This window comes from Hyphomicrobium sp., from assembly GCF_041674905.1.
In the GTDB taxonomy this organism is placed as follows: Bacteria; Pseudomonadota; Alphaproteobacteria; order Rhizobiales; family Hyphomicrobiaceae; genus Hyphomicrobium_B.
On record NZ_JBAYUV010000022.1, the window covers coordinates 1 to 56,975 of the forward strand.

Here is a 56,975-nt window from a genome sequence, read left to right on the forward strand (position 1 = left end):
AAACCGCGCAGCAATAAGGCTCCATAAGCAAGAAGGCCCCCGATATCGGGGGCCTTCTTGCTGGCGTCGGTGCTGCACTTTTGCTCCGGAAATCTGCTGCACATTCTCTCCGGCGTTGACAGCTTGACGTGAGAGGAAGCAAGCCCAACCATTCCGCCGCCGCAGCAACGGAAAAGCGGCTATCAGAATCGGCCGCGAGTTATTTGGGGGCGTTCGATCTGAACGCCCGGCGATCTTTTCGGGACATGAGAACCGATCCGTTTTCCGTTTGTAGCTCTCGCGCGCGTGCGCGCGCGTATGGCGAGCAAAAAGCGCCCAATTCGACGGGCCTTAGGCTGCCTTCTCCTTCGCCTTGACGAGCGCCTCTTCAATGGCGCGACGAGTCTCCGGCGGAAGGTCGAGGTCTCGCCACTGGATAGAAAACTTTTCGGCCGACTGAGCCGGTTGCGGCGGTTTTGAGCGAACACGCCCATACCCCCGACTCTGACCGAAAGTCGACAAGTACCAAATGATGGTTGGCGCATGGCACGCCTTGATCAATTCCAGAACCTTGCTCATGGCGAAATCGGCGATCTCGGCGCGGATCGTCTCCAAGGCGAGACGCACGGCAGGGTGGCGCCGAATGTAATTATGCACCGTGTTCGCGGTGCACCCGAGCCGACGCGCTGCCATCGCGACGAGGCCTGCAGTTGCGTCGAGTGCCTCTATCACTTCAGCGGGAGTGTATCTCTCATGGCAATGCCAGCTGTTCCGAAGAAGGAAGACAGTTTCATTACCATCGGTAAGCTCGAGCACGCGTCGGCGCGCCGCGTCATGGTTTGTAGCGGGCATGGGGACTCTCGATTTCAGGATTTGAGGCTCCGCGTCAGCGTCGCCCCTTTTTAGGGTATCAAAGTTGCCAAGTTAGCGCCGCGCCAGACGACGGCGCCGGTTTGGTCGGCAAACCGGTTCGCCAATGATCTCGTCGACCGTGCGGGTTCGGGCGCCGGTGTCGTGATAGTCTGGACCGTCTGCAATTCCGCGTCCGGGAATGCTGCGGGATCACCGACCGGTTCCGGGAGTTTCCCGGTCGCAACCAACGCGAGAAGACGAGCACAGGCCGCCCGCTGAGATTCAGCCGTGACACGCATGCTGAGCTCTAAGGTTGAAGTTGCTCGTACATTTCCGCGGCGTCATCTAAGACGATTGGGCAATGCCGGCACTGTCTGCGATGCGTTGTTTTGCAAGTGCCTCGCGGCCAAGAGCACGTGCTGCTTCGAACTGGTTCTGGAACTCGCGGTCAGTCCGGCGCCAGCGTTTCACAGTCGTGTTCGATAGACCTGCAAGCGCAGCTGCAGCGTTGGCCGTGTGACCGATGCTGAGCGCACGAAACAATACAGCCAGCTGGGCTTGGTTCCGCCCAATGCGGCGATGCCGGTGGGGTTCCGGCAGACGTTCGAGTAACTGATCTAACGGGTCACGGTCATACATCGAAATCTCCATTGGTCCGTTTGATCAGGATGCTGCAGCTTCTGCTCTGAGCCGAGCGGCAAGCGCTGGATCGCTCCGCGACAGCTCCATTTGTTTGGTAAGATTGAAACTTGCGCCCTTGCGGAATGGGTTTGGGGCGGCTGGTGCCTTCAGAGCTGCCGAAGGTGTTGAATTGGGCGCGAATGCCTTCTTCAAAGTTTCGTCAGACCGGAGATGGCGGAGGAACTCCTCGCCATCCAACCAAGCGCTTCCGCGCCGATATTCGACAGTAACCACCCCATTGCGATTGAGACGGGCACGTCCAGCAGCTGCGACGTGTGACACGAGCAGCGCGGGGTTGCCTCCTGCGTTGCGAACTGCCAGCTCCGCGTCGGCTTTGACATGTGCGGCTTCCAGCGCAGCGAAATTCTCGCGAAGGCTCTCAAGTTCAGACTTCGACATCGGCTTTCCTTTCGGGTGATTACGGACGCCCGCAATCGGCGTCCAATTGCTATTTCCCGCCACACAGGGGGCCACCCGTGGCTCTTCGAAACTGCGGACTTCATTCCTCCGGGCAGAAAAAATTCGAGTCACCGGCCAATTCTAGAGGCCTGACTCAAATCGACTTCCCCTGCCCCCGCGCAGCCTTCAGGCGGCGATACCAAGTGGCACGGCTAACCCCTTCGGCCATCCAAGGCGCCGTACGGCTCAACGAGCGTGCCTCGTAGTCTTCGCGGGGTTCGGCCACATAACGCCGGATTGTGCGGGCGGAGCGTCCAGTCTCGATCATGAAGACGGACATGGATTTTGGACGTCGGAGTCTCCGTCGTGAGACAGGTAGGTCGTCAACCATATCAGGATACACCTCCCAGCAGCGCGTCGATCTTGGAGCGCATCTCGTTTCGACGCTTGGCGACACCGATGGCACGCCGCCCCGCTTGAAGCTTCGAGAACTTGGCATCGTCGAAGCGTCGCCACGTCCACTTCCCGACCGATTTCGCAATCTGTCTCAGCTCTGACAGCGAGAGCGGAACAGCAAATTGCAGATTGGCAATCCTCGCTTCCTGGACCAACCGGGCTATCCACGCCATCTGATCGCCCGTCTTCTTTGCTGCGCGCACATTCGCGTACGCAAATTGGCGCAACGAGTTAAAAACATCGACATTCCGACTGATGCCCTGCGTTACGCTCGGGTGCAGCGCTGGCTTCAAGTCGCGCCGGTCGAGAGCATCAAGGAGGAACGAAAGCTCGTAAGGGCTGTTGGAGAACCAGCCGGTGCGCCACCTTTTGCTCGACGGATTTTTGGCGATCCTGTTTGCGTAGGCAGCGTCGGCCTCCAACCTGCGGGTCATCCCTCGCTGAACGTCGGCGGCTAAGGCGATGGGTCGTTCGTGGCTCAAGCCGGTGAGCCCGACTGGGGTTGCAATCGCATAAAGCAGGTGCCCGTGGCCGTTCGACGGATTCTGGACGTAGGCATTCGGAGCCGGCAGGTGTGCACGATCCCAGCACTCGAACGAGTCTCTGCGATCGACATCGAAGTTGAGCCACCCAATGCGCCCTGCGGTGTTGAACTCGACGTGGTGGTAGGTAAGTGCGCTACCGCGCGGCAAGCGCCGAGTCCCGTCAGCAAAGGCATCGGCGCACAACGGGTGCGCGGGAAGTCGTTCCGGCCACGTGGACCAGATTGGCGGGGGATCAAGATTTTGCATGATGTGCCTCGGGCACAAAAAAACCGCCAAGATGGCGGCTTCGGTGGAGCTATTTTGGGGTCGAAGATGAACGGCGGCGGGAGGAACCGCCCCTCATGTGGTTCCCAGCACGCATGGCCGAATAGTCGAACCAGAGATCAAGGCCTTCAAACACAAATGCCGGCCTCTACGGACCGGCATTTAGACGACAAGCGCCCAGGATAGCCCTTTCTATGATCAATTGATCCCTGGGTCAACTAGTGAAAATGGGTGGGGCTTGAATTAAACGAAGAGTGACTTTCGAGTAACAGACGCCGCGCTCAGATTCCAAGTCCCGAAATAGAAAATTGTTATTCTGGAAATAGGCAGAATAATGAAAATGCCCGCCGTTGTTGATCTTCTTGCGTATCATCGCTGTCACGATCCAGCTAAGAAGTGGACTAAAGCTGAAAAGTACAAAAATACTTTACTTTACGAGGCCGTAGAATTGGACGACCGAATAACAAGCATATGATTTCGAATTGTAATTTCGCTTTTATTTCGCAGTTCAGTTTTGCCATTTTGCACAGCCCGGCGCCGACGCTTGCGCGGGTTGCGGGTTCCGATAAGTTGATCTCGCAAACTCGGTGCGGAACCCATGTTTCACGAAGCTAACCAACGAATTTTTTATTTCCAAGCGAAGACGCTCACGAAGGCGGCATTGTGCAACGCCGCCATCGTGAAGGATTTGCCCGCATACCGCGAGACATTGGCCCCGCCGAGCGCCTCGCCTAAGGATGAAATTCGCGCCGCCGTCGATGCCGCCTTCTCGGGACGCCGTGCGATCGGCAGCGGCCCGCTCGCCAACATCCTTGGAGTCGATCCGAAAACGGTTCGCGCTCTCGTCAGCAAGGGCTTGATCAAAGCCCAACGCCCCGGTGCTAGCCACCTGCGTTTCGCAAAGGCCGACGTTTTCGCATACGTTGAGAGGTGCCAACAGTGTCAGTTTACCGGCCCCGAAAGAAAGACGGCAGCTACCGTTCGTCGATCTTCATCTACGACTTCTGGCTCAAGCCTGCCGGCAAAGCCGAGCCCGAGAGATTTCAGGGCCCCACGGGCCAGAAAACGCGTTCTGCGGCCCTCAAAGCCGAAGCTCGCTTCCGAGAATTAGCCGTACTCGGGAAGCTCTCCGAAGCGATGACGCTCGCGGACGCATGCGAGCGCTATCTTGCGGAGCTTCTTGATGATCCGAAGAAGCCGAAAGCACGGCAGCAACAAGAACTTTGCATGTCGGAGCTTCAACGGTTCCTCGGTTCGGACACCCCGCTCGTCTCTATCACGCCTGATGATGTATCAAAAGCGGCACAGCGGCGCGCACAGACGCCCGTCACCAAGTTTAAACGCATCGGAAACTTCGTCCGCAAACGGGACCGCCTGCCGGGATACGAACCACAACACGCATGGCGAGAAACCGACAAACTGCCCACGCCGGCAACCGTCAACCGCCAGTTCATTGAGCCGCTTCGTCGCGTTCTACGGCGGGCCAAGAAACAGTGGGGTGTCCCGCTCGACCTCGATCAGTTTACCTGGGGCGGCCGCGACGGCGTCAAGCGCACAGAGCCAGCAGGAAGGGTCCGCGAGCTGTCGACCGACGAAGATCGCAAGTTTTGGCATGCACTCGATCCGGCATACGCCGATCTCTGCGAACTCTACATCATCTCTGGGAAGCGGCAGGCAATCTGGCTCGGCCTAACAAAGAACAACGTAAATCTCGCCAGCGGAACAATAACGACCCGTGCACTCAAGAAGCGCCGGCCGGAAATCAAAACAACCAGGATGACGGAACGCGAACTGGAGATCGTCGCACGAGCCTACGCCGAAAGTCCCGAGGGCTGCAACAGCCTCTTTACTGCGATCTCAAAAAGCCCGCGAGATCGCAAGGCTAGGATTCCGATCACCCCGCGCATGCTTCGCAGCAAGGTCCAGGCCGCGTGCGCGACGGCGGGCATCAACGATTTCAAACCGCACGATTTCCGTCACACATTCGGCTCGCGGCTCATGCGTGACACCGGGAATCTGAAACTCACTCAGGAGGCAATGGAGCACGCGAGCATCACATCGACTCTGCGATATACGCATGTGCAGCAGGACGAAATTCTAGAGGCGCGGGCGCGTCTGTCGGTAGCGCGTAATATCGAGCCGGAAAAACCCGCCGAGCGCAAACGTTCCGCGTAGCTTGTCCCGAAGCTGTCCCGAACGTGCAAATTCTATATCAAGGAAATGCGAAGGATTTCAGAACGCTACGATGGCGGGGCAACTGCTTGGAAGGCTGCTGCTCTACCATTGAGCTACACCCGCAATGCGCAACGAAAACAACTATTTAAATAATCGTAACGCCGTCGAGGACGTCCCGTTTTCGCGCCATCCGGTTCTATAAATGCCCGCGGCTGATTTTGGAAGCGACAGATGCGCGGCGGAGTGACGTAATTTTTTGCACCCACAAACAAAAGGGGGCTGGACGGCGCCCGGCAGGCAAACCCAATTCAAGCCAACCCAATTCAGGCCCGATCAATCCGCGCCTGCCCGAGTCTCGGAACGGCCATCGCGCCGCGCTACCCGGTTCGCCGGTCGGGGTGGTACGCATAGGCGGGGCTTCGCGCAGCGCAGGTCGCGCATCACGCATTGCAAGCCGGTGGGGAACAAGGATGAGAAAGGGCAAAGGCTGGTACGCAGCTTTCGCGTTCCTCTTCATTGTGACCTTTATCGCAATCTACGCTCTGACCGGACAGGATGCCATCGGAGCCGCTGTGCGATTTCTGTCCAACGGCATCGTCCTCATCCGCAACATCGCAGCCCGCTCCGCGGGAAGCTTACTGAAGCTCCTGGCGCAGGGCGTCGGATTGCGGCGGCTGTCGCGGTTTCTGGCGGCGGGCGCCAGCATTGGCCTCGGCTATGCCGCAAGCGTCATCGTCAGCGACAAAACCGTCAAGCAAGCCCGTGGCTGGCGCGAGAAAATGCACGCCGCCGCCACGTTTGCACAACGCACATGGCATGAAGCGCCCGTGTTCGCGAAGATCGCCGCCGTCGTCTGCCTGATCGCCAGTCAGGTCTACCTGCATTTCTTTCTCGTCGTGTTTCCGATCGCCTTTCTGGTGCCCACCGTGCGCAGGCTCTGGGTGCGCGCTGCCGACATGATGTTTGGGAGCTGGTATTGGAAAACCTTCGGACCGACGCACCGTGCGGTCGTGGCGTCGATCAGAAACCTGCCATTCATGCGGACCTTATTTGCAGCGGCTCGTCTTATGCGGCTTCGCTATCTCAGCGCATGGCGCTTGTGGCGGTATGATCCCCGCTATCGCGATCCGGAGAATCAGGCGCGCTTTATCAGCCTCATTGAGCCGTGGCGGCTTTTGCGGCGCGGCGAGCTTGATCGCTATATCGGCCGCCCTCTTCTCGCTGGGCGCGAGCGCCAGCGGAAAATCCATGCTGAAGCGAGCGTTTAGCGTAAGCGAGCCAAAGACGAAGCCAGCGTCTAGGCGATGATGCCCTTGCTCGCGGCGATGCCGAGACGAAGCGACTGCGCGATCCGTTGCGAACGGTCGACGAACAACGCCGCCGCTTCCGGCGGGCAGACCACGTTCGCGGTTTCGGCAAAAAGCTCGAGCCAGCGCATGAAATGCTCGTCGCTGATTTCGGCAATCGCGATATGGGCAGGCATAGGCTGCCCCTTGTAGCGGCCCGACATCAAAACGACCGATGACCAGAACGCGCAGAGCTTCGCCAAGTGTTCATCCCAATCTTCGATGCGCGAATTGAAGATGGGTCCGAGCAATTCGTCTTGCCGTACCTCGGCGTAGAAGCGGTTCACAAGCTCCGCAACCATGGCCTCGTCGATCCCGACGGAAAGACCCGGAGCCTTCGGATGCGGCGGATGATACGACATGGCGGAAGCTCTTGCCGTTGAACGGCTTAAGATGTACTGATTTTGCACCTTATGATGCTTTGCCCCTTCGCGGCAACCGTTTGGCGGACCCTTCGATGCGGCTAACAGTCCATTCCGATTATGCGCTCCGCGTACTCATGTACCTCGGCGCGCGGGAGGACCGCTTGGCGACGATCCAGGAAATCGCGAAGGTCTACGCGATCTCGGAAAACCACCTGATGAAAGTCGTCAACAAGCTTGCGAAGCACGGCTTCGTTAAGACGTTGCGCGGCCGCGGCGGTGGCCTCCGTCTCGGAAAACCAGCCGAAAACATGACGATCGGCGAGGTGTTGCGCATCGTCGAAGAGGACTTCCAGATCGTCGAATGTTTCGGCGGGTCCAACATGTGCCGCATCACGCAAAGCTGCCGCCTGCGGCACGCACTGAGGCGTGCCCTCGACGCCTTCCTTGCAGAACTCGATGAATGGACGTTGGCGGACATTCTATCGAACAGGAATTCTTTATTGCGCGAGTTGCGGCCCTTCCTAAGCTAGGGCCGCCTTGAAAGGGGACGCGGAAGTGCTGAAGACACGACTAACGGAACGGCTGGGACTACGGCATCCAATCATCTGCGCACCTATGGCATGGGCAGCGGGCGGGCGCCTTGCGGCGGCGGTCTCCGCAGCCGGCGGTCTCGGCCTGATCGGCGGTGGATATGGCGATGCGGACTGGGTCGCGCAGGAATTTCGCGCCGCCGGCAACCAGCCGGTCGGCTGCGGATTCATCACCTGGTCGCTCGCCAAGCAGCCGGCGCTTCTCGATCAAGCGCTGTCGAACAAGCCGAAAGCCATCATCCTGTCGTTCGGAAATCCTGAGCCCTTCGCCAAGCGCATCAAGGACCAGGGCGTGACACTCATCTGCCAGGTACAGACGCGGCGCGACGCGGCACATGCGATGGCGTGTGGCGCCGACATCATCGTTGCCCAGGGCGCCGAAGCGGGCGGTCACGGCCAAAGCCGCGGAACGCTGTCCATCGTCCCCGAAGTCGCGGACCTGATTGCAAAGGAATACCCCGAGACAGTTCTTTGCGCGGCCGGAGGAATTGGAGACGGCCGGACGGTCGCGGCCGCGTTCATGCTCGGCGCCGATGGCGTCATGGTCGGATCGCGACTCTGGGCGTCCGAGGAAGCAAACGTCAGCAAAGGGATGCACGACGCAGCGCTGAATTCGACGGGCGACGATACCATCCGTTCGCAGACGATGGATCTGGCGCGCAAGCTCGATTGGCCGAAACAATACAGCGCCCGCGTGCTCGTGAACGAATTCATTCGCCGCTGGCATGGTCGAGAAAGCGAGTTGGCTATCGTCGCCGATCAGGAAGCCGCGAAATACCGCGCCGGCTGGATCGAGGGCGATCCCGAGAAGAGCAACACGTTCGTGGGCGAGGTGGTCGGCCTCATACGATCGATCGAACCGGCGGCCGACATCATCGAGCGGCTGATGCACGATGCGGAAGACCTGCTTCAGTCAAAGCCCCGAGAGATGATCTCGCGCGCGTAACCCGAGAGATGATCTCGCGCGCGTAAATCGGGTAGCTAGCCGATAAGCAAGTCCTTAACTCGAAGCGTCAACCGGCTGCAGCGAGCAGCCGGCTTCATGTTGCGTCAAAACATATTCATTCGGATCGGCGTCGGCCTATGGGCCACGTCGAACCAGTCGCAGAATGAAAAGCAATAGACATGCGCCGACAACCGCCGCGATAATCGACCCAACGAGCGGATTTCCAAACGCAAAGCCTAGCCGTGGGAATAATACGCCGGCGATAAACGCTCCGACGATGCCGACGATAATATCGCCGACGAGACCAAATCCTCCGCCTTTCATGATTTGTCCGGCGAGCCAACCGGCAATAGCGCCGATGAGCAGCCAGATGATCAGTGACTGGAGATCAATATCCATGTCTTCCTCTCGGTTTGAGCCTCCACGCACACGAATCGGTTGCGCATAATCATCTGCGGCAATACAGCCGTTGACAAGATCGCAAACAATATTCTTGAGAGGCAACGAATGCGCGGAGAGGATTACGTTTCGCGCTACCGTTGGCTGTGCCGAGCCGTGCCGAGCCATTGCGACAGGCTCTCGAAGTCGGCGGTGCCGGAAAACGACTTGGCCGTGCCGTCCCGTTCGATGAGACGTGTGTAGGGCAGCTCGCCCATCCAGTCGTGATCGACGGCGAAGCGCAGCTTCTCTTCAAACCCGTTCGCGAGCGTGTAGCTTTCAACGCCGCCAAGCCCGGATTTCGCTAGCGCTTTTTCGATCCGGCGTGGATCGGCGCCATGGCGATCCCAGTTCACGAACGCGATCGCCATACCGGGATTCTCGCGCGCAAATTTCCCCCAGCCGGCCAGCTCGACCATGCAGTTGCCGCAGGAAAATCCCCAGAAGTGCACGATGACCGGCTGGCCCTTGTGCGAATTGAGAAGCGCCTGCCAGCTTGCATCGTCGAACGTGCGCGGCGGCTCGGCGTTGGCCGGACCGCACGCGAAACAGACGAGCATCAGAACAGTCGCAACGCATCGCACGATGGCGCTCATGACTGCGGCTCCAGAGGTATCAGGCGATATCCCTCTTTGAGCGTCAGCCATGACAGGTAGACGGCCGTCTGATGCGCAACGAGCAGCGGATGATCGGATGCGTTAGCCGTCGCCGCAACGGTTCGCGGCTTGCTCCAGGTACGTCCCGCGTCGTGCGACGTCATCAGCTCGATGCTTGTTTTCTCACCGTCGAACGATTTGTAGGCGAGGTAAACCGCGCCGCCCGCCGCCAAAACGTAAGGCCGGGAGATCTGGGCATTCGCGTCGCCGATACGCATCGGCTCCGAGAACGTCTTACCGCCATCCTCCGAGTGCGCGTAGTAGACGCCCTTGAGCTTTCGGCCGAGCGCGAACCACGTTGCGTGATAGGTGCCGTCGCTGCCGATCGCAAGGCTCGGCCCCTGATGCGGACACGCGTCGATCTTCGCATCGTCGTCGCTGACGCGGTAGAGCGGTCCGGGCTTTCCGGTATCCGAGAACGTGATCGTCGCGTGATCGCGAATGCCACCGTCGAAAATGTTGCGGAACATGACGACCGGCTTGCCGGAGCCTGTAAACGCGACCGCGATGCGGCAGCACTCGCAGGAATTGTCTCGCGCGATAGCTGCTGCGTCGAGCGAGCCGCCCGGCTTGTCGTCCCACGCGTAAGCAAGCGCCGCACCCGCGTACTTTTTGCCAGCCTTCTTTGCGGCGGCAATATTTCGCTTGTCGATCCAGGCTGCGAACACACGACCATTAGGATCGAACGCCGCCGTTTCGAAGCGCTGGCTCGGCGAGCCGGTGGTAATCGGTTGAGGCTCGGAAAAAGTTTTGCCGCCGTCCGACGATCGCGCGAGGAAGGCGTGGCCGTTGTATTTTTCATCGCGCGCCGCATAGCTGAGCGCGACACGATCGTTGGGGCCAAAGGCGATTTTCGGCCGAGCATCCGGTCCGTCATCGAGCGGCAGCTTCGTTGCAAGCAGCGTTATTGGCGTCGAAAACGTTTTCCCGAGATCGGTCGAGCTTGCGACCGAAATGCGCCCGCCCGCTGACCACGTCAGCCAGAGCTTCCCATCCGGAGCAAACGCCGCCGTTGCGACGCTCGCGCAGGCGAGCGCCGAAGACTGGCACGCCGCCGCCGTTTCATGATGGTGAGAAGCACCGTCGTGAGCCCGCGCCAAGTTTGACAGTGTGACCGGCGCGGCGAGCAAAAGCAGCGCCACCGACATGATATATGTACGCATCACTCAGAACCTCACTTTCATGCCGCCGTAATAGGTTCTCGGCGCACCGGCATAGATGGAACCTGTCGTTCCGGACAAACTATCAGCCGTCGATCCGTCCCTGTCAGCGATGTTGTTTGCGGAGGCGATGTAGACCTCGTCGAGGACGTTGCGGACTTCGAAATACGCCATGAACGATTTAATCGGCCCCCAATTCAGCGTCCGTTCGTAATGGACGTTGACGTCGACCGTCTCGTATCCGGGAGCCCAAAGCAGATTGGCGTTTTCCATGTAGAAGCCGTCATGCCACTGGTATTCGACGTAGGCGCCGACGCCTTTGTAAAATCCCGACGGCTTGTCGTAGCTCAATCGCGCCGTCAGTTCATTGGACGAGACACCGGGGATTTTGTTCCCGGCCCGGTTGGCAGTGTTCGCGGCACCGGCCACGAATTCATCGTAATCGGTATAGATCTGATTGTTGTAGAGATAGGCCGCCGTCAGTCGCACGCTATCGGTCAGGGCAACATTTGCGACCGCCTCGATGCCGCGGTGCTCCGAAGCCGGCGCATTATAGCTGAAGTTCGATCTTCCAGGGATCAGCGGCGCCTGCGATACGATCTCGTTCGTGAAGAACTCATAAAAGCCGGTAACGCTCAACATGACGCCTTTGACGGGCGTCCAATCGGCTCCGAGATCATACCCGATGTTCGATTGCGTCTTGAGGTCGGTGTTATTGCCGGCATTCCCGTCTGGATCGACAAAAAGATTTGAGAATTGCGGCGTTCCGTAACCCGTGCCGACGCGGGCGCGAAGCTGCCATTGATCGTTCGGCGTGTAGAGCAGCCCCACTTCCGGCGCGATATTGGTTATCTCGCGCCCGACGCTGACAGTCTGCGTAATCGCGCCGCCCGCATTGTAGCTCCGCTGCGTACCATCCAGCGATGTGCGTTCGACCGTTGCGCCAGCGACAACGGCGACGTCGTCCGTGAGCTTGACCTCATGGCGCGCCCGCGCCCCAAAGTTCTCCGTCGAGCCGATTTGATCCGACTGCAGGCGATCGTTCAGCACGCTTCCGCGTGGAGCAAGAAGAATGGTCTGGGAGTCGACCGGCAGGTAATTCCAGAAGGCCCCAAGGTAGGAGCGCATCGGAAGTCCGGCGAATGTCGCGGTGTTCGAAATTCCCGCACTGACGTTGTAGGACAGGTAATCGCCGATCGCGCTTGTCGTTCCGGTCGGCTGACTGATGTTGCGATCGTCGATGACGACCTGCACTTGGCCCGTCGTCGAGGCGCTGAATTCGTGATCCCAGCGCACGCCGCCGATCGTTCGCCGATCGTCGCGGTTTGCACCGGCCTCCTCCGCCGTCTGATTGACGCCCATAAAGCTAAACTTCGCGCAGCCGGGCGCTGCGGTTGCAAACGTTTTGCAACCTTTCTGATACGGATTTGCATTGAACTCGTTCAGCGACATCCGGAACGGCAATTCCGTATAGATGTTGTTGTTGATGAACTTGAACGTGAACGTATCCGTCATCGATGGCTGATAGGTGATGAGCGCATTGACGGTTTGGGTATTGAACTCGCTGTAGCCGTAATAGCCGTCGCCCCGGACATCGCTCGAAAAAACCGAGGCTTCCCAGTTCTCCCCCTTCTTGCCCCCGATGACGTAGTTGTTGAGGTAGTTGAAGCTTCCGACGTCGACGCCGTATTCGACGCCATCGATCACGCCGCCCGGCCATGTGCGGAAGTTGATCGCGCCGCCCGTGGCATAATTTCCAAACAACGCCGACGACGGTCCCCGCCACACGTCCACACCCGAATAGGCATGCGGATCGATCAGGTCGCTTCGCGATAGACCGTCCGGCTGCGTCACGGGGAAGCCATCGTCGAGAATGACGATGTTGCGAATGGCGAAGCCGTTGCGTGCATTCGAACCGCGGATCGAGATACCCATATCGCGCGGACCGTTGCCCTGCTTCAGCGAAACACCCGGCACGTCGTGCAGGATGTCGGTGACGGAAAAGACAGGCGTGTTGGCGTACCGGCTCATGTCGACGCCCGTCGCGGTCTGCGCTCCGGCGCCGGAAGCGCCTGAAACGGCGGCCACGGAACTCGAAGGCGCGCCCGGATTTCCGGCTGTCGGCGACGGCGAGCGATTGCCCCCTGGCAAGGTCGACGCTCCACTCGCGACTTCCGACGGCGCGGCAACGGGTTTCGGAGACGGCGGCGCGGATTTCTTCGCGGCGACCTTCCTTTTAACGGCCGTCGATGGCGTCTGCGCAACCGCCTGCGGCGGTTTTTGCGATTGCTGCTGAACGGTCACATCGGGAAGGCTGATGCTGTTTTGTGACTGCGTCTCCTGCGCTTGAACCGTTTGACCAGCCCCTGCGAGAGACGCGATGGCGAGCACGGCAAAGGTGCTGATGCGAGAGGTGACGTGGAGCTTGCGCGTGATGCGCGGCCCGGCCTTGAAACGATCCGCCTGGATGAGCATTTCCGATAACCTAAACTGAACTGAAGCTGCGAAGATGCGAGGCCGCGACCTGCTCGGTCTCCACGGCGATCGCGCTTGAACGCGACAAACTCAGATCAGGACGGCAGGCGGACCGCGCGCCGATTGCGCACCATCTGTTGGGGTGGCGTAAAAAAGCTCGCGCGTTATCCGGAACGTCAGCGCGGCATAGCCGACGGTTCGGGAGAGCAAATGCGGCGTGTCATGGTCGACATTGACGACGCCAACCAGCGCATAAGGACAAATGTCCTTCCCCGACAAAGGCGCGTTCTTCGGCAACGGCGCGCCGGTGTCGTCGACCATCAGCGGACCGTGACCGGTGCAGATCACGATGCCGACGTCAGCGCCGTTCGCAGACGTTACGGCAAGCATGAAGCCGACGGGCAACAAGCTGCGCACGACGAACGCGAGGCCGATCAGGAAACTGACGTAACGGCGCATGTGATCTCTTCGCCGAAGCGGAATCGGACGCGTTAATAGTAACGTCGCCCGTCCGGGGTCGCAACGGTGGCAACTACGTATGCGAAGCATCCCTCCTGGAAATACGCAACCTGTAAATACGCAACGCGTCGGTTTGCGCCGTCAGCCCCTGCTGCAAATATCGGCATTCACGGACCGGATCGCTCACAGCTTGGGCAGGAAACTCGTCGATGCGTTGCCTACGCTTCATTTATATAAGGAACATCAGCGCCCTAAAGGCCGTCCGCGATGTGGCACGCTCTTTGTTTAAAACCTATGTCCGGTTCTCATGGAAAGCGCGACGACCTTGAGCTTCGATCATCCGTATGGCTACTCGGTCGCCTATGAGCGCGAGGAGCTTCAGTTTCCTGTTTACGTTGTGGCCGTCGTCGCGGCCGGGCTCGCGACGGCAGGATACAAACTCGACAACTTTCCGTTGATCGCACTGTCGCTCGTCGCTTTCGGCTACGCCTATCATAACTTTCCGCTGCTCGAGACCGGCAAACCGCGCATCGGCGCAAGCCAGTACGGCATCTTCGCCGACGGCCTCGGCATCATCTCTTGGCGATCGATCAAGCAAATCGACATCGTGTGGGCCGAAATTCGCGGGTCCGGCAGCCATGAGCTTCTCATCACGTTGCAGGAGCCCCTTGAGCGCGCACTACTCGCCGATTGGCGCAAGCGCCCGATGCATCGGTTTCTCATGCGACTGCCGTGGACGATGGCCGGACAGGACGTCGTGCGCATGCCGCTCGACGTCTTTGATCATGCCGCCGAGGACATTCACCGCACTTTCGTCCGCATGATGAATTTCTATCGCCGCTGAGATCCGCTTTTACGGCAAACCGAGGCAAGTGTCGGTCCCTAAGGCCATGATGCGGGCGACAAAAAGACCCGCATTCCGGTCATTAAACGGCTTCTCGTTCGCTTTGTTGTGTTAAGGTCGCCCCGGGTGGCGTCCGGGGGAATTTTGGGTCCATGCTTCACGAAGACATCGTTCTCGTCGATCGTGACGACAACGAAATCGGCATAGCGGAAAAACTCGAGACGCACCGGCGCGGCGACCTGCACCGGGCATTCTCCGTTTTGATTTGGGACCGCACCGGACGGCTCCTGCTTCAACGCCGCCAAATCGGCAAATATCATTCGGGCGGGCTCTGGACCAATTCGTGCTGCGGACATCCTCGCCCGGGCGAGCGAAGCGGCGAGGCCGCGCTGCGCCGCCTCGGCGAAGAGATGGGCTTTTCCTGCACGCTGGCGCCAATCGGAACTTTTCTCTATCGCGCCGATCTCGACGACGGACTGATCGAGCACGAGCTGGTTCATCTTTTTCGCGGTGCTTACGACGGCCCGATCGCACCTAACCCTGACGAATGCGATGGCTTCAACTGGTTGGCGCCCGATGCGATACGCGCCGAAATTGCGGCGGCCCCTGAGGCATTCACCATCTGGTTCCAGAAGTATGTCGAAGCCGGCTGGCCGATGTCGCCGCCACTCGAGGTCGTCTGACGAGCGCGTTGAACGCAGCGGCGCTCGCGCGTCATTGCTTGGTCTTGAGGCGTTGGCTCCATCGCCGTGAATAAAATTAGCTTCCGGCGCAGCCAAAGCGCGGTCTCAGGCGTTTCTAACCGTTTGGTGCAGAACTGAGCGGGAAACCTGATGGCGAAAGACGAAAACTCAACCCAGGCCGACCTTCCAGGCCACGGGGCCGACATCCTGCCGAGCGTCACAGTCGACAGCTACAACATCGAGATCGAAGACCAGGACGGCTTCATCGGCGATAAGGCCAGCAGAGCCGCGTTCTTTGAATATGTTGAGAAGTGGCGGAAGCCGCTCAAGGACCTTGGGGAAGATCCCTTCGGCGACAAGCCGACCGAAGAACTAAGCAAGAAAAAACTCGCGGAACTGCTCGCGACGGGCGATCCGGAAGCGGCGAGTCTCGTCCTCAGCGCAATCGAAGACTTCGCGCAGCAGCTCGCGTTCGTCATTCGCAGATATCTGCGCTCGAAGGAATGGCGCGATACGGAATGCATTTCGATCGGCGGCGGATTTCGCGGCAGCCGCATCGGCGAGCTGGCGGTGGCGCGCGCCGGGCTTCTTCTTCGCGCCGAGGACATCGATATCGACCTGGAGCTCATTCGCAACGACCCCGACGAGGCCGGGCTTGTCGGCGCGGCCCACCTGCTGCCGCCGTGGATGCTCAAGGGCCATGACGGCATTCTTGCCGTCGATATCGGCGGAACGAATTTCCGCACCGGCATCGTCGAGCTGAACCTCGGCAAATCCGCCGAGCTTGCCAAGGCGAAGGTGGTGAAATCAGACCTCTGGCGTCACGGCGACGAAGAGGTCAACCGCGAGGGCGCCACCGACCGGTTGACGGAAATGCTGCAAGATCTGCTCGCCTGGGCGCGCAAGAACAAGATCGAACTGGCGCCCGTGATCGGGATCGGTTGTCCGGGCATCATCAAGGACGACGGCTCGATTGATCGCGGCGGGCAGAACCTGCCCGGAAATTGGGAAAGCAGCCGCTTCAATCTTCCCCAGATCATCCGCGAACACATCAGCCAGATCGGCGACAGCGAGACAATGGTCGTGATCCACAACGATGCCGTTGTGCAAGGCTTGAGCGAATTGCCCTACATGAAGGACCGTCTGCGTTGGGGAATTCTGACGATCGGAACCGGTCTCGGCAACGCCCGCTTTACAAACCGCAAGGTTTCGAAAAAAGCCAAGTAGGCCCTCACCGGGCACTGGCGTTCAGCGCAATCATCGTGACGTCGCGAACCGCGTCAGGCTCTGAAGCTGCGCTTCTCCGAGGTCGAGGCGCGGTCGAATGCCGGCTGATAGTCGAGGCGGATGATGTCAGCAGGACCGAAGCTGCGTTCCCACTCCGCCGATGCCGCCGACACGAGCCGCCGAAGATCCGTCGCCGAATATCCCGGCTGTCCGGGGTCGATCTCGCGCGACGTCTCGATGACCAGCACGGTGCGTCCCGTCATCTGACCGGCTTTGACTTCACCCTCGATATACATCAGCCCAATGTCTCGCATCATGTGGCTGTCCCCCGTCGCCGCGCCCACGCCCACTCTCCAGCTTCGATTGCGGCAAGTGAAGATGTCGCACAAGTTATGCACTGTTTGATTTTCATGAGGCGAAATTCAGAGCGACCAGCTACGAATTTTCATCCGCTCATATCCGCAGTGGATTTTCGGAAGGCCGCGCCATTAGGATCGAGATGAGCAAAGACTTCTATTTCGATGTTTTGCCGAACAATCCGCGCAAGTGCGGCATCCGCCTGATGCGCGTCGCGCTGACGGCACTGATCTTGAACCTCGCAGCACCGGCGATGGCGGAGCAGGGTTGCGAGGACATGCGCCAGCTCTGCAAGGATGCCACCGCCGACGCCGACAAATGTGCCAAGCAGGGAAAAAGCGAAGCGCCGCCCAATTGCAAACCTCTGATCGATGTCCGGGAGGCCACCTGTGCTCAGGTCGAGATCATTTGCAAACCGGCGGCGGGTGAGCAGCAGCGATGACGGCGGACTCGCGCCGCTTCAAGATGCAGCGCAAACGAAAAGAGAGCGGCGCTTTCGGCCGCTCTCTTTTGAGCTTATCGCCCTGACAGAACCGCTATTGGGGACGGCGTGTGTTCTGCCTCAGCCGATTTTGACTTCGGGGGAGAAGTCATCCCGTAAATCCGGGAGCAACAACTACGCGGCACGTCTGCTGCCGTCGGCATACGTAAACAATCTGATTTGGGGATAAATGGGCAAGTCCGCTTATAGGGTTGCCGTTTGATTTTAATCAGGTTGTGACGCGCCCGCATCAACTGGCGTGTTCAGCCCGTTCAAAACACGGATTAAACGGTCCTACATCTCAGCCCTAAGGTGCCGCTGGATGAGTTGCGCGGTCGATTCGGAAACGGCGCCCGGATGAACCGGCACGCGGACCGCCCGCCTGATCCACCCTGCCACCCGCGGTTTGGTGGCTTTCGCAGCCACGGCCGGGGCCGCCGGGGACCGCGGCCGCACCTTATTGGACAGGTCTACGTCTTCAGCCTTATCCATCGCGCTCGCGAGGACGACAGCGGAAACTTCGGAGGGCGAATAAGCGTGAAGTTCGACGACGTGGCTCACCGGCTCCCAGTCCGTGACGCGCGCCTGCGCCTCAAGCCCTCTTTCGACCCGCGAGACCGGTGGGTCGGGTCTTTCCGCCAGCAAAAGAGTGCCCGCCGCCTGACGAGCCATCGCGGCGCCAAGCTTCGCAATGACCGCCGTTATGCCGGTCATGACCGTGACATAGAGGATTAGGGCTACGATCGAACGGGAGTTCACGGTATCTGCCTACGCCACCGCCACCGGACTACAAAACGAGCGAACCCCCGGCCCGTTCCCCGCCTCCTAGATGAAATGCGCCGGAAAGGCCCGTGAAAGCTCCGGTCACAGTAAACGCCTCCCCAACCACGGTGACCGGGCCGGCTTCGAACGCCTCGCGCTGCCGCGAACCGCGACAGGAGCGCACGAGTTCCGCTAATGTGAGCGAAGCATGCGTCAGGAGCCGACGATGACGAAACCTGTTTTGGTTACCATTCCGCACAGTCTCGGCAGGGACGAGGCAATGCGCCGCCTGAAGTCGGGACTCGGATCGGCGTCGTCAAGCCTGCCAATTCTGAAAATCGACGAAGAAACATGGACCGACAACCGGCTCGCGTTTCGCTTCACCGCGCTCGGCCAGACGGCGCAAGGCACCGCCGACGTCGAGGACGACAGCGTCCGCATTGAAGTCGTGCTTCCTTGGTTCCTGCAGAAGATGGCCGAGGCGGTTCAATCCACGATCAAGTCGCGCACCCAAATTCTTCTCGAGAAGAAGTAGTTGGCGGACCGGCGCGGCATACCGATGCCGCCGCCTCCGATCATTTGGCCAGATCTTCGAGACAGGGATACGCGGAGATCAGGGCGTTGGTCGCGACCGTCACGAACGGTGACGACAGGCTATCCGGCTCCGCCTTGAGCTTGCGCACGATGATTAATCGCAAATCTTCGAGTTTTACGATTTCCGGCGCGCACCATTGCACCTGAATTCCATTTTCCCGCTCGAGATTATTGATATCGAGCAGGGCTTGCAGATATCCGATGCACGCCATGTCCGATTTCTGGCAGTGCGACAGCCAGAATTTTGCCGTGTGGACATCCGGCTCGGCGCCGACTGGCGTTGTCTGGAGCATGAGCACGCCCAACGCGACAATAGAAATAATCTTGGCCAGCGAACTATCCTTCAGGTGCAATGCGGCCGAAGCCACGTCTCTTTCGACTGGAGCGTTTGAACGCCAAGGTTTGAACGCCACGGCGCGTGCGTCCGGACAAATCTCGGACGTTGACCGTTCCTGTTTAACTTTATCCGCGGGCCGATTCCATCCTGCACGGACCCGGCGCCCTCGCATCAATTCCAGTGCTCTCTTTCAAAGCGGTTTTCAAGGTGCCCGTGTCAGTCTATTTTTGAACGGAGCCGCCCCGCCTCGCGGCTTGGAATGAATGGAGCACGCCTGTTGAGTGACGATCCATACAAAGTCCTCGGTGTAGACCGCAACGCCTCGCAGGACGACATTCAAAAGGCCTATCGCAAGCTTGCGAAAAAACTGCATCCGGATCTCAATCCCGGCAACAAGGTCGCCGAGGAGGAGTTTAAAAAGGTTTCGGCAGCCTATGATCTCGTCGGCGACGCGGACAAGCGCGCACGCTTCGACAAGGGCGAGATCGATGCGTCGGGCGCCGAAACGCCAAAACGGGACTATTATCGCAACTACGCCGGCGGCGATGCCGATCCTTACGCGAACGCGGGCGGATATTCCGATTTCTCGGGAGACGACGAACTCTTCTCCGCGATGTTCCGCCGGGCCTCGGCCTCCCGCGGCAACGTCCGCATGCGCGGCCAGGATGCCCATTACCACCTGGTGCTCGATTTTCTCGATGCCGTCAACGGCGCGAACCGCCAGGTGACGCTACCGGATGGCTCGGTGCTCGATGTGTCAATTCCGGCCGGGACGCGCGACGGGCAGACGTTGCGATTGCGTGGAAAGGGCGCAGCAGGACTAAACGGCGGCACGCCGGGCGACGCACTCGTCGAAGTCGAGATCCGGCCGCACCCCATGTTCACCCGCAAGGGCGAGGACATTCACGTCGAGCTGCAGTTGCCGCTTGCCGATGCTGTGCTCGGCGGCAAGATCACCGTTCCGACGATTGACGGCACGGTGACGATGACGGTGCCGAAATGGTCGAACAGCGGCCGCACGCTTCGTCTCAAGGGCAAGGGGATCAAGCGCGCCGACGCCGCGCCCGGAGACGAGTACGTCACTTTAAAGCTCATGCTGCCCGAGAAGCCCGACGCCGAGCTCGAGAGGCTTGTCTCGGAATGGCAGCAAGGCACGGGCGCGGCCCATCACGGCACGGAGGCATGAGATGCAGTATCGCGAGTTTCTTATTCGTGCCCGTCTCGAAGACAATGTCGTAAAGGAATGGGTGACAGCCGGCTGGCTCGTTCCTGCGGATCAGGAAGGTCGGGCGGAGTTTACCGATATCGACATCGCGCGCGCTCTCCTCATAACGGACCTCAAGGGCGGTATCGGGGTCAACGACGAGGGCATCTCCGTGGCGTTGCATCTGCTCGATCAGTTGCATGGGCTCCGGAGAACGCTCGGCGACATCCTGGCGGCCGTACAGGCCGGACCCGACGATCTTCGCGAGCAACTGCTGGCGCATCTCACCGGCGAAGCCGCGCAATCCGATCGGAATTCGCGCCCGTGAGCGGCGTTTTTAGCGGTGCAGTCGCGGCCATCGTTCCCTCGGTCCAAAGCGGTAGATCCGAGTTTAGCAATCTCTTTCATGCCTCATTAAGCACAGGATAAGACAGCATTTTCCCGTTAACGTCATGGATGGTGATGATCGCATACGTTCAGCCTTGGCCGCGTGTTGGCCGCAGGAATTCGGACAGAGAAAGTTTTGCGTGATGTCGCTCAAGTTGATGGTACGGCCCAGCGTCGAACCCAATCTTTGGATTGATACCCCTGAGGACATCGCCGAGATGATGGCTGAGGCCGCCCGCGTCGACGCCATGTTTCAAAGCGGCGCGATTTCAACGCTCTTCCCCTACGCATTTTCTGATGTTGCTTCGGCGGTACAGACCGAGCTCGAGTCGGTTTGCGAAAAAGTGAGCGCCTGAGCCTCGCGCTCCTCAGTCTTTGGCGCGACGCAACATCGTGACGGCATTCACCGCGCGATAAGTAAAAGTCTCCGGCGTCCGGCATTCCTGTCCGGACACTCATTCAATGCACGCTTTTGCAAATTGAATAAGCATCATGCTGCCTCACCGCTGGGCAGTGTGACTTTTGCCATACGCTTCTGTGCAATTGCGAACGGTCGGCATATGCCGGCCGCCATAACCCGTTCGGTTGTCTGAATATTCATTTCGCGGGCTTGCTGACGCCACGTTTTCGAATAGTGTCACCAAACTGAAACAATCGCTGTGGTGACCGCGGCTGGAGGCAAACTTGAACCAGATCACATCGGGCGCGAATGTCCGTTCTGCTCTTAAAAGTGGCCTCGCCAGTATCCTCATTTCAGGTCTTTCCCTTCTCCTTCCCAGCGATGCCGGCGCCGAAGTCTCCGTCGGCGAACCACAGTCATCTTCGGCGATTGCCCCGCCCGAATACGTCGACGAGCGCGACTTACCATTCGAATTGCGGCCGCTGGTTTTGAAACAGCTGGATATGCCCTGGGCAATCGCGTTTCTCCCTGATGGGCGGGCGCTGGTGACGGAACGTCCCGGACGGCTTCGTCTCGTCGAAGGCGATCACCTGCTGGATGAGCCGATCGCGGGCGTCCCCGAAGTTGCCGTCGGCGGACATTCGGGCCTTCTCGACGTCTTGATCGACCCGGATTTTCCGAACACCCGCCGCATCTTTCTCTCGTTGATGCACAACGGGCCCGACGGCTCGACCATTCGCATCGTCCGGGCGCGTCTCGAGGGCAAGGCGCTTGAGGACAAAAAGGTAATTTTCGAAAGCAGGCCCGCGATCAAGGCGACCGACCAGATCGGCGGTCGCCTCGCCTTCGGTCCGGATGGACTGCTCTATCTGACGATCGGCGACCGCTTTCAGATGGAGCGCGCCCAGAATCTCCTCGACGACGGCGGCAAGATCATTCGCATCCGCGACGATGGCAGCATTCCCGAAGACAATCCCTTCGTCGGCCGCGACGACGCCCTTCCCGAAATCCACAGCTACGGCCACCGCAACCCGCAGGGCATCATCGGCAACGCCGGCGACGGCCAGCTTTGGTCCATCGAGCAAGGGCCGAAAGGCGGTGACGAACTCAACCTCATCACGTCGGGCAGTAACTACGGATGGCCCATCGTGACCTATGGCGTCAACTACGACGACACCATCATTTCCAACCTGACGTCGGCTCCGGGCATGGTCGATTCCGTGCACCATTGGGTGCCCTCGGTCGCAACCGCGAGCCTGGTTGCCTACAGCGGCAACGTCATGCCGGACGACTGGCAGGGCAACTTCCTGGTCGGCACGCTGGTCGGACAATGCCTGATCCGCCTCGAAGTGACGAACGGCGTCGTGACCCGCGAGCGCCGCTACTTTCACGACAAGATCGGCCGCATTCGCGACGTCGCGATTTCTCCAGACGGCTTCATCTACCTTCTGACCGACGGTACCGAGGCTTCGCTCTATCGGCTGGAACCGACACAAGATCTCGTCGCCAAGGCCAGACCGCTTCAGTAGCAACCGCCCATCGTAACGGCACATGTGGAATGCGGAGCGCGACTTTGGAGCCGCGCTGCCCCTCAGGCGGCTCTATCGCAACGCTGCTTCAGCAGTAGGATGCGCCAGCGTTCAACGCCGGCCCGTGGAGCTGGCGACGCCCGCGATGAACGCGTCCATCGACGCGCTGAAAGCCAAGTCCGGATCGAGCGCCTTGAGCGCCGGAATGAGTGCGCGGGTCGCCTTGTAGGCTCCGGCATCGAGCGCATCGAGTTCCGCCTCGTCGGCTTCATTGATCGGACGCAGCAACCCCTCGGCTTCCGCCAGCGCGAAACCGAGCACGAACGCATAGAATGCGAGGCCGAGGCCCGCCGCCCGGTCATCGGAAAGACCGGCGCGCCGCATCGCGCAGTAGACGATCTCGCTCGCGACATGATCGGCGGGGCCGGTCGCATGGTAGCGAAAATGCAAATGGAAGACGCGCGGATACCGGTGCGCCAGCGACCGGAACGTATTGGCGACGGCTTTGAGATCGTTCTGCCAGCTTGCGGTCGCGAGCGGAATCTCGACCCCACACACGGCATGGTCGGCCAGCGCCCTCAAGAGTTCGTCCTTCGAGCGGAAGTGATGCAGCACCGTCATCGGATCGATGCCGACGGAAGCGGCGAGCTTGCGGATGGAAAAGCCGGATTCTCCTTCTTCAGCGAACAGTTCAAATGCCGCTTCGAGAATGGCCTGCTTATCAAAACGTCGTCGTACCTTGGGTCTCAAGTCTGCCATGCCGATAGGCCCCTTGACACTTCTACGGTGTAGAGTATTCCTTCTTATCCCAGAGCGTGTAAAGACTACTTCTACCGTTTGCCCGGCGGCCGGCTAGACCGCCGATGGTCTACTTTTCTTGGAACTCGCATTGATGGTATCGGCGCTGATCCGATTGCCGTTCGGTTTTTCGCACCGCATTTCGAGGGGCGTACGACCGGCATGGATTGCGCCTCGACCTCACGCCAAACGCGAGCTTCTAAGGCTTTGCGCCCGCATCGGTTACACACCGCACTGAATAAGCGCATCCAGCCGACCGCTATGCCTCCTGGCCTCTCAAATTGCTGGAGAAAAACCCGTGTCAAACCGGCTTCAGACCGCGCAGATCCAACAGCTCGATTCACAGCACCACCTGCATCCGTTCACGACACACCAGACGCTGCGCGCGGCTCCCGGCCCACGCGTCATTGTGAAAGGTGAAGGCGCTTATGTCATCGATAGCGAGGGCAACCGCATCCTCGACGGGATGGCAGGCCTTTGGACGACGAACATCGGCTACGGCAACAAGGAACTCGCGCAAGCCGCCTACGACCAGATCATGGAACTGCCGTTCTACAATACGTTCTTCAAGACGACGCATCCGCCCGTCGTCGAGCTTTCGCGCAAGCTCGCCGAACTGGCACCCACTCACCTCAATCAAGTTTTCTTCGGTTCCTCCGGATCGGAATCGAACGATACCGCGATCCGCCTCATCCGCCATTATTGGGTGCTGAAAGGCGAACCGAAACGGCGCATCATCATCAGCCGCAAGAATGCCTATCACGGCTCGACGATCGCCGCGGGCTCGATGGGCGGCATGAGCCACGTGCACCAGCACAGCTATCCGGTTTACGAAGGCTTCCGTCACGTGATGGACCCGTACTGGTATGGCGACTCCTTCACCGGCGAGAGCCCGGAAGAGTTCGGCCTGCGCGCCGCGCGCGCTCTCGAAGACGAAATCCTGCGCTGCGGCCCGGAGAACGTCGCAGCCTTCGCCGGCGAGCCCGTGCAAGGCGCGGGCGGCGTCAAGATCGCGCCAGATAGCTATTGGCCGGAAGTGCAGCGCATCGTCGATAAGTACGGAATTCTGCTGCTTGCGGACGAAGTCATCACCGGCTTCGGCCGATTGGGCACATGGTTCGGGTCCGAATATTACGGCATCCGCCCCGATCTCATCACATTCGCGAAAGCCGCGACATCCGGATATGTGCCGCTCTCCGGCGTGCTCGTCGGCGACACGATCGTCGAGGCGCTGATGGCCGAGAACGACGACTTCAACCACGGCTACACGTTCTCGGGTCATCCGGTCGCGTGCGCCGTCGCTCTTAAAAATCTTGAAATCATGGAGCGCGACCACCTCGTCCCGCGCGTTCGCGAGACCACCGGCCCGGCGCTCGCACGCATGCTCTCGCGTTTCAAGGATCATCCCCTTGTCGGCGAGGCCCGCTCCATCGGCATGATGGGCGCGATCGAGCTTGTCGCCGACAAGAAAACGCGACGGCGCTTTTCCGATCCCGGCCGCATCGGCCTCATCTGCCGCGATCACTTCTTCCGCGAAGGCTTCATCATGCGCGCGGTCTACGACACGATGGTCTGCGCGCCGCCGCTGATCTGGACCGACGCCCAGTTCGAGGAAGCGAGCGCGGTGATCGAAAGCGCACTCAACAAAACCCTTCAGGATGTCAAAGGAGAATTGACGGCATGACCCGTCCGATCGTTGTCATACCGAGCTGCAGCAAGTCGATCGGCGGCCTGACGTTCGATGCCGTCGGGCGAAAGTATTCGGCGGCCGTCGCCGAAGTCGCCGACTGCCAGCCGCTGCTCGTTCCCCTTGGTCAGAGCATGGCGGACATCTGCGCGGTGCTCGATATCGCCGACGGCATTCTGCTTCCGGGCAGCCTGTCGAACGTCGAGCCCAAGCATTATGGCGATGAAGAGCCGCTCGATCCCGCGACCGTCGACCGCGATCGCGATGCTGTCACGCTGCCGCTGATCCGCTCGGCCGTCGAACGCAAGTTGCCGCTGTTTGCGATCTGCCGTGGCTTTCAGGAGCTCAACGTCGCGCTCGGCGGCACGCTGCATCAGGCCGTGCACATCGTCGACGGCCACCAGGATCACCGCGAGCCGACGGACGAAGACTTCGACATAAAGTTTGGCCCGAAGCACAAAGTCCGTCTCGCGGGCGAACTCAAATCCTGGCTCGGACAAGACCTGCTGACGGTAAACTCGCTGCATTGGCAGGGCATCAACAAGCTCGCCAACCCGCTGGTTGCTGAGGCCTTCGCCGAAGACGGCCTCGTCGAAGCCATTCGCGCGCCCGCCGGCAATGCGTTTTCCCTGGGCGTTCAGTGGCATCCGGAATGGCGGCCGAAAAACAATCCCGCGTCGATCGCCCTGTTTCGCCGCTTCGGCGACGCCGCCAGAGTTCGCACGTCCAAGGGCCGCGCCGCATGAGCAATACCTACATCACAGTCGATGAAACAGAAGCTTTCCTCGCAGCCAATCCAGGCGTCACCTGGATCGATCTCATCCTGTTCGACATCAACGGCATTCCGCGCGGCAAGCGCTTCCGGCGCGACGGCATCGCAGGCGTCGCGAAGAACGGACTGATGATCCCCTCGACGGTGTTCGTGATGGACCCGCGCGGCAATTGCATCGAGGAAACCGGACGGCTCTGGGAAACAGGCGATCCCGACGTGCCGTTCCGCATTCTTGCGGGCTCGTTGCGCGCGGTGCCCGTCGGCGACGGACGCCACGCGCAGGCTGTTATTTCGGTGACGGAACCGGACGATCTCTGCCCGCGCGGCGTTCTTGCAAAGCAGGTCGCAGCGTTTGCGGCCCAGGGTCAGACGCCGGTCGTCGCGGTCGAACTCGAATTCTACGTGACGAAGCCGCAAGCGAACGGCGCATTCAAGCTCGAAACGCCGGACGGCATTTCAGACGATCCCGAACGTCCGATGACGTTCCAGTTCGACGAGATCGACGCCCTCGCGCCGTTCATCGACACGATCTACAAAATCGCCGACGTTCAAGGTCTGCCGATCGACGCCGTGATGCAGGAGTCGGGACCTGGACAATTTGAAATCAATCTGAAGCACAAGGCGGATGCCGTCTCCGCCGCGACCGATGCGCTGCTCCTGAAACGCGCCATCAAGGCCGCTGCCAAAGCGCATGGCCTCGAAGCGACGTTCATGGCCAAGCCGCATCACGACTGGCCGGGTTCGGGCATGCACCTGCACGCGAGCCTGATCGACAAGAACGGCCAAAACGTTTTCGCGGGCGATCCGATCTCTCCCCTCTTCCGCAATGCCATCGGCGGCCTGCAATCGACGATGTCCGATTTCATGGCCATCTGGGCGCAGTCGGCGAATGCCTATCGTCGTTACGTGCCGAAAAATTACGTGTCGCTGACGGCGCACTGGGGATTGAACAATCGCAACGTCGCGCTGCGCATTCCGCGCGCAACGGGCCCCGGAACGCGCGTCGAGCATCGCGTCGCAGGCGCTGACGCCAATCCATACCTCGTCCTTGCCGCGATCCTCGCCGGAATGCGCCACGGCATCGCCAATAAGGTCGAGCCGGGACCGATGGCGAACGGCGACGTCAACGGCACCCCCGCGCCCGAGCTGCCGACGATCTGGTTCAACGCGCTCGAACGGTTTCGCGCGTCCGATGTTGTCCGCGATGCGTTCGGCGCCGAATTCCAAAAGGTCTACTATTCATTGAAGCAAACCGAACGCACCGAATTCGAGCGCGTAGTGACCTCGCTCGACCATGCCTGGTACGCTCAAATAGCATAAGGGTTCGTGTCATGACCTCGCTCGCACACTTCGAAGCGCTTGCCGGTTCGCTGAAGCTTCCGGGTGAAGCGGTCATCGACGGCAAGCTCCGGGCGAGCGCATCCGGAAAAACCTTCCCCAACGTGACGCCACGCAACGGCCGCGTGCTGAATCACATTGCTCAGTGCGATGCCGCCGACGTCGATGCCGCCGTCAAAAGCGCACGCCGCGCCTTCGACGACGGACAGTGGCGCAAGCTGCACTATCGCGACAAGAAGCGCGTGCTGTTCAAGCTCGCGGACCTCATGCGGCGCGATGCCGAGCAGCTTGCGGTGCTCGAAAGTCTCGACGTCGGCAAGCCGATTACGGATGCGCTCAAAGTCGACATTCCGGGTTCGATCCGTACCGTCGCCTATTACGCCGAAGCGCTGGATAAAATTTACGGAGAAGTCGGCCCCGAAGCACCCGACCGGTTCTCGTTTGCCGTCCATGAGCCGCTGGGCGTCGTCGCCGCCATCGTGCCGTGGAATTTCCCGCTTCTGATGGCGATGTGGAAGATCGCGCCGGCACTGGCGATGGGCAATTCCGTCATCCTGAAACCGGCGGAGCAGTCCCCACTGACCGCGTTGAAAATCGGCGAGCTGGCGCTCGAAGCGGGACTGCCGCCCGGCGTTCTGAATGTCCTGCCGGGTTTCGGCGCCGAAGCCGGTAAGGCGCTCGCACTTCATGGCGACGTTGACATGATCGCGTTCACGGGGTCCGGCGCCGTCGGCAAGCTGCTCATGCAGTATTCTGGCCAGAGTAATTTGAAGCGCGTCAGCCTCGAACTCGGCGGCAAGTCTCCGCATATCATCTTCGCCGATTGTCCCGATCTCGACAAAGCCGCGACCCAGGCGGCATGGGGCATCTTCTATAATTCTGGACAGGTTTGCACCGCCGGTTCGCGGCTCCTCGTGCAGCAGGACATCGCGGATCAATTCGTCGACCGGCTGCTGGCGGTTGCGCGCAAGATCGTCGCCGGTGATCCGCTCGAACCCGCGACAACAACCGGTTCCATGGCGAGCGAAGAGCAGATGAAGACGGCGCTGCGCTACATTGAGACGGCCAAGCGCGAGGGCGATGCGCTGGCCCTCGGCGGCAACCGCGCGCGCACCGACAGCGGCGGCTTTTACGTCGAGCCGACGGTCTTCGATCGCGTGAAGCCCGAGAATACTCTGGCGCGCGAAGAAGTCTTCGGTCCTGTCCTCGCCGTCACGCGTTTCAAGGAAGCGGACGACGCGATCCGCATCGCCAACGACACGAACTACGGCCTCGCCGCCGGATTGTGGACGAAAGACATCTCGCTCGCCCATCGCGCCGCGCGCGAAATCCGCGCCGGCCTCGTCTGGATCAACGGCTGGGACAGCTGCGATCTCACGATGCCGTTCGGCGGCTTCAAGCAGTCGGGCTTCGGACGCGATCGCTCGCTGCATGCGCTCCACAAATATGCCGATCTCAAATCGGTTTCGATCACGCTCTGAGCATCCGGAGTAACTGGCATGAATGCTAAAACGACAGCGGCTTTTCCGACCGCGGCGCTCATCGACGGAGAATGGGCGACGTCGAAAAAGACGTTTCCTGTTCTCGATCCGGCGACCGGCGACAAGCTCGCAGACGTTCCGGATATGACGCCGGCTGACGCCCAGCGCGCCATCGACGCTGCGTACAAGGCGTTTCCGGCTTGGTCCGCAAAGCCCGCGAAAGAACGCGGCGTAATTCTGCGGCGCTGGTATGAGCTGATCCTCGCCGAAACCGAAGCGCTGGCGCAACTGATGACCGCCGAACAGGGCAAACCTCTTGGCGAAGCGCGCGGCGAAGTCGCTTACGGCGCGTCGTTCATCGAGTGGTTTGCCGAGGAAGGCAAGCGCGCCTACGGCCATACGATCCCGACCACCGCAGCCTCGCGGCGCTACGTCACGATCAAGCAGCCGATCGGCGTGTGCGCCGCGATCACACCGTGGAATTTTCCGATTGCGATGATCACGCGAAAAGTTGCATCCGCCCTAGCGGCCGGCTGCACGATCATCGTCAAGCCGTCGGAAGAAACCCCGCTCTGCGCGCTGGCCGTCGCCAAGCTCGCAGTCGACGCGGGCGTTCCGCCGGGTGTCCTGAACGTCATCACGACGCAAGACGCCGCAGGCGTCGGCAAGGCGCTGACGGCGGATGCGCGCGTCCGCAAGCTGACCTTCACCGGGTCAACCGAAGTCGGCAGAATTCTCTATCGCCAATCCGCCGACACCATCAAGAAATTGACCCTCGAGCTTGGCGGCAATGCCCCGCTCCTGGTGTTCGACGATGCCGATCTCGATCGCGCCGTCGCGGGCGCGATGGCATCGAAATTCCGCAACGCCGGACAAACATGTGTCTGCGCCAATCGCATTCTCGTGCAATCAGGCATCTACGATCGCTTCGTCGCGGCGCTCAAAGGCGAGATTGCGAAACTTCACGTCGCGCCGGGCCGCGATCCAAAATCGACCGTCGGCCCACTGATCAACGCCGACGCCATCGCAAAGGTGAAATCGCTACTCGCTGACGCGACCGCGCACGGCGCGAAAATCGAGCTTGGCGGCAAACCCAACGCGAACGGGCCACTCTTTTTCTCCCCGACCGTCGTCACCGGCGTCGAGCCGAGCATGGCGATCGCCAACGAAGAGATATTCGGGCCGGTGGCGTCGATCATTCGTTTCGGAACCGAAGCCGACGCGATCCGCATCGCCAACGACACGCCTTACGGTCTCGCCGCTTACCTGTTCAGCCAGGACATTGCGCGCGCCTGGCGCGTCGCGGAGGCATTGGAATCCGGAATGGTCGGCGTCAACGAAGGCCTCTTTTCCAACGAGGTCGCGCCCTTCGGCGGCGTCAAGCAATCCGGTCTTGGCCGCGAAGGCGCGCAGGAAGGATTGGACGAATATCTCGAAACGAAATTCCTCTGCCTCGGCGGCATCACCGGCTAGCGTCGAATTTCTGCAGCCTCATCGAAGGGACGAACATGGCTACTTCAGCCGAACTCCAGGCCCGCCGCGTCGCAGCCGTTCCGCGCGGCGTCGGCAACGTCACGCAGATTTTCGCCAAGACCGCGAAGAACGCCGAAATCTGGAGCGAGGACGGCAAGCGCTACATTGACTTCGGCGCGGGCATCGCGGTGGTCAACACCGGGCATCAGCACCCGCGCCTGATCGCAGCCATAGAAGAGCAGCTGAAAGCCTTCAGCCACGTCTGCTTCCAGGTGACGCCATATGAAAATTACATCACCCTCGCCGAGCGGCTGAACGCCATCGCGCCGGTTCCGGGCGCCGCGAAAACAATGCTCGCCTCGACCGGCGCCGAAGCTGTCGAAAACGCCGTCAAGGTGGCGCGCGCATTCACAGGCCGACCGGGCATCATCTCGTTTGCTGGCGGCTTCCATGGCCGCACCCTCATGGGCATGGCGCTGACCGGCAAGGTCGTTCCCTACAAGAAGGGCTTCGGACCGTTCCCTTCTGACATTTATAACGTGGAGTTCCCGAACCTCTATCACGGCGTCAGCACCGAGCAGAGCCTGCAGAGCCTGAAGTCTCTGTTCAAGCACACGGCCGATCCGTCGAGCATTGCCGCAATCATCATCGAGCCGGTGCAGGGCGAAGGCGGCTTCAACATCGTGCCGAAGGATTTCATGGTCGCGCTCAGAAAGCTCTGCGACGACCACGGCATCCTCCTGATCGCCGATGAAATCCAGACCGGCTTCGCGAGAACCGGCAAGCTGTTCGCGATGGAGCACTTCGGCGTCAAAGCCGATGTCGTGACCATGGCGAAGGGGCTCGCGGGCGGCCTTCCGCTCTCGGCCATCGTTGGTCGCGCCGACGTGATGGATGCCTCCAGCCCCGGTGGATTGGGCGGCACATACGCAGGCAATCCGATTGCGTGCGCGGCGGCTCACGCCGTGCTCGATGTGATCGAAAACGAAAAGCTCTGCGACCGCGCCAACGCGATCGGCAAGATCATCATGGATCGCTGCGCATCGCTTCAGAATAATTCGAACCTCAATTGCATCGGCGACGTGCGCGGCCTCGGCGCCATGTGCGCGGTGGAACTCGTCAAGGACAAGGCGAGCGGAGAACCGGCGCCGGAACTGACGAGCGCTTTGCTCAAGGCCGCCAGCGAGCGCGGGCTGATCCTGCTGTCGTGCGGCACGTACGGCAACGTCATCCGCTTTCTCGTCCCCCTGACGGCGACCGATGATCTTGTCCGCGAGGGCATGGACGTTTTCGAAGCCGCGCTGACGGACGCTGTCGCCAAAGTCGCTTGATTGCAACACGTCCTCGCCTGGCGGCCGGCTCCCGGAACGAGAGTCGTCAGGCGCAACAAATCTTTCGCACTTGGCGTCCGGCTCTCCAAAGGACAGTCGCCAGGTGCCAACAAGGGACTTTTCTTCCATGAACATACAGACGAAGCCCAACGACCTCGCGGCGTTCTGGATGCCGTTTTCGGCCAATCGGCAATTCAAGAAAGCACCGCGCCTGTTCGTCGAGGCCAAGGGCGTTCACTACGTCACCGACGACGGTCGCCGCGTCCTCGATGGAACATCGGGACTTTGGTGCGTCAATGCCGGGCACTGCCGGCCGAAAATCGTCGAGGCTATTAAGCGGCAAGCTGAGACGCTCGATTTCGCCGGCACGTTTCAGATGGGACATACGCGCGCATTCGAGCTCGCGAACCGTCTGACCGCGATCGCGCCGAAAGGTTTCGAGCACGTCTTCTTCACCAACTCGGGTTCTGAGTCGGTCGAGACGGCGCTCAAGATGGCGATCGCTTATCACCGCGCCAAGGGCAACGGCGCGAAAGTTCGGCTGATCGGCCGCGAGCGCGGCTATCACGGCGTCAACTTCGGCGGCACGTCCGTCGGCGGTATCGGCGGCAACCGCAAGATGTTCGGGACGCTCGTCGGCGGCGTCGATCATCTGCGCCACACGCACGACCTGTCGCGCAATGCCTTTACGCGCGGCGAGCCGCAATACGGCGCGGAACTCGCTGATGAACTCGAACGCCTCGTGACCTTGCACGATGCGTCGACCATTGCGGCCGTCATCGTCGAGCCGGTCGCCTGCTCAACGGGCGTGCTGATCCCGCCCAAGGGCTATCTGAAACGGCTCGAGGCGATTTGCCGGAAGCACGACATCCTGCTGATCGCCGACGAGGTCATCACCGCGTTCGGCAGGCTCGGCACGCCGTTCGCCTCGGACTATTTCGATATTTCGCCGGACCTCATCACGGCCGCGAAGGCCATCACCAACGGCACGATCCCGATGGGCGCCGTGTTCGTCAAATCGCACATCCACGATGCGTTCATGAACGGCCCCGAGTGGATGATAGATTTCTTCCACGGCTACACGTATTCGGGCCATCCGATGGCGTGCGCGGCGTCGATCGGCACGCTCGATACGTTCGTCGAGGAAGGCCTGCTGACACGCGCCGCCGAGCTTGCACCCTATTGGGAGCAGCGGCTCCATGCGTTGAAAGGCCTGCCGCACGTCATCGACATCCGCAACATCGGTCTCATCGGCGCGGTCGAGTTCGAACCCGACCCCGCGCAGCCCGGCAAGCGAGCGTTCGATCGCTTCGTGCAGGCCTTCGAGCAAGGGCTTCTCGTCCGGCAGACCGGCGACATCATCGCCTTGTCGCCACCGCTGATCATCTCGAAAGATGAGATCGATCAGCTTTTCGACATCTTCACGAAAGTTCTGAAGGCAGCGACCTGAGCCGACACTCGGGCTTGCCCGCGCAGCGCCAACGAACGCGCACCAAACCTTTCAGCGGCCAAAAAAGAGCCGGCCGCTCCGGGGGGAGGAGCGGCCGGCGGGATGGCCGCCGGTGAGGGATCCGGCGGCACGGGGGTCTCAATCTTTATTCCGCAGCGACGCGAAAGGAGCGCGAGCCGTCAAGGCTATCGAAGCCGAGTGAGGCGGCAACCGCGGGATGCGTAATCCGTCCTTCCTTGACGTTGAGCCCAGCGGCAAGATGCGGATCGCGATCGAAGGCTGCGAGCCCCTTGTCGGCGAGCTTAACCACGAACGGCAGCGTCGCGTTGTTCAACGCCTGCGCCGAGGTGACCGGCACCGCGCCAGGCATGTTGGCCACGCAATAATGGATGACGCCGTCGACCTCGAACGTCGGATGCGCGTGCGTCGTCGGGTGCGAGGTCTCGAAGCAACCGCCCTGGTCGATTGAGACGTCAACCAGCACCGCGCCCTTCTTCATGTCTTTGGGCATCTCGCGCTTGACGAGCTTCGGCGCGCTGGCTCCGGCGACGAGCACCGCGCCGATGACGACGTCGGCGCTCAGAACTTCACTTTCGATCGTCTCCATCGTCGCATCGAGCGTGACGATGCGGCCTTCGAACAACTCGTCGAGCTGGCGCAGACGCGGCAGCGATTTGTCGATGACGGACACCGTAGCGCCGAGGCCCGCCGCCATTCTCGCCGCATGCGTGCCGACGACGCCACCGCCGAGCACGATCACCTTGGCTGGTTTAACGCCGGGAACTCCGCCGAGCAGCACGCCGCGTCCGCCCGCCGGCCGGCGCAAGGCGATAGCCGCGGCCTCGATCGACAGGCGGCCTGCAACCTCGCTCATCGGCGCGAGCAAGGGCAACCCGCCTCTGGCATCGGTCACGGTTTCATAGGCGATCGCGGCGACGCCCGATTGCATCAGTCCGATAGCCTGCTGCGGGTCTGGCGCGAGATGCAGATAGGTGAAGAGGATCTGATCCAGCCTGAGCCGCTTCCATTCTTCGGCCTGCGGCTCCTTCACCTTCACGATCATCTGGGCATCGCGAAAGACGTCTTCGGCGGTCGCAGCGACACGCGCCCCGGCTTTGGCGTAGGTCGCATCATCGGCAAAAATTCCGGCCCCCGCTCCCGCCTGGACGATGACCTCGTGCCCGTGAGCGACCAGCTCGCGCACGGACCCCGGTACGAGCCCGACGCGGAATTCGTCGCTTTTGATCTCAGTCGGAATGCCGATCCGCATGGTGTGCTCCCGTCAGCACGGACGAGTTTTATTCTACGGCGTAGAATGTCACAGGCGAGGCGCGATTACCCAGCAATTTCGCTTGCTGGCGTGAATTTCTGCGCAGATATTATGCGTTCATTCTTTAGATGGCGCAGAAAAATGTCGCCTAACAGCCTTGATGCCTTGGATCGTGCAATTCTGACGGCTCTTCTGGCGGACGGGCGCCGGTCGCAGGTGGAGCTTGCCGAGCACGTACCCCTATCCGCGACAGCCATTGCGCGCCGCATCCGCACGCTTGAGGAGCGCGGCGTCATCAGCGGATACCAGGCTCAGGTCAGCAAGTCGGCGCTTGGACTGACGATGATGGCGATCGTGCAAATCAGCCTGAAAAGCCAGAACGAAGAGCTGCTGGCAGCCTTCGAGAAGGCCGCCGCCGCCGCGCCGTCGATCATCTCCTGCCATATGATGTCCGGCGAGGACGACTACACCATCACGGTGCTCACCCGCGATCTTGCCAATTTCGAGCGCATCCATAAGGAACAGCTGTCGCGGCTACCAGGTGTCGCGCGGCTCCGGTCAAGCTTCGTCCTGCGCGAGGTCGTCAGCCGGCCCCTACCGCTGTCGAGCCTCGAGCGCTGACCTCAGTTCGGCTGATCCTCAGGGCGCCAGTGCCGCCGCCGCCGTTGCCGGAGGCGCATCGTCGTTGTCACGCTGATAGGCGGTCTGCAAGGCAGCTCCGTCGCGCCCATAGATATCGGGACGGAATTCGACGCGCCCATTCGACGGTTCCGCCCACGCGGTGAAATAGGCGAAGTAGACCGGGATCGGGTGTAACAGCTTCAATTCCATCGGCTGTCCGACCGCCAGCGTGTCACGCACGCGGCCAGGCTGATCCCAGCCGGGCTCGTTATGGGCGATCCAGTCGCCGAGATCGAAAACGTTCTGCACACGGACGCAACCGGCGCTGAAAGGGCGGCTCTGCTGATCGAACAGATTCTTCATCGGCGTGTCGTGCATGTAGACGCCGAACTCGTTCGACATGTCGATGCGCAAAAGACCCAGCGCGTTCTTGTCGCCGGGGTCCTGCTTGAACTTGTAGCTCGCCACCTGCGGCGCGCTCCAATCGACCGTAGCGGGATTGAGCTCAGGCCCGTTGACGCCATTGTAGACGCGGATGCCTTCGTCCGCGAGATAGCCGGGCTCCTGCTTCAGGCGCGGAACCAGATCGAGCGTCGCGACGCTATCCGGCACACGCCAGTAGGGGAAAAAGTTCAGCGCCTTGATCATCGCGCGCACGTCTGGCGTCTGCCGCTGCGGACGGCCGACGATGACGCGATGGCGCAACTGCACCTCGTACTTGTCGACAGCCTCGAGCTGGAAGGCGGGCACGTTGACGAGGACATAGCGATCCTCGATGCCGTGCATCAGAGCCTGCACACGCTGTAGGTTGATCTTCAGCTGCGCCAGCCGCTCGGCCGCCGTCGTATTGAGCACCGGATAGACGGATTGCTCGATCCGGCCCGTGATGCGGATGCCGTGCCGGCGCTGAAAGCGCTTCACGCCCTCTTCCAGCTCCGAATCGAACGTCTCTGAATCGTAATAGGAGCCTTTGGCCGGCATATCGCCCGAGATGCGCAGACGCTTCCGCAGAATGGGCACGCGCGGATCATCCTCGCCGGACCGCATCATGCGGCCGGGCGGAACGACCGGCCAGCCGCCGCTGTCGACGATGCTCTGATAACGCTCGATCGCGCCCGAAATGGCATTGATCATCGCATCGCTGCGCCAGGGCGTCGAATCCGGCCTCAGATCCTGAAGAGGCTCTTTCTTGCGCACTGGAGCAGGCTCCGTGCTGCCGCCGGAAAGCGATCCCTGGATTTGATCCCAGAGCGTCATTTGCGCCTGGCTCGACATCACGAACTGCGGGCATATCTGAACGAAGGCAAGAATCGCACTGGTAACGGCGCCTCTCAGGAACGTTTCCCGATACCGCGCTGTCGAAAGGAAAACCTTCATTCCTCTTGCCCCGCCTTCCTGCAATTAGCCGATGGTCGATCAACGATGTGCGGGCAGCAATCCTTTGCCCGACTTGGCGGCCAGATGATGCCGCGTGCCATTTAGGCCACTTTGTGAAAATGGCATGAGCCATATGGCCAAAGCGTGACGCTTTACCAAGCCCTGCACATTGCCGCTCTACAAAGAAATGCACAGCTGTGTTGCAATCCCGCCGCCAGGCGAGGAGCTATCGCGAGAAATGGTCATAACCTGGACGACGTAGCGTGATCGGTTCGCCCGATGAATCGAGCGCCACGGTCGGGACGTTCGCATTAAGAACGCCGATGTCGTGGACATCAATGCCTAATTTTCCGGCACTCGCGAGAAACTGCTCGGCCGCCTCAGGAGGCACGGCAACGAGGAGTTCATAGTCATCGCCGCCGCTGAGAATGCTGTCCCGGACTTTTGGGTCGGCAGCGAGCGCGGCGCGCACAGGTGACGACAGCGGAATCGCATCGAACTTCAGCGCAATCCCGAGCGAAGAACCCGCCAGCCGGGACAAATCCTTCATCAGCCCATCGGAAATATCGAGCGCGGCCCGCGTATGCCTGCGAACGGCATCGGCAAGCGCGAGACGCGGCCTCGGCCGCAAATATCGATCGAGCAGAAACGCGTGGTCGGCAATCGTCAGCTCGCTGAACAGAGACGGCTCACGGCGAAGCGCCAAGCCGAGCGCGGCGTCACCGATCGTGCCTGAGACGAAGACATGATCTCCAGCCTTGGCGCCGTGCCGGGGAATAAACTTGCCTGCCGGAACTGAACCTATGATCGTGATCCCGATCGACAGCGGCCCCGGCGTCAGGTCGGTGTCGCCGCCGATCAGCTTGCAGCCGAATGCCGATTGCGCCGCACGCAAACCATCCGCGAACGCCGCGATCCAGGCGCGTTCCGGCGCTTCCGGCAACGCCAGCGTCAAAAGATAAGCCAGCGGTACCGCACCCTTCGCCGCCATGTCCGAAGCGTTGCAGGCGAGCGCCTTCCACGCGATATCGGCGGGCCGGTCGTCAGCAAAAAAATGCACGCCCGCGATGATCGGATCGCTGCTGAAAACGAGATCGCATCCGGACGCGGGCCGCAGAACCGCCGCATCGTCCGCCAATCCGAATGCTCCGGCCATGCCTTCCGCAAGCGGCGCAAGATAGGTCTGGATCAGCTCGGTCTCGTTTCCGACCCGTGAGCCGTCGCCGTCTCGCTCGAAGGACTTCCCGGGCATTTCAGTTGCCTCGAGGCTAGGCGCCGCCTTGCGAAGGCGTTACCGGCTTTTTTTCGAATTCGCTGGTTCTGAGGCGCCGCGCAAGCTTGTCGAGGATGCCGTTGACGACGCGCGGCTCTTCTTCGTCAAAGAAAACGCGGGCGACGTTGACATATTCGCTGATAGCGACGCGCGCCGGAACATCGTAACGGTCGATAAGCTCGGCCGCTCCACCGCGCAGAATTGCCCTTAGTATGGAATCAACGCGCACCAACCGCCACCCGACCGCGAGCTGCTCATCGATCATCGGATCGATCTCGCGCTGCCGGCGCACGACGGCGCGCAGGATGTCCGCGAAAAACACGCGATCGGCGCCTGCGAGCATTTCATCGCGGTTGTCGCCCGACAGGCGTTCATTCAGGAATTCGGCAATGACGTCGTTGAGATCGGTGCCCGCGAGGTCCATCTGATAGAGTGCCTGCACGGCCGCGATGCGCGCTGCCGTTCGCGCCGTGATCTCGCTGGGCTTCGGTTTATCCTCCGCCATCATGCGGGCGCTCCCCAGAAGGCGCGCTTCGTCTCGATCAGCCGCGCGCAGGCGCGCACCGCGTCGCCGCCCTTGCCCGCAATGCCGCCTTCGGCGCGCGCAATGGCCTGCTCGCGCGTATCGACCGTCAGAATGGCGTTGCCTACCGGAACCTCGTTGCGCAGGGCGATATCCATCATCCAGTGATTGGCATTGTTGCACACGATATCGTAATGCCCGGTCTCGCCCCGGATCACGCAGCCGAGTGCAACGGCGCCATCGAACGTCTTGCGTCCGGCGGCGCGCGCCGCAGCAGCGGCGGCGAGAACCTGCGGAATCTCCAGAGCCCCCGGAACGACGATGCGTTCATACGTCATGCCGCGCCGTTCGCATTCCGCAACCGCACCTTCCGCGAGCAGGCTGGAAATATCATCGTAAAAAGGCGCCTCAATGATGAGGATGTGCGCGCGAAGATGAGGCGCACTCTTTTCATCCGTCTGTGCGCTTGGCGATTTCTGAACCATGTCGGTGCTACTCGATTTTGCGTGTGCCGGTGACGTGCAGGCCGAAGGCCTCGAGGCCGACATAGACGTGCTGCGGCGACGACGACATCAACACCATATCCTTGACGCCAAGGTCGGACAGGATTTGCGAGCCGATGCCGATCTCGACTTGCCGCCGCTCTTTGTTCAATTCCCGGCCCGTGCCTGGATCTTGCCGCGCCGACACCCACTCCGTCATGGATCTCGGCCGCAAATCGCGAATGAGAACGATGACGCCGCGCCCCTCCGCTTCGACCGCACGCATGGCTTGGTCGATAACAGAACCGGCTTCGCTGCGCCCGTCGACGCCGAGCACGTCGCTCATCATGTTGACGGCGTGGACGCGAACCAGAACCGGTCCGCCCTTCGCAATATTTCCCTTGACCAGCGCCAGATGCTCGGCCGGTTCCGACGTCGTCTCATAGACGTAGAGATCGAAGGCGCCCGCGACCGCCGTTTCAATCTCGGTCTTGGCAACGCGCTTGACGATGCGGTCATTCTTCAGCCGGTAGGCGATCAGGTCTTCGATGGCGCCGATCTTCAGCCCGTGCACCTTGGCGAAGCGCGCCAGATCGTCCATGCGCGCCATCGTGCCGTCGTCGTTCATGATTTCACAGATGACGGCTGCCGGATAAAGTCCCGCGAGCTTCGCGAGATCGATCGACGCTTCGGTGTGACCGGCGCGAACGAGAACGCCGCCTTCACGCGCGATCAGCGGAAAGACATGGCCAGGAGAGACGATATCACCCGCGCCCTTGGTCGTGTCGATTGCCGTCGCGATGGTGCGCGCACGGTCGAACGCCGAAATGCCGGTGGAAATGCCCTCGCGCGCTTCGATCGATTGCGTGAACGCGGTCCGGTTGCGCGAGCCGTTCGAGCGCACCATGAAATCCAGATGCAGTTCCTGCGCCCGCGCCTGCGTCAACGTCAGGCAGACAAGTCCGCGGCCATGCTTGGCCATGAAGTTGACGGCGTCCGGCGTCGCCATTTGCGCCGGAATGATGAGGTCGCCCTCGTTCTCGCGGTCTTCCGCGTCCACCAGAATGACCATGCGGCCATTCTGCATGTCTTCGACGATCTCTTCGATCGGCGACAGCACGCTGCCGGTTGGCGTCGTCTGCAGATGTGTCGATCCCGACATCAGATACGAAACTCCATGAGCCGCGCGACGTAGCGGGCGAAGACATCGACTTCGAGGTTGACCAGATCGCCGGGGGTTTTGCCGCCCCATGTCGTGACCGTCAAGCTGTGCGGAATGAGATTAACGCCGAAGCGGTTTTCCGAAACCTCATTCACGGTCAGCGACGTGCCGTCGAGGGCGACCGAACCCTTCGGCGCAATATAGCGTGACAAATGCTCCGGCGCTTCGAAAAGAAAGCGTTTGCTGGCGCCATCCTGAGTGATGCTGACGATCTTGGCCACCCCGTCGACGTGGCCGGAGACAATATGACCGCCAAGCTCGTCGCCTGCCTTCAGCGAGCGCTCCAGATTAACGCAGCTGCCGGTTGCCCAGTCCGACAGCGTCGTTTTTGCCAGCGTCTCGTTCGAAACATCGACCGAGAACTCCGCGCCGGTCGCAAGAGGCTTGATCGAGGTCGCGGTCAGGCAGACGCCGTTGCAGCAGATCGAGATACCGGCATCGTCCGGCCTGAGCGCATAAGCCGTGCGCAGCGTGAACGTGCCATCCGACGTGCCGATGACCTCACCGACATCCGTAATCAATCCGGTAAACATCGCCTAAGCGTCCTTCCTTTGCCTCACGCGCGGTGAAGCCGCCACATGGTATCGCCGCCCATCGACCGCCGGTCGACGAGCGAAAGCGCCACAGGGCCGAGCTGCCGGGCAATGGTCGCCATCGCCACATCATCGCCGGGCGTTCCGGCCATATAGAGAATGACCTCGTCGACCAGCGACGCGTCCGCGAACGCGCGCCATATCCGGGGGCCACCCTCGACAAGAAGGCGCGTCACACCTCGCCCGACGAGCGCTTCCATGACTGCGGGCAACCACAGGTCTTTCCCGACAATCGGGATATCGTGAATTTCGACGCCATGCGAGGTTAACTGCGCGCGCTTTTGCGGATCGCTTTCCGGCGCCGTCATCATCCAGGTCGGAACGACGCTCGCGCTCCGGACAAGTTTCGCGCCGGCCGGAATGTCGAGCGAACGCGATAGAATGATACGTGCGGGCGACCGATCGATGAGGCCGGGCAACCGGCAGGTCAACTCCGGATCGTCGTCGCGCACCGTGGCGCTGCCGACGAGGATGGCATCGAAATGCGCCCTGAGCAGCATGCCGTGCGCACGCGCCATTTCGGCCGTGACCCAGATCGGCGAAACGCCGTTGCCGCGCGCGATTTCTCCCGTAGCATCGAGCGCGAGCTTGACTGTCGTGAAGGGCCGGCGCTCGGTGATGCGGACGATATGCCCGCGCGTGATCCGGCGGGCCTCGGTGGCACCGACACCCCTGACAACCTCAAGGCCCGCATCGCGCAGCTTGTCGAGGCCGCGTCCGGAGACGCGCGGATCGGGATCTTCGATCGCGACGACAGCGCGTTTCAGTCCGGCTGCGACGATCGCGTCGGCGCAAGGCCCCGTCCGGCCATAGTGCGAGCACGGCTCGAGCGTCACGTAGATCGTCGCGCCGCGCGCCCGTTCGCCGGCAACAGCGATGGCAACCGTCTCGGCGTGCGGCCGTCCGCCCGGCGCCGTCACGCCGCGCGCAAGAATTTCGCCCGTCGCCTCGTCCGCGATGACCGCGCCGACGGACGGGTTCGGCATCGTCGCGCCAAGGCCGCGCTCGGCCATGCGCAGCGCGATGGCCATCATCTCGGCGTCGAATGCGCTGCTGCTGCTCGGCTCCGCCATCGTCTCAGTGCTTTTTCTCAATTGCCACGTCGTCACGACCGATGCCGAAGCGATCGTTGCCTTCGAGTGGATCGCGCGTGTCGGCGGCAAGCTCGCGCAGCACCGCGTGGAAATCGGCGGCGTCGCGAAAATCGCGATAGACCGACGCGAACCGGACATAGGCAACGGGATCGAGCTCACGCAAGGCCGCCATGACGAGTTCGCCGATCTCGGCGGACGTGATCTCGGTTTCTCCCGAGCTTTCCAGCTGCCGGACAAGCCCGGACACGAGGCGGTCGATCCGCTCCGGCTCGATCGGGCGCTTTCGCAACGCGACCGAAATCGATTTCGAAAGTTTGTCGCGATCGAACAGCACTTTGCGGCCGGAGCGTTTGACGACCGTCAACTCGCGGAGCTGAACGCGCTCGAAGGTCGTGAAGCGGGCGCCGCAATCGGAACAGACGCGACGCCTCCTGATGGCGGCGTTTTCATCCGACGGACGGCTGTCCTTGACCTGGCTATCCTCGCTTCCGCAAAACGGACAGCGCATCACGTGCTCCTTGAAATTTGGTATCCGCGGTAACCGCGGCGCATCTCTATCACGACGGTCAGCAGCTTTCAGCCCTTACCGCCTCGCCAGAGTTACGGGCCCACGACGTCTCTGTGGACGTTTTCAAGCGAAAGAGGAAGTCCCGCGCCGGATCGTTCCACGACGACGCGTTGCGACGACGGCCATCCTCGACCCTCAGCGTTCATCCCTCATGAAAAAAGGCGCCCTCGGAGAGCGCCTTTATTCTATTCCGCAATCGGCTTGATCGCTCAGGCGTAGATCGGAAAACGACTGCAGAGCGCAGTCGCCTTCGCCTTAACGGCTTCCTCGACGGCGCCGTTGCCCTCTTCGCCGTTCTTCGCGAGGCCCTCGAGAACTTCCGAAATCAAACGGCCGATCTCCTGGAACTCGGCGACGCCGAAACCGCGCGTCGTGCCGGCAGGCGAACCGAGGCGGATACCAGACGTCACCATCGGCTTCTCGGGATCGAACGGGATGCCGTTCTTGTTGCAGGTGATGTGTGCGCGGCCCAAAGATTTCTCGGCCTTGTTGCCGGTGATTTTCTTCGGCCGCAAGTCAACGAGAATGAGGTGCGTATCGGTGCCGCCCGAGACGAGCGCGAAGCCGTTCTGCACCAAGACCTCGCCCAGCGCCCGGGCGTTGTCCATCACGCTCTTGATATAGACCTTATAGTCGGGACGCAGCGCCTCGCCGAAAGCAACGGCCTTGGCGGCAATGACGTGCATCAGCGGACCACCCTGAATGCCGGGGAAGATCGCCGAATTGATTTTCTTCGCGATGTCTTCGTCGTTGGTCAGGATCATGCCGCCGCGCGGACCGCGCAGCGTCTTGTGCGTCGTCGTGGTGACGACGTGAGCGTGCGGGAACGGGCTCGGAACAAGACCCGCCGCCACGAGACCGGCGAAGTGCGCCATGTCGACAAGGAACGTCGCGCCGACTTCGTCCGCGATGGCGCGGAAGGCTGCGAAATCGATTTTGCGCGGATAGGCCGAACCGCCGGCGATGATGATGCGCGGCTTGTGCTCATGCGCCAGCTTCTTCACCTCGTCCATGTCGATGAGGTGCGTATCGGGCTTCACCATGTAGTGCACGGCCTTGAACCACTTGCCCGACTGATTGACGGGCGCGCCGTGGGTCAAGTGGCCACCGGCTGAGAGCGACAGGCCGAGGATGGTGTCGCCGGGCTTGGCGAGCGCGTTGAAGACGCCCTGGTTCGCCTGACTGCCGGAATTCGGCTGCACGTTCGCGAAGCCGCAATTGAACAGCTTCTTGGCGCGATCGATGGCGATCTCTTCGGCGATGTCGACAAACTGGCAGCCGCCATAATAGCGCTTGCCGGGATAGCCTTCCGCGTACTTGTTCGTCAGCACCGAGCCGGCGGCGTCGAGGACAGCCTGCGAAACGATGTTCTCAGAAGCAATGAGTTCGATCTCATGCTGCTGGCGACCAAACTCTTTCTGGATGGCGCTGAAGATTTCGGGGTCCGTTTCCGAAACATGCGCCTTGAAAAAACGCGACGTCTGCGAAGTTCCAGCGGCCGGTGCGGTCGACATCAGGGTTTCCTCTAGAAAAGGGATGATTTTTTAGAATTCTGGCATCTCGGGCAGTTGTCTCGGTCGCCCGCCTGCTTTGCAGCATAGTACGAGGCGGAAAGCCCTCACTCAACTCCCCCGTTGGGTAACTTGGCTACCCAAACGGTAGCTTGGCCCGCGTAATAAAAGCGCGGCAAATCCTGCCGCTTAACTCCGGAAAGCAGCGCCTGTGGGCATTCTTCGGCTTGCCAATTTTAGCAATGTGGACGCCGGGTTATTGCGAATAATGCGAACCCGTGACTGGGGCCGACACGGAACCAACGCCGCGCCGGACCGCCCCAACGGCGCATCGCAAGCGCCCGGCCATTCCAAATGACATGCCGGACGATGGCGCGAACTACTTACTCGGCCGCCTCAAGGCTTTCCATCAGCGCCATCGGGCACTGCGACCAGAGTTCCGTCAGCGCGTTGACGAGATGCTCCATGTCCGCGTTGGTGTGCTGCGGCGATGGCGTCAGGCGCAAGCGCTCGGTGCCGCGTGGAACCGTCGGATAATTGATCGGTTGAACGTAAATGCCGTAGCGGTCGAGCAGAACGTCCGTCAGCGCCTTGCAGCGAACCGGATCGGCGACGAGGACAGGCACGATGTGGCTCGGACCCGAAATGACCGGCAGATCGGCGGCCGCCAACATACGTTTGAGCGTGCGAGCCCGCTCCTGGTGACGTTCGCGCTCGATCGAGCTTGATTTCAGGTGCCGGATCGACGCGACCGCGCCGGCCACGATCGCAGGCGCCAGCGACGTCGTGAAGATGAAGCCCGGAGCATACGAGCGAATGGCGTCGCAGATCGTGCGCGAAGCGGCAATATAGCCGCCCATCACGCCGAAACCTTTGGCGAGCGTGCCGTTGATGATGTCGACGCGGTGCATGACGCCATCACGTTCGGCGACGCCGCCGCCGCGCGGGCCGTAGAGGCCGACGGCGTGAACCTCATCGAGATAGGTCAGCGCGTTGTACTTGACGGCAAGATCGCAAATGGCGCCGATCGGAGCGATGTGCCCGTCCATCGAGTAGACGCTCTCGAAGGCGATGATCTTCGGCGTTTCCTTCGGCACCTTCTTGAGCTGGGCTTCGAGATCGGCGAGATCGTTGTGCTGGAAAATATGCTTCGGCCCGCGACCATTGCGAATGCCCGCGATCATCGACGCGTGATTCTTCTCGTCGGAAAAGATGATGCAGCCCGGCAGGAGTTGCGAAAGCGTCGAGAGCGCCGCCTCGTTGGCGACGAACGCCGACGTGAACACCAGCGCGCCTTCCTTGCCGTGCAGATCGGCAAGCTCATGCTCAAGCTGGACATGATAATGAGTTGTACCCGCGATATTCCGCGTGCCGCCTGAACCGGCGCCGACCAGATCGATGGCTTCGTGCATCGCCGCAAGCACGGCCGGGTGCTGCCCCATGCCCAGGTAATCGTTCGAGCACCAGACGGTTATCGGCTTCGCAGCCTCACCCTTCAGCACGTCGGCCTTCGGAAATGCGCCTCGACGGCGCTTCACATCTGCGAATACACGGTACCGGCCCTCGCGTTTGACCGCCTCTACGGCGTCAGCGAGCTTCTGCTCGTATGTCATCAGAAGAATTCCGCTCCCAAAAGCACACCGTTCATTATTTTAGAACCTTTATGACTTGGACCGGCGCCGAGTGCCAGTGTTTCTTCGTCGCGCAGCTTTAGAAATTCCATTTTTCGCCTATCCCCCGCTATTCTTTTCCCTTGTATAACCGGGCTTTCCTGGCGGTTCTGGGAGATGTCGTCGCTCCCCTTGACCTAAATCAATCGCACCAAAAAAGAGCCAATCCGGCGCGAACGCGGGCGACGCACAGCCAAGATGCGTTCGTCATGCGGAAAGCTGGGTTTGGACAGGCGGCTAACCACCGCTAATCGCAGATTTTCGTGAATTTCCGCGCCGCCATGTCGACATGGAAATGGTTGCGGTGGTCGCGATTGGCTTCCGGCCCGAGAGTCGTGCCGAAAAGCCGGCAAGCCGCGACATGCGCCTCTTGCAGGAACGCCTGATCGTCGGAGGCCGGGCTGACCGCTGCCGACTCGTTGACGGCGGCAGCGACATCCTTCCTGCGCGATTTTCCGGCGCGCTCCTTGGAGCCGGGCGCCGGACCGCCGAGCCTCGCGGGCTCTCCGGCGCGGGACGCCGTCTTGCTGGCACCGGCCGATGCCCCCGGCAGCGTAACCGTCACTTTCGGAACCCCGTCGACGATCGTCGAGCGCGCCAGCCCGGCGGCCGGGGCGCCGAGACTCGAGGCTGTTGCGGCGACCGGTGCTGCGGCGGCGGCCGTCCCATGCTCACTCGCGAGATTCGTCTGCTGCGCCTTCTCGGCGGCGGCGAGTTCAGCGGCCTGCTTTTCGGCTGCTGCTTTCTTTTCCGCGATTTCAGCAAGTTCCCGGCGGGTCGTCCCCCAATCGTCGAGCACGGACACCGATTTGGCGGACGCAGTCACGAAAGCCCCGATATCGAGAGCATTGGCCAGTCCGTGCTCGCTGAGCTTGGTCGTCTTGCGGCCGAAGGCGTTGCGGCAGGAATAACCGCTCATTGTCTCGATTCGGACGATCGGAGCGCCGAAGTGTTTTTTGGCCAGCGGCTGCAAATCCTTTTCCAGCCAGTTGACCAGGGTTTCGGCAAGATCGCAGCGAACGACGGGCGGAGGCGAAAACGTCACCTCCGGATTTTGCCCAATGCTGATCAGCTCAATGGGCGCGGGCGCGCCGCAGGCACCATCCCTGATCGGCTCGTGCGACGCGTAGACGGCGTGGATACGCTTGAGAACAGCGTCGCAATGGGCCTTTGCATCAGCGATTTCCGAGTCACTCCATTTATCGGCGGGCGGCTCTTTCGCGCTCACCTCCGAACCTTTCTCACCGGCGGCAGGCTTTTGCGTTTCACCGGCAGCGTCCTTGGCCGATGCGCCTTTGCCGTCGGGGACGGATTGCGCGTTCTCGACAGGCGCAGGCGGGGACGTGTCGTGCTTTTTGCTCTTCGCATTCGCAGCATCGATGCTAAGCAGCGAAATGGCCGTCGCGGCTGCGAGCGCGATTGCCGTCAGGCCGAAGTTGGTCACTGGCGAATTCCTTCTCGGAGCAACGCGACGAAGGGGCAAACGAGGACTTGACGAATCCTGAGCTAAACGACAAGCGCACTGCAGAAGTTGCGCACTCCATGGGCGCGACGCGCCATAGCCATTATGGCGCGCAAAATATGGCGAAACACGCGATATCAGGCCATACCTAGCAACAGATTTTGCCGGCCACGCGCCAAGACATCGGATTTTCAGTGAACGAACAGCAGGCACCGACGCAAACGACGTCATCAGACACGCCGGAAAAGAAAATCATCGCCGAGCGAACGCAGGCGCTCCGAACATTCGTGCTCAACCGCCCGCAGGCGCTCAATGCATTCGATGATGAGATGTCGGGGGTTTTGAGCGACGCGCTTCCAGTTATCGCCCGCGATCCGGACACCTACATCGTGGCGCTCGTCTCGAATAGCCCCAAGGCGTTCTGCGCCGGTGGCGACGTCCTGGCGCTGACGGCCGAGGCCAAACGCGACATCGAAAGCGCCAAGGCCATCATGCGCCGGGAATACGCGCTCGACTGGCTGCTCGAATGCTTTTCGAAACCGTGCGTTTCATTCATCGACGGCGTGTGCATGGGATCGGGCGCGGGCTTGACGGCCTACAACACGCATCGCATCGCGGGCGAAAATTACAAATGGGCGATGCCGGAAGTGAAAATCGGCCTGTTCCCGGACGTCGGAATAGCCAATGTTCTGGCGCGCCTGCCTTGGCCGATCGGAATTTATCTCGGACTGACCGGGCGCACGATACGCCGCGACGACGCGCAATGGCTCGGCCTCGTGACGCATTGCATCGCCGGGGCGGAATTTCCCGCAATTCGCGCCAAGCTCGCCGACGCGAACCCCGTCGATCCGCTTCTCGATGCGCTGAACGAGCCCCAATCGGCGGGCGCAATTGAAAAGGAATTTGGGCTCATCCGGGATCATTTCTCGCATTCGTCGCTCGCGGAGATTTTCAAATCTCTGGCCGACGCGGAATCGAATGGCTGCGAATGGTCTCGCAATACGCTCCGCGGATTACGCAAGAGTTCGCCCATATCGCTTGCGATAACGGACCGGCATATCCGCAACGCCCTGACACTCGATATTCGCCAGACGCTGATCGAGGATTACCGGCTCGCCGTCCGCTGCTTTGAAGGCAGGGATTTCGCCGAAGGCGTCAGAGCCTTGTTACGCGATAAGGATGGCGCACCGAGCTGGTCGCCCGCACAATTCGAGGATGTTACGACCGATATCGTTGAGAAATATTTCGCGCCGCTTGGCGAGCGTGAACTTGAGCTGCCGCTCCGCTCGGAAATGCAGGCTGCGCGAGTCTAATCCGCGAGATACGCAATTCCGAATAATTGAATCGGCCGCGTTATCCTAATATTGACCATGACTCCAATATCCGGCGCCGGTTAGTTAAAAGACCGTTCCGAAACAGGTAGGGAACTGTTCTTTTACTATATCTATTTAGGCGAAATTCAGGGCTTCGCGTTATCTATTTGTCAAAACCCGGGGCAAACCGGGAGGCGTCAAACAGTGTGAGGCAGCGTTATGAGTCTAGCATATGAAGTGGCCCGTCCGCGCGCTCCGGTGCAGGAAGAAGGCTTTCGAGGCGAATATTTGCAGGCGCTTCGTCTGATCGAGAGACTTCACCGTCTCCTTCTCGACGTTATCAAGGACGAATTCGATCGCCAGGGCGGCGCCGAGCTTAACAGCGTTCAGGCCCTGCTGCTCTACAATATCGGCGAAAGCGAATTGACGGCCGGAGAGTTAAAGACGCGCGGCTACTATCTCGGCTCCAACGTCTCCTACAATCTCAAGAAGCTCGTCGACATGGGCTACATCCATTACAAGCGCTCGGATACCGATCGCCGCTCGGTGCGCGTCAGCCTGACCGATAAAGGCCTCGAAGCTCGCGACATCGTCAGCAAACTTTACCTGCGCCAGCTCGGCTCCGTCCAAACAGTCGGCGAAGTATCGGGCGACGACGTGAAGGGTTTGAACAAGGCGCTCGTTCGCCTCGAACGCTTCTGGTCGGACCAGATTCGCTATCGCCTCTGATCGATTGCCTTCGGCTTCCTGACGACGAAAGTATGCCAGTTGCTGCACTTGCGAGCCGCCTCGGGAAAGCCGGGGCGGCTTTTTTGCGCGCCGGGCGGCCGGATGTTGCCGGTAGGGCGCGCCCGCGAGGAAACTCTTGATCTGACTGTGAAAATGTTTCGTGCCTGACACGAAGCAACTTTAAGGTTGCGAGCGCGCCACCGGCCTCGCGGCCACCATGCGGCCGGATACGGCTCACGGATCGAATGCGCGGCCGCATTTTCAATGTATAAGCGCGGGGCAAATCGCGGGAATTGAGACGGGCGGGGAAAATCGTGCACCGGTCGAGAGCAGCAAGGGACTTCGCGCAGCGCGCGGAACGGGCAGGTCTCGCGACCATACTGGCGCTCGCTTTCATCTTCGCATCCGGCGCGGGCTGCCTCGGGTTCGGGCAAGCGTCCGCACAAACAAGCTGGTTTCAATTCGGCCCCGTCGGCAACGGCCCGGGAACGACCAATACTTACGATCCGGATTTCGTTCGCGAGTGGGAGGCCAATCCGCCGAAAGGCTACGCGACACTTTCCAAATCCAATATCGCCGCAACGAAGAACGCGATCCAGCGCTACACGAATATCATCGCGCAGGGCGGCTGGCCGCAGTTGCCGGAACCGCCAAACAAGACGCCGCGCGACAGCCTTCTGCAATATGGCACCACCGACGCCGCCGTCGCTTTGCTGCGCCAGAGACTCGCGGCGTCCGGCGATCTGACCGGCGGCAATCTCTCCTCGACGTACTTCGATACGGACCTCGACAAGGCCTTGAAACGGTTTCAGGCGTCGAACGGCCTCACACCAACCGGCATCGCCGACAAGCGCACGATCGTTGCGCTCAATGTTCCGGCCGACGCCCGCTTGAAACAGTTGAAGGCCAACGTCAGCCGCCTTGAGGAATTCGTCGCCAAGGCAGGCAAGAAATACGTCGTGGTCAACATTCCGGCCGCGCAGGTCGAAGCCGTGCAGAACGGCCAGATCGTAGCGCGCTATGCCGCCGTCGTCGGCAAGGCCGACCGGCCGACGCCGCTGCTGCACACGCCGATCACGGATCTGAGTTTCAATCCGGTTTGGCGCCTGCCGCCGACCGTCATCTCCGAAGATCTCATTCCGCGCGGACGCGAGATGCAGGCGAAGGGTCAGAACGTCCTTTTGAAGTTCGGCATCGACGCCTATTCCAACGGCAAGAAGGTCGATCCGGCGAAGATCAACTGGAGCACCGTGAAACCCGGGACCTACACGTACAGTCAGCAACCCGGAAAAGAAAACCCGCTCGGCTTCCTGAAGATCAACTTCGACAGCGCGCATTCGGTCTACATGCACGACACACCGTCGGATCGCATTTTCGGACGCAACTACCGCTCCGCAAGCTCGGGCTGCATTCGCGTCCATAACATCGAGAACCTCGCCGCATGGCTTCTCGCCGAACAAAAAGGCTGGGACGGCGAGCGTATCGCGTCGATGAGGGCCACGGGTGAGCGCCTCGATCTGCGTCTCAAGAAGCCGGTGCAGTTGCTGTTCGTCTATATCAGCGCCTGGGCGACGCCCGACGGCATCGTTCAGTTCCGGCGCGACCTTTACCAGAAAGACGGCATCGGCGAAGTCGCGGCAAATTATTGAGCCCGCACAGCCCGGCTTTCGCCGTCTCCAAAGAAGATGCGGGCTGCAAGGCAGGTGCGCTAACGACGACGCCTTGCGAACCTTGCATTGCGCGGGCCGGCGTGCCCAAACTCGTCCAACCCAAGCAAACCCTATTCCGCAGGCCTCGATGTCGACTCGATCTCGCCCCCCTTCCCTCGCCGGATCAGATCACGCCGCAAGCAGCCGCTTTCCGGCAACCCGGATGCGCCGCAACCGCAAGGCGCCCTGGACGCGCGAACTCGTTGCCGAGCATCGCCTTTCGCCGAGCGACCTCATCTGGCCGATGTTCGTCATCGAAGGCAAAGACAAGCGCGTGCCGGTGGCCTCGATGCCGGGCGTCGAACGCTTGAGCGTCGATCTGATCGTCGAAGCTGCGAAGGAAGCCGTCACGCTCGGCATTCCGGCGATCGCGCTTTTCCCTTTCACCGATCCGGCGAAGCGGTCGGACGATGCGAGCGAAGCCTTCAACTCTGACAACCTCGTCTGCCGCGCGACCCGCGCCATCAAAAAAGCAAAGCTCGATCTTGGCGTCATTCTCGACGTGGCGCTTGACCCCTACACCAGCCACGGACACGACGGCCTGCTCATCGGCGACGAGATCGCCAATGACGAAACGAACGCCGCACTGATCAGGCAATCACTGGTCCAGACCGAAGCCGGCGCCGACGTGCTGGCGCCCTCGGACATGATGGACGGACGCATCGGCGCCATTCGCGCCGCGCTCGAAGCCTCAGGCCACAAGAACACGCAGATCATGTCCTACGCCGCGAAATACGCGAGCGCGTTTTATGGCCCTTTCCGCGATGCCGTCGGCTCGGCCGGGTTCCTCAAAGGCGACAAGCGCACCTATCAGATGGACCCCGGAAATACCGATGAAGCGCTTCGCGAGGTCGCACTCGACCTCGAGGAAGGCGCCGACATGGTGATGGTAAAGCCGGGGCTGCCGTATCTCGACGTCGTGCGCCGCGTCTCGGAGACGTTCAAGGTGCCGACGTTCGCGTATCAGGTGTCGGGCGAATACGCGATGCTCGCCGGCGCCTTCGAAAGAGGCTGGCTCGACGAGAACAAGACCGTGCTCGAAAGCCTGCTGGCATTTAAACGCGCGGGCGCAGCCGGTGTGCTGACGTACTTCGCGCCCAAAGCCGCGCGCCTTCTCAAGCCCTGACACGAAGTCTCTGTTGGGTTGGAACGGCTAGAGCGCTTCCGGAAAAGTGGGAACCGATTTTCCGCTAAGAAGCACGACAAAGCAAAGAGCTAGAGCCTTTCCGCGATACCGCCAAAATAAAAAAGACTCTAGCGCCGGACGCGGCGGCGGAATTCCGGTGGCACGTCGCCCCCACCGTCGCCGTCCGGAACCGGCGCGGCCGCAGTGGCTGCGTCGTCGCCCTGAGCCGGAGCTTGCGCGGAAGCAGGTTTTTTGTCGGCAACCGAGCGGCGCGGCTTTTCGCAGTCCGTCAGCCAGACATCGTAGGTCGGATGCTCGAGCCCGTAGATGCCGGGACTCTCCGCGAACATCCAGCCGGTGAAAATCCGCTTTTCCGTGCCGTCGAGCTGCGTTTCATCGACCTCGACGAACGTCGTCGTTTTCGGCTCTTCCGTTGGCGGCCGCGAATAGCAGGAGCGCGGCGTCACGCGCAGAGCGCCGAATTCAACGGTCTTGTTTAGCTCGACCTCGAACTTCGAGATTCGCGCCGTGACCTTGTCGAGCGCGGAAAACACCGCGACGCCGTTCTCGATACGATCGGCGAAGGCCGGCGGCGCCAATCCCAGCAGGCAGAAGACTGCGCCAAAGAGCGACGACAGGCGCGTCACAACCGCAGCAGCACGCCGCGGCCTTTCCGGCGCATTCGAGAATGGCGTAAGCGGAGAGCAGTTCAATACGGTTCCAATCGACGGAGCATTCGTCAGCGACAGCTTGCTGACGCTAAAACCCGGCGTTTTTCTGATCGCCGGTCTATTGCGGCCGCCAGGCCTTGTAATCCGTGGTCGATTTCGCCCGTTCGCCCGTGCCGAGAATAGACCCCTTCGGCCGGTAAGCCTGCGCGGTGCCCGTCATATTCATCTGGTGACGCTTTTGCCAGTGCTTCGGCTGATAGCGCTCCTCGGTCGGCAACGTGTCGACGGTATAATGCAGCCAGCCATGCCAATCGGGCGGGACCTGGCTCGGCTCGGAAAGATTCGTGTAGGTCACCCAGCGCGCCGGGACGCCCAGCGGGCCGACGCCGCTTTTCTGCAGGTAGTAGCGGTTGCCGAACTCATCCTCGCCGACGAGCCGCCCTTTGCGCCACGTGAAAAGACGTGTGCCCCAGGTGTTGCCACCCCACCACGAAAAAATCTCACTGAATAAACCCATGATTGCGGGTTCCTTTGATTGCATTCGGCCATATCGACTTAGCTGCACCGCACGCATGATGTCTAGACGTCTGGGGGCCGATGTAGCTGAGCAACAGCCGCGTTACGGAATCACACTAAGCTCGGCTGGCTTGATCCCGATCAAGAGGCTCTATCCCGCCTCTTCCACACCGGCCTTCGGCCTCTCGCGGTCAGCAAAACCAGCAACATCGGGCTCTGAAGCGGTAATTCCGAAAAGTTGTCCACACCACTACATCTAGTGTCGGTTGCCTCTGCTACCGCAATATATATTTCAAAATCGATGACGAACGCCTCGAATCGTCCTAACTTTTCCCTCGTGCGGCGGTCATGCGACGGCTGCGGTGCTGGTTGTGGATCGCCCGGCGCCGAACCCAATCGAAACGGTGTTGAGGGACACCGGTTGTGGTTCACGGATTGCGTTCGGTTCATGAAGTCAAAGCATCTTCCTTTTGCGTCTGAATAGCGCGGCAGCGCTTCAGGCCATCGCCCAGTTTTAAGGGTCGGCAAAACGCCGGCGCGAAGCGGTCTTGCGGCCGTCATCGCGGGTGCGGGGAAGGTGTGCCCAAAGCGTCGCGAAAGTTCCAGTCCGCGTTCGCATTTCCATCCGCGGTTCCGCCGGGATTTGACCCGGAGGTTCGGCGATCAGACAACATACGGCGTTCGAACTTGTCTCGCTTACGTACGCCCCGCATGCCATGCCAGGGGGTTCTATCCAATGAAGATCACGCGACGTTTCACCGAAGCCGGTTCCTCTCCTTATGCCTCGATCAAGTTCCGGCGTGCGACGTCCGAGATCAAGAACCCCGACGGCTCCATCGTCTTCAGCCTCAAAGGCTTCGATGTTCCCGACCATTTCAGCCAGGTCGCGGCCGACATCCTGGCGCAGAAGTATTTCCGCAAGGCTGGCGTCGCCCGCCGTCTGAAGCGCTGCGAAGAAACGCAAGTCCCCTCGTGGCTGTGGCGCTCCATCCCCGACGAAACCGCCCTGCAGGACCTGCCGCAGGCTGAGCGCTTCGGCGGCGAGAACGACGCGCGTCAGGTCTTCGATCGCCTCGCCGGCACCTGGACCTACTGGGGCTGGAAGGGCGGCTACTTCTCATCGGAAGAAGACGCGCAGGCGTTCTTCGATGAAATCCGCTACATGCTCGCGATGCAGATGGCGGCGCCGAACTCGCCGCAGTGGTTCAACACCGGCCTGCACTGGGCTTACGGCATCGACGGTCCGGGCCAAGGCCACATGTACGTCGACTATCAGACCGGCGAACTCGTGCAGTCGACCTCTGCCTACGAGCATCCGCAGCCGCATGCCTGCTTCATCCAGTCGGTTGCCGACGATCTCGTCGGCGACGGCGGCATCATGGACCTCTGGGTCCGCGAAGCGCGTCTCTTTAAATACGGCTCGGGCACCGGCTCGAACTTCTCCTCGCTTCGCGGCGCCAACGAGAAGCTCTCGGGCGGCGGCCGTTCGTCGGGCCTGATGAGCTTCCTCAAGATCGGCGACCGGGCTGCGGGCGCCATCAAATCCGGCGGCACGACGCGCCGCGCCGCGAAAATGGTTGTCGTCGACGTCGATCATCCCGACATCGAGGAATACATCACCTGGAAGGTGCGCGAGGAGCAGAAGGTCGCCGCCCTCGTCACCGGCTCGAAGATTTGCCAGAAGCGCCTCAAGGCCGTGATGAAGGCGTGCGTCAACTGCGAGGCGCAAGACGAAGCCTGCTTCGACGCGCTGAAGAATCCGAAGCTCAAGCAGGCCATCCGCGAAGCCAAGCGCGACGGCGTTCCGCAGAACTACGTTCTGCGCGTCATCCAGTTCGCTCGGCAGGGTTACAAAGACATCCAGTTCGACACCTACGATACCGATTGGGATAGTGAAGCCTATCTGACGGTCGCGGGCCAGAACTCGAACAACTCGGTGCGCGTCACCGACGAGTTCCTGAATGCGGTCTCCGGCGACAAGGACTGGAATCTCGTTTCGCGCCTCGGCAACAAGGTGACGAAGACGCTCAAGGCGCGCGATCTCTGGGAGCAGATCGGCTTTGCGGCCTGGGCGTCCGCCGATCCGGGCATCCAGTTCCACACCACGATCAACGACTGGCACACCTGCCCGCAGTCCGGACAAATCCGCGCCTCGAACCCGTGCTCGGAATATATGTTCCTTGACGATACGGCGTGCAATCTCGCGTCGCTCAACCTCCTGCGCTTCCGCCGCGAGGACAAATCGTTCGACATCGAGTCTTATGAGCACGGCTGCCGCTTGTGGACCATCGTGCTCGAAATCTCGGTGCTGATGGCGCAGTTCCCGTCACGCCGCATCGCGGAGCTGAGCTACCGCTATCGCACCCTCGGCCTCGGCTTCGCGAACATCGGCGGCCTGCTGATGTCGGCTGGCATTCCCTACGACTCGGATGAAGGCCGCGCGATTTGCGGCGCGATCTCCGCCATCATGACCGGCGTCTCATACGCGGCGAGCGCCGAGATGGCCGCCGAACTCGGCACATTCCCCGGCTACGAGCCGAACGCGACGGACATGCTGCGTGTCATACGCAATCATCGCCGCGCAGCGCATGGCGAAGCCGAGGGTTATGAGCAGCTCGCGACGGCGCCCGTGCCGCTCGATCACGCCTCTCTCAAAGACCGCCGCCTTGGCGAAGCTGCGAAGCTCGCCTGGGACCGTGCGCTCGAACTCGGCCAGAACCACGGCTACCGCAACGCGCAGGCGAGCGTCGTCGCGCCGACCGGCACCATCGGCCTCGTGATGGACTGCGATACGACCGGCATTGAACCCGACTTCGCGCTCGTGAAATTCAAGAAGCTCGCGGGCGGCGGCTACTTCAAGATCATCAACCAGTCGGTACCGGAAGCCTTGCGCGCCCTCGGCTACCGCGAAAGTGAGATCGCCGAGATCGAAGTTTATGCGGTTGGACATGGCTCGCTGGCGCAGGCTCCGGCGGTCAACACCGCGACACTCAAGGCCAAGGGCTTCACCGACGACGCCCTGGCGAAGATCGAGAAAGGTCTTGCCACCGCATTCGACATCAAGTTCGTGTTCAACCGCTGGACGCTCGGCGACGACTTCCTGACAGACAAACTCGGCGTTCCGGCCGACAAGCTCAGCGATCCGTCGTTCGATATCTTCGCGCACCTCGGCTTCTCGAAGAAGGACGTCGAAGCCGCCAACGAGCACGTCTGCGGAGCCATGACGCTCGAAGGTGCGCCGCATCTCCGGGACGTGCATCTGCCGGTGTTCGATTGCGCCAACCCCTGCGGCCGCAAGGGCAAGCGCTATCTCTCGGTCGAGAGCCACATCCACATGATGGCGGCATCGCAGCCGTTCATTTCGGGTGCAATCTCGAAGACGATCAACATGCCGAACGACGCGACGGTGGATGATTGCAAGCAGTCCTACATGCTGTCGTGGAAGCTGGCGCTCAAGGCCAACGCGCTCTATCGCGACGGCTCGAAGCTGTCACAGCCGCTGAACAGTCAGATCCTGGGTGATGACGACGATGAGGCGGCCGATGTTGCCGAAACGCTGATGGCGCAGCCGCTCGCGGCTCGTGCGGCGATCATTTCGGAAAAGATCATCGAGAAAATCGTCGAGCGCGTCGTCTACGTTGAGAAAGAAAAGAAGAAGGAGCGTGAAAAGCTTCCAAACCGCCGCAAGAGCTATACGCAGAAGGCAACCGTCGGCGGGCATAAGGTCTACCTGCATACCGGCGAATACGACGACGGTAGCCTCGGCGAGATCTTCATCGACATGCACAAGGAAGGCGCGGCTTTCCGCTCGCTGATGAACAACTTCGCGATCGGCATTTCGCTTGGGCTTCAGTACGGCGTGCCGCTCGAGGAATATGTCGAAGCCTTCACGTTCACGCGCTTCGAGCCCGCCGGCCTCGTGCAGGGCAACGAGACGATCAAGAACGCGACATCGATCCTCGACTACATCTTCCGCGAACTCGCCGTGTCGTACCTCGGCCGCCACGACCTCGCGCATGTCGATCCGCGCGAGATCATTGAAGGCACGGGCCTTGGCTCGAGCGACGATCAGACGGATGAGCAGCTAGCGCTCGATCTTTCGGAAAACGTGTCGAAGGTCGTCTCGAAGGGCCTGGTGCGCGGCGCCTCCGTCGTCCGCTTCGCGGCGCGCTCAGCGGGCAAGACGTCGATCACAACGACATCGAGCACCGTCGCAACGTCGAGCTTCGACGTTGAAGCGCGCTCGATCGATTCGACGCTGACGCATGGCGCCAATGCACTGGCGCTTGGCGAGCAACCGATCGAACTGCGCACGCCTGCCGTG

55 protein-coding genes are annotated in these 56,975 nt (G+C 61.1%); 26 read left to right on the top strand and 29 right to left on the bottom strand.

What is annotated here, in order from left to right:
• Nucleotides 1-330 precede the first annotated feature (330 nt).
• The 5 genes from WC026_RS10280 to WC026_RS10300 form a co-directional block, all read right to left on the bottom strand.
• The gene (locus tag WC026_RS10280; protein ID WP_372710832.1) at nucleotides 331-831 is read right to left on the bottom strand and encodes a hypothetical protein; all 501 of its coding nucleotides are present in this window, start codon (nucleotides 829-831) and stop codon (nucleotides 331-333) included.
• A gap of 345 nt (nucleotides 832-1,176) precedes the next feature.
• The gene (locus tag WC026_RS10285) at nucleotides 1,177-1,470 is read right to left on the bottom strand and encodes a hypothetical protein (protein WP_372710833.1); all 294 of its coding nucleotides are present in this window, start codon (nucleotides 1,468-1,470) and stop codon (nucleotides 1,177-1,179) included.
• Nucleotides 1,471-1,494: 24 nt separating this feature from the next.
• Nucleotides 1,495-1,911: a hypothetical protein gene (locus tag WC026_RS10290; RefSeq protein ID WP_372710834.1), complete on the bottom strand. Its 417-nt coding sequence runs from the start codon at nucleotides 1,909-1,911 to the stop codon at nucleotides 1,495-1,497.
• Between the two features lie 392 nt (nucleotides 1,912-2,303).
• Entirely contained in the window at nucleotides 2,304-3,059 is a 756-nt protein-coding gene (locus WC026_RS10295) for a replication initiation protein (RefSeq protein WP_372710835.1), read from the bottom strand.
• A gap of 744 nt (nucleotides 3,060-3,803) precedes the next feature.
• Nucleotides 3,804-3,986 carry a hypothetical protein gene (locus WC026_RS10300; RefSeq protein ID WP_372710894.1) on the bottom strand — a complete coding sequence of 61 codons (183 nt, stop codon included), beginning with the start codon at nucleotides 3,984-3,986 and terminating at the stop codon, nucleotides 3,804-3,806.
• A gap of 129 nt (nucleotides 3,987-4,115) precedes the next feature.
• Here WC026_RS10300 and WC026_RS10305 point away from each other — a divergent pair, with 129 nt between their 5' ends.
• Nucleotides 4,116-5,351, top strand: a complete 1,236-nt coding sequence (locus tag WC026_RS10305) for a tyrosine-type recombinase/integrase (protein ID WP_372710836.1) — start codon at nucleotides 4,116-4,118, stop codon at nucleotides 5,349-5,351.
• Nucleotides 5,352-5,821: 470 nt separating this feature from the next.
• Complete coding sequence (locus tag WC026_RS10310) at nucleotides 5,822-6,619, top strand: hypothetical protein (RefSeq protein WP_372710837.1); 798 nt, start codon at nucleotides 5,822-5,824, stop codon at nucleotides 6,617-6,619.
• 29 nt (nucleotides 6,620-6,648) lie between these two features.
• Here the strand turns inward: WC026_RS10310 and WC026_RS10315 are convergent, their stop codons facing one another.
• The gene (locus WC026_RS10315; protein ID WP_372710838.1) at nucleotides 6,649-7,059 is read right to left on the bottom strand and encodes a group III truncated hemoglobin; all 411 of its coding nucleotides are present in this window, start codon (nucleotides 7,057-7,059) and stop codon (nucleotides 6,649-6,651) included.
• A gap of 95 nt (nucleotides 7,060-7,154) precedes the next feature.
• Here WC026_RS10315 and WC026_RS10320 point away from each other — a divergent pair, with 95 nt between their 5' ends.
• Both WC026_RS10320 and WC026_RS10325 read left to right on the top strand, forming a co-directional pair.
• Nucleotides 7,155-7,592 carry an Rrf2 family transcriptional regulator gene (locus WC026_RS10320; RefSeq protein ID WP_372710839.1) on the top strand — a complete coding sequence of 146 codons (438 nt, stop codon included), beginning with the start codon at nucleotides 7,155-7,157 and terminating at the stop codon, nucleotides 7,590-7,592.
• 25 nt (nucleotides 7,593-7,617) lie between these two features.
• Nucleotides 7,618-8,598 (top strand): NAD(P)H-dependent flavin oxidoreductase, encoded by a 981-nt coding sequence (locus tag WC026_RS10325; protein ID WP_372710840.1) that lies wholly within the window; start codon nucleotides 7,618-7,620, stop codon nucleotides 8,596-8,598.
• Between the two features lie 135 nt (nucleotides 8,599-8,733).
• Here the strand turns inward: WC026_RS10325 and WC026_RS10330 are convergent, their stop codons facing one another.
• The 5 genes from WC026_RS10330 to WC026_RS10350 all read right to left on the bottom strand — a co-directional run bounded on the left by WC026_RS10330 (nucleotide 8,734) and on the right by WC026_RS10350 (nucleotide 13,786).
• The gene (locus WC026_RS10330; RefSeq protein WP_372710893.1) at nucleotides 8,734-8,991 is read right to left on the bottom strand and encodes a GlsB/YeaQ/YmgE family stress response membrane protein; all 258 of its coding nucleotides are present in this window, start codon (nucleotides 8,989-8,991) and stop codon (nucleotides 8,734-8,736) included.
• A gap of 140 nt (nucleotides 8,992-9,131) precedes the next feature.
• Nucleotides 9,132-9,632, bottom strand: coding sequence for a TlpA family protein disulfide reductase (locus WC026_RS10335; RefSeq protein WP_372710841.1), 501 nt, complete (start codon nucleotides 9,630-9,632; stop codon nucleotides 9,132-9,134).
• Nucleotides 9,629-10,855, bottom strand: a complete 1,227-nt coding sequence (locus WC026_RS10340) for a sialidase family protein (protein ID WP_372710842.1) — start codon at nucleotides 10,853-10,855, stop codon at nucleotides 9,629-9,631. The genes WC026_RS10335 and WC026_RS10340 overlap by 4 nt, the downstream gene beginning before the upstream one ends.
• Nucleotides 10,856-10,858: 3 nt before the next feature.
• Nucleotides 10,859-13,327 (bottom strand): TonB-dependent receptor domain-containing protein, encoded by a 2,469-nt coding sequence (locus WC026_RS10345; RefSeq protein ID WP_372710843.1) that lies wholly within the window; start codon nucleotides 13,325-13,327, stop codon nucleotides 10,859-10,861.
• A 90-nt stretch (nucleotides 13,328-13,417) separates the two neighbouring features.
• Nucleotides 13,418-13,786, bottom strand: a complete 369-nt coding sequence (locus WC026_RS10350) for a hypothetical protein (RefSeq protein WP_372710844.1) — start codon at nucleotides 13,784-13,786, stop codon at nucleotides 13,418-13,420.
• A 307-nt stretch (nucleotides 13,787-14,093) separates the two neighbouring features.
• On the opposite strand from WC026_RS10350, the gene WC026_RS10355 reads away from it, so the two are divergent.
• From WC026_RS10355 to WC026_RS10365, 3 genes are all read left to right on the top strand, one after another.
• Entirely contained in the window at nucleotides 14,094-14,630 is a 537-nt protein-coding gene (locus tag WC026_RS10355) for a hypothetical protein (protein WP_372710845.1), read from the top strand.
• A 152-nt stretch (nucleotides 14,631-14,782) separates the two neighbouring features.
• Nucleotides 14,783-15,313 carry an isopentenyl-diphosphate Delta-isomerase gene (idi, locus tag WC026_RS10360; protein WP_372710846.1) on the top strand — a complete coding sequence of 177 codons (531 nt, stop codon included), beginning with the start codon at nucleotides 14,783-14,785 and terminating at the stop codon, nucleotides 15,311-15,313.
• Nucleotides 15,314-15,463: 150 nt separating this feature from the next.
• On the top strand, nucleotides 15,464-16,540 hold the full coding sequence (locus WC026_RS10365; protein WP_372710847.1) for an ROK family protein: 1,077 nt from the start codon (nucleotides 15,464-15,466) through the stop codon (nucleotides 16,538-16,540).
• Nucleotides 16,541-16,593: 53 nt separating this feature from the next.
• Here WC026_RS10365 and WC026_RS10370 read toward each other — a convergent pair whose 3' ends face one another.
• Nucleotides 16,594-16,857: a hypothetical protein gene (locus tag WC026_RS10370; RefSeq protein WP_372710848.1), complete on the bottom strand. Its 264-nt coding sequence runs from the start codon at nucleotides 16,855-16,857 to the stop codon at nucleotides 16,594-16,596.
• Nucleotides 16,858-17,039: 182 nt separating this feature from the next.
• Between WC026_RS10370 and WC026_RS10375 the strand changes: the two genes are divergently transcribed.
• Nucleotides 17,040-17,339 (top strand): hypothetical protein, encoded by a 300-nt coding sequence (locus WC026_RS10375; protein ID WP_372710849.1) that lies wholly within the window; start codon nucleotides 17,040-17,042, stop codon nucleotides 17,337-17,339.
• A 333-nt stretch (nucleotides 17,340-17,672) separates the two neighbouring features.
• Here WC026_RS10375 and WC026_RS10380 read toward each other — a convergent pair whose 3' ends face one another.
• The gene (locus WC026_RS10380) at nucleotides 17,673-18,137 is read right to left on the bottom strand and encodes a hypothetical protein (RefSeq protein WP_372710850.1); all 465 of its coding nucleotides are present in this window, start codon (nucleotides 18,135-18,137) and stop codon (nucleotides 17,673-17,675) included.
• A gap of 229 nt (nucleotides 18,138-18,366) precedes the next feature.
• Between WC026_RS10380 and WC026_RS10385 the strand changes: the two genes are divergently transcribed.
• Nucleotides 18,367-18,675, top strand: coding sequence for a polyhydroxyalkanoic acid system family protein (locus WC026_RS10385; protein WP_372710851.1), 309 nt, complete (start codon nucleotides 18,367-18,369; stop codon nucleotides 18,673-18,675).
• 40 nt (nucleotides 18,676-18,715) lie between these two features.
• Here WC026_RS10385 and WC026_RS10390 read toward each other — a convergent pair whose 3' ends face one another.
• Nucleotides 18,716-19,102, bottom strand: coding sequence for a Rap1a/Tai family immunity protein (locus WC026_RS10390; protein WP_372710853.1), 387 nt, complete (start codon nucleotides 19,100-19,102; stop codon nucleotides 18,716-18,718).
• 246 nt (nucleotides 19,103-19,348) lie between these two features.
• Between WC026_RS10390 and WC026_RS10395 the strand changes: the two genes are divergently transcribed.
• From WC026_RS10395 to WC026_RS10410, 4 genes are all read left to right on the top strand, one after another.
• On the top strand, nucleotides 19,349-20,257 hold the full coding sequence (locus WC026_RS10395) for a DnaJ C-terminal domain-containing protein (protein ID WP_372710854.1): 909 nt from the start codon (nucleotides 19,349-19,351) through the stop codon (nucleotides 20,255-20,257).
• 1 nt (nucleotide 20,258) lies between these two features.
• A complete protein-coding gene (locus tag WC026_RS10400; RefSeq protein ID WP_372710855.1) occupies nucleotides 20,259-20,603 on the top strand; it encodes a chaperone modulator CbpM in 345 nt (114 codons plus the stop codon).
• A 202-nt stretch (nucleotides 20,604-20,805) separates the two neighbouring features.
• A complete protein-coding gene (locus tag WC026_RS10405; protein ID WP_372710856.1) occupies nucleotides 20,806-21,018 on the top strand; it encodes a hypothetical protein in 213 nt (70 codons plus the stop codon).
• A gap of 328 nt (nucleotides 21,019-21,346) precedes the next feature.
• The gene (locus tag WC026_RS10410) at nucleotides 21,347-22,591 is read left to right on the top strand and encodes a PQQ-dependent sugar dehydrogenase (protein ID WP_372710857.1); all 1,245 of its coding nucleotides are present in this window, start codon (nucleotides 21,347-21,349) and stop codon (nucleotides 22,589-22,591) included.
• Nucleotides 22,592-22,702: 111 nt separating this feature from the next.
• Here WC026_RS10410 and WC026_RS10415 read toward each other — a convergent pair whose 3' ends face one another.
• The gene (locus WC026_RS10415; RefSeq protein ID WP_372710858.1) at nucleotides 22,703-23,350 is read right to left on the bottom strand and encodes a TetR/AcrR family transcriptional regulator; all 648 of its coding nucleotides are present in this window, start codon (nucleotides 23,348-23,350) and stop codon (nucleotides 22,703-22,705) included.
• A 337-nt stretch (nucleotides 23,351-23,687) separates the two neighbouring features.
• On the opposite strand from WC026_RS10415, the gene WC026_RS10420 reads away from it, so the two are divergent.
• From WC026_RS10420 to WC026_RS10450, 7 genes are all read left to right on the top strand, one after another.
• Nucleotides 23,688-25,073, top strand: a complete 1,386-nt coding sequence (locus WC026_RS10420) for an aspartate aminotransferase family protein (RefSeq protein WP_372710859.1) — start codon at nucleotides 23,688-23,690, stop codon at nucleotides 25,071-25,073.
• Complete coding sequence (locus WC026_RS10425) at nucleotides 25,070-25,822, top strand: gamma-glutamyl-gamma-aminobutyrate hydrolase family protein (protein ID WP_372710861.1); 753 nt, start codon at nucleotides 25,070-25,072, stop codon at nucleotides 25,820-25,822. Before WC026_RS10420 ends, WC026_RS10425 begins: the two co-directional genes overlap by 4 nt.
• Nucleotides 25,819-27,168 (top strand): glutamine synthetase family protein, encoded by a 1,350-nt coding sequence (locus WC026_RS10430; protein WP_372710862.1) that lies wholly within the window; start codon nucleotides 25,819-25,821, stop codon nucleotides 27,166-27,168. The genes WC026_RS10425 and WC026_RS10430 overlap by 4 nt, the downstream gene beginning before the upstream one ends.
• An 11-nt stretch (nucleotides 27,169-27,179) precedes the next feature.
• On the top strand, nucleotides 27,180-28,667 hold the full coding sequence (locus tag WC026_RS10435; RefSeq protein WP_372710863.1) for an aldehyde dehydrogenase: 1,488 nt from the start codon (nucleotides 27,180-27,182) through the stop codon (nucleotides 28,665-28,667).
• Between the two features lie 18 nt (nucleotides 28,668-28,685).
• The gene (locus WC026_RS10440) at nucleotides 28,686-30,140 is read left to right on the top strand and encodes an NAD-dependent succinate-semialdehyde dehydrogenase (protein WP_372710864.1); all 1,455 of its coding nucleotides are present in this window, start codon (nucleotides 28,686-28,688) and stop codon (nucleotides 30,138-30,140) included.
• A gap of 35 nt (nucleotides 30,141-30,175) precedes the next feature.
• On the top strand, nucleotides 30,176-31,471 hold the full coding sequence (gene gabT / locus WC026_RS10445; protein WP_372710866.1) for a 4-aminobutyrate--2-oxoglutarate transaminase: 1,296 nt from the start codon (nucleotides 30,176-30,178) through the stop codon (nucleotides 31,469-31,471).
• 127 nt (nucleotides 31,472-31,598) lie between these two features.
• The gene (locus WC026_RS10450; RefSeq protein ID WP_372710867.1) at nucleotides 31,599-32,921 is read left to right on the top strand and encodes an aspartate aminotransferase family protein; all 1,323 of its coding nucleotides are present in this window, start codon (nucleotides 31,599-31,601) and stop codon (nucleotides 32,919-32,921) included.
• 145 nt (nucleotides 32,922-33,066) lie between these two features.
• On the opposite strand, the gene ald is transcribed toward WC026_RS10450, so the two are convergent.
• Nucleotides 33,067-34,191: an alanine dehydrogenase gene (gene ald, locus WC026_RS10455; RefSeq protein WP_372710868.1), complete on the bottom strand. Its 1,125-nt coding sequence runs from the start codon at nucleotides 34,189-34,191 to the stop codon at nucleotides 33,067-33,069.
• 141 nt (nucleotides 34,192-34,332) lie between these two features.
• On the opposite strand from ald, the gene WC026_RS10460 reads away from it, so the two are divergent.
• Nucleotides 34,333-34,812 carry an Lrp/AsnC family transcriptional regulator gene (locus WC026_RS10460; protein WP_372710870.1) on the top strand — a complete coding sequence of 160 codons (480 nt, stop codon included), beginning with the start codon at nucleotides 34,333-34,335 and terminating at the stop codon, nucleotides 34,810-34,812.
• A gap of 18 nt (nucleotides 34,813-34,830) precedes the next feature.
• Here WC026_RS10460 and WC026_RS10465 read toward each other — a convergent pair whose 3' ends face one another.
• The 11 genes from WC026_RS10465 to WC026_RS10515 all read right to left on the bottom strand — a co-directional run bounded on the left by WC026_RS10465 (nucleotide 34,831) and on the right by WC026_RS10515 (nucleotide 46,569).
• The gene (locus WC026_RS10465) at nucleotides 34,831-36,189 is read right to left on the bottom strand and encodes a murein L,D-transpeptidase (protein ID WP_372710872.1); all 1,359 of its coding nucleotides are present in this window, start codon (nucleotides 36,187-36,189) and stop codon (nucleotides 34,831-34,833) included.
• Nucleotides 36,190-36,415: 226 nt separating this feature from the next.
• A complete protein-coding gene (gene thiL, locus WC026_RS10470) occupies nucleotides 36,416-37,441 on the bottom strand; it encodes a thiamine-phosphate kinase (protein WP_372710874.1) in 1,026 nt (341 codons plus the stop codon).
• Between the two features lie 16 nt (nucleotides 37,442-37,457).
• Nucleotides 37,458-37,970 carry a transcription antitermination factor NusB gene (nusB, locus tag WC026_RS10475; RefSeq protein ID WP_372710876.1) on the bottom strand — a complete coding sequence of 171 codons (513 nt, stop codon included), beginning with the start codon at nucleotides 37,968-37,970 and terminating at the stop codon, nucleotides 37,458-37,460.
• Complete coding sequence (gene ribH / locus WC026_RS10480) at nucleotides 37,967-38,470, bottom strand: 6,7-dimethyl-8-ribityllumazine synthase (protein WP_372710877.1); 504 nt, start codon at nucleotides 38,468-38,470, stop codon at nucleotides 37,967-37,969. Before ribH ends, nusB begins: the two co-directional genes overlap by 4 nt.
• A gap of 7 nt (nucleotides 38,471-38,477) precedes the next feature.
• Nucleotides 38,478-39,629 (bottom strand): 3,4-dihydroxy-2-butanone-4-phosphate synthase, encoded by a 1,152-nt coding sequence (gene ribB / locus WC026_RS10485; RefSeq protein ID WP_372710878.1) that lies wholly within the window; start codon nucleotides 39,627-39,629, stop codon nucleotides 38,478-38,480.
• Nucleotides 39,629-40,222, bottom strand: coding sequence for a riboflavin synthase (locus tag WC026_RS10490; protein ID WP_372710879.1), 594 nt, complete (start codon nucleotides 40,220-40,222; stop codon nucleotides 39,629-39,631). Before WC026_RS10490 ends, ribB begins: the two co-directional genes overlap by 1 nt.
• Nucleotides 40,223-40,245: 23 nt before the next feature.
• Nucleotides 40,246-41,355: a bifunctional diaminohydroxyphosphoribosylaminopyrimidine deaminase/5-amino-6-(5-phosphoribosylamino)uracil reductase RibD gene (gene ribD / locus WC026_RS10495; RefSeq protein WP_372710880.1), complete on the bottom strand. Its 1,110-nt coding sequence runs from the start codon at nucleotides 41,353-41,355 to the stop codon at nucleotides 40,246-40,248.
• A gap of 4 nt (nucleotides 41,356-41,359) precedes the next feature.
• Nucleotides 41,360-41,884: a transcriptional regulator NrdR gene (nrdR, locus tag WC026_RS10500; RefSeq protein ID WP_372710881.1), complete on the bottom strand. Its 525-nt coding sequence runs from the start codon at nucleotides 41,882-41,884 to the stop codon at nucleotides 41,360-41,362.
• A 269-nt stretch (nucleotides 41,885-42,153) separates the two neighbouring features.
• A complete protein-coding gene (gene glyA / locus WC026_RS10505; protein WP_372710882.1) occupies nucleotides 42,154-43,458 on the bottom strand; it encodes a serine hydroxymethyltransferase in 1,305 nt (434 codons plus the stop codon).
• Nucleotides 43,459-43,838: 380 nt separating this feature from the next.
• The gene (hemA, locus tag WC026_RS10510) at nucleotides 43,839-45,068 is read right to left on the bottom strand and encodes a 5-aminolevulinate synthase (RefSeq protein ID WP_372710883.1); all 1,230 of its coding nucleotides are present in this window, start codon (nucleotides 45,066-45,068) and stop codon (nucleotides 43,839-43,841) included.
• 304 nt (nucleotides 45,069-45,372) lie between these two features.
• A complete protein-coding gene (locus WC026_RS10515; protein WP_372710884.1) occupies nucleotides 45,373-46,569 on the bottom strand; it encodes an extensin family protein in 1,197 nt (398 codons plus the stop codon).
• Between the two features lie 212 nt (nucleotides 46,570-46,781).
• Between WC026_RS10515 and WC026_RS10520 the strand changes: the two genes are divergently transcribed.
• From WC026_RS10520 to hemB, 4 genes are all read left to right on the top strand, one after another.
• Nucleotides 46,782-47,900: an enoyl-CoA hydratase/isomerase family protein gene (locus WC026_RS10520; RefSeq protein ID WP_372710885.1), complete on the top strand. Its 1,119-nt coding sequence runs from the start codon at nucleotides 46,782-46,784 to the stop codon at nucleotides 47,898-47,900.
• A 219-nt stretch (nucleotides 47,901-48,119) separates the two neighbouring features.
• Entirely contained in the window at nucleotides 48,120-48,629 is a 510-nt protein-coding gene (gene ldtR / locus WC026_RS10525; RefSeq protein ID WP_372710886.1) for a transcriptional regulator LdtR, read from the top strand.
• A gap of 314 nt (nucleotides 48,630-48,943) precedes the next feature.
• Nucleotides 48,944-50,278 carry a L,D-transpeptidase family protein gene (locus WC026_RS10530; protein WP_372710887.1) on the top strand — a complete coding sequence of 445 codons (1,335 nt, stop codon included), beginning with the start codon at nucleotides 48,944-48,946 and terminating at the stop codon, nucleotides 50,276-50,278.
• A 148-nt stretch (nucleotides 50,279-50,426) separates the two neighbouring features.
• The gene (gene hemB / locus WC026_RS10535) at nucleotides 50,427-51,464 is read left to right on the top strand and encodes a porphobilinogen synthase (protein ID WP_372710888.1); all 1,038 of its coding nucleotides are present in this window, start codon (nucleotides 50,427-50,429) and stop codon (nucleotides 51,462-51,464) included.
• Between the two features lie 128 nt (nucleotides 51,465-51,592).
• Here hemB and WC026_RS10540 read toward each other — a convergent pair whose 3' ends face one another.
• Together WC026_RS10540 and WC026_RS10545 are read right to left on the bottom strand one after the other, a co-directional pair.
• Complete coding sequence (locus WC026_RS10540; RefSeq protein WP_372710889.1) at nucleotides 51,593-52,111, bottom strand: DUF2155 domain-containing protein; 519 nt, start codon at nucleotides 52,109-52,111, stop codon at nucleotides 51,593-51,595.
• 142 nt (nucleotides 52,112-52,253) lie between these two features.
• On the bottom strand, nucleotides 52,254-52,652 hold the full coding sequence (locus WC026_RS10545; RefSeq protein WP_372710891.1) for an NADH:ubiquinone oxidoreductase subunit NDUFA12: 399 nt from the start codon (nucleotides 52,650-52,652) through the stop codon (nucleotides 52,254-52,256).
• Between the two features lie 735 nt (nucleotides 52,653-53,387).
• On the opposite strand from WC026_RS10545, the gene WC026_RS10550 reads away from it, so the two are divergent.
• A partial coding sequence (locus tag WC026_RS10550) for a vitamin B12-dependent ribonucleotide reductase (RefSeq protein WP_372710892.1) occupies nucleotides 53,388-56,975 on the top strand: 3,588 nt, incomplete at its 3' end.

Coding starts and splice junctions, on each gene's coding strand:
- WC026_RS10280 (WP_372710832.1), bottom strand. CDS start 831: ATGCCCGCTACAAACCATGACGCGGCGCGCCGACGCGTGCTCGAGCTT.
- WC026_RS10285 (WP_372710833.1), bottom strand. CDS start 1,470: ATGTATGACCGTGACCCGTTAGATCAGTTACTCGAACGTCTGCCGGAA.
- WC026_RS10290 (WP_372710834.1), bottom strand. CDS start 1,911: ATGTCGAAGTCTGAACTTGAGAGCCTTCGCGAGAATTTCGCTGCGCTG.
- WC026_RS10300 (WP_372710894.1), bottom strand. CDS start 3,986: ATGTTGGCGAGCGGGCCGCTGCCGATCGCACGGCGTCCCGAGAAGGCG.
- WC026_RS10310 (WP_372710837.1), top strand. CDS start 5,822: ATGAGAAAGGGCAAAGGCTGGTACGCAGCTTTCGCGTTCCTCTTCATT.
- WC026_RS10315 (WP_372710838.1), bottom strand. CDS start 7,059: ATGTCGTATCATCCGCCGCATCCGAAGGCTCCGGGTCTTTCCGTCGGG.
- WC026_RS10320 (WP_372710839.1), top strand. CDS start 7,155: ATGCGGCTAACAGTCCATTCCGATTATGCGCTCCGCGTACTCATGTAC.
- WC026_RS10335 (WP_372710841.1), bottom strand. CDS start 9,632: ATGAGCGCCATCGTGCGATGCGTTGCGACTGTTCTGATGCTCGTCTGT.
- WC026_RS10340 (WP_372710842.1), bottom strand. CDS start 10,855: ATGCGTACATATATCATGTCGGTGGCGCTGCTTTTGCTCGCCGCGCCG.
- WC026_RS10345 (WP_372710843.1), bottom strand. CDS start 13,327: ATGCTCATCCAGGCGGATCGTTTCAAGGCCGGGCCGCGCATCACGCGC.
- WC026_RS10350 (WP_372710844.1), bottom strand. CDS start 13,786: ATGCGCCGTTACGTCAGTTTCCTGATCGGCCTCGCGTTCGTCGTGCGC.
- WC026_RS10355 (WP_372710845.1), top strand. CDS start 14,094: ATGGAAAGCGCGACGACCTTGAGCTTCGATCATCCGTATGGCTACTCG.
- idi (WP_372710846.1), top strand. CDS start 14,783: ATGCTTCACGAAGACATCGTTCTCGTCGATCGTGACGACAACGAAATC.
- WC026_RS10365 (WP_372710847.1), top strand. CDS start 15,464: ATGGCGAAAGACGAAAACTCAACCCAGGCCGACCTTCCAGGCCACGGG.
- WC026_RS10370 (WP_372710848.1), bottom strand. CDS start 16,857: ATGATGCGAGACATTGGGCTGATGTATATCGAGGGTGAAGTCAAAGCC.
- WC026_RS10375 (WP_372710849.1), top strand. CDS start 17,040: ATGAGCAAAGACTTCTATTTCGATGTTTTGCCGAACAATCCGCGCAAG.
- WC026_RS10385 (WP_372710851.1), top strand. CDS start 18,367: ATGACGAAACCTGTTTTGGTTACCATTCCGCACAGTCTCGGCAGGGAC.
- WC026_RS10400 (WP_372710855.1), top strand. CDS start 20,259: ATGCAGTATCGCGAGTTTCTTATTCGTGCCCGTCTCGAAGACAATGTC.
- WC026_RS10405 (WP_372710856.1), top strand. CDS start 20,806: ATGTCGCTCAAGTTGATGGTACGGCCCAGCGTCGAACCCAATCTTTGG.
- WC026_RS10415 (WP_372710858.1), bottom strand. CDS start 23,350: ATGGCAGACTTGAGACCCAAGGTACGACGACGTTTTGATAAGCAGGCC.
- WC026_RS10425 (WP_372710861.1), top strand. CDS start 25,070: ATGACCCGTCCGATCGTTGTCATACCGAGCTGCAGCAAGTCGATCGGC.
- WC026_RS10430 (WP_372710862.1), top strand. CDS start 25,819: ATGAGCAATACCTACATCACAGTCGATGAAACAGAAGCTTTCCTCGCA.
- WC026_RS10435 (WP_372710863.1), top strand. CDS start 27,180: ATGACCTCGCTCGCACACTTCGAAGCGCTTGCCGGTTCGCTGAAGCTT.
- WC026_RS10440 (WP_372710864.1), top strand. CDS start 28,686: ATGAATGCTAAAACGACAGCGGCTTTTCCGACCGCGGCGCTCATCGAC.
- gabT (WP_372710866.1), top strand. CDS start 30,176: ATGGCTACTTCAGCCGAACTCCAGGCCCGCCGCGTCGCAGCCGTTCCG.
- WC026_RS10450 (WP_372710867.1), top strand. CDS start 31,599: ATGAACATACAGACGAAGCCCAACGACCTCGCGGCGTTCTGGATGCCG.
- ald (WP_372710868.1), bottom strand. CDS start 34,191: ATGCGGATCGGCATTCCGACTGAGATCAAAAGCGACGAATTCCGCGTC.
- WC026_RS10460 (WP_372710870.1), top strand. CDS start 34,333: ATGTCGCCTAACAGCCTTGATGCCTTGGATCGTGCAATTCTGACGGCT.
- WC026_RS10465 (WP_372710872.1), bottom strand. CDS start 36,189: ATGAAGGTTTTCCTTTCGACAGCGCGGTATCGGGAAACGTTCCTGAGA.
- thiL (WP_372710874.1), bottom strand. CDS start 37,441: ATGCCCGGGAAGTCCTTCGAGCGAGACGGCGACGGCTCACGGGTCGGA.
- nusB (WP_372710876.1), bottom strand. CDS start 37,970: ATGATGGCGGAGGATAAACCGAAGCCCAGCGAGATCACGGCGCGAACG.
- ribH (WP_372710877.1), bottom strand. CDS start 38,470: ATGGTTCAGAAATCGCCAAGCGCACAGACGGATGAAAAGAGTGCGCCT.
- ribB (WP_372710878.1), bottom strand. CDS start 39,629: ATGTCGGGATCGACACATCTGCAGACGACGCCAACCGGCAGCGTGCTG.
- WC026_RS10490 (WP_372710879.1), bottom strand. CDS start 40,222: ATGTTTACCGGATTGATTACGGATGTCGGTGAGGTCATCGGCACGTCG.
- ribD (WP_372710880.1), bottom strand. CDS start 41,355: ATGGCGGAGCCGAGCAGCAGCAGCGCATTCGACGCCGAGATGATGGCC.
- nrdR (WP_372710881.1), bottom strand. CDS start 41,884: ATGCGCTGTCCGTTTTGCGGAAGCGAGGATAGCCAGGTCAAGGACAGC.
- glyA (WP_372710882.1), bottom strand. CDS start 43,458: ATGTCGACCGCACCGGCCGCTGGAACTTCGCAGACGTCGCGTTTTTTC.
- hemA (WP_372710883.1), bottom strand. CDS start 45,068: ATGACATACGAGCAGAAGCTCGCTGACGCCGTAGAGGCGGTCAAACGC.
- ldtR (WP_372710886.1), top strand. CDS start 48,120: ATGAGTCTAGCATATGAAGTGGCCCGTCCGCGCGCTCCGGTGCAGGAA.
- hemB (WP_372710888.1), top strand. CDS start 50,427: ATGTCGACTCGATCTCGCCCCCCTTCCCTCGCCGGATCAGATCACGCC.
- WC026_RS10545 (WP_372710891.1), bottom strand. CDS start 52,652: ATGGGTTTATTCAGTGAGATTTTTTCGTGGTGGGGTGGCAACACCTGG.